We start from the raw sequence: 56,262 nt of genomic DNA, 5'->3' as shown, positions 1-56,262 counted from the left end.
AGATCGCCGAGCTGCTCGGCGCCCGTGCGGACGAGCTCTCCTTCCCATCATCCGGCACGCACGCCGTCCACCTGGGCATTCTCGGGGCGCTGGCGGGTCGCCGCCGGGTGGGTGAGCGCGTGGTGGCCTCCGCGGTCGAGCACTCCAGCGTCCTGCACGCCGCGCCAGAGGCGGCGCTCGTGCCGGTCTCGCTCACCGGCCGGGCCGACGTGGCCGCCTTCGCCGAGGCGGTCGCGGTCGAGGGCACCGCGCTGGCCTGCCTGCAGACGGCCAACCACGAGGTGGGCACCCTGCAGCCGGTCGCCGAGGTCGCCGAGGCGTGCCGGGCCGCCGGGGTGCCGCTGATGGTGGACGCCTGCGTCACCGCGGGCCGGCTGCCGATCCCGGCCGGGTGGTCGGTGCTGGCGGCCAGCGCGCACAAGTGGGGCGGGCCGGCGGGCGTCGGCGTGCTGGCGGTGCGCAAGGGCACCCGGTTCCGCTCGCCGTACCCGGAGGACGACCGGGGCCGCGTGCCCGGTTTCCCCGACGTCCCGGCGGTCGCCGCGGCGGCGGCGGCCCTGCGGGCGGTCAGCGCCGAGGCCGCCGCCGAGAACGCCCGCCTGGCCGGGCTGGTCGACCTCATCCGTGACCGGGTGCCGAAGCTCATTCCCGACGTCGAGGTCATCGGCGAGCCGGTGGAGCGGGCCCCGCACATCGTGACCTTTTCGTGTCTCTACGTGGACGGCGAGGCGCTGCTGACCGAGCTCGACCGGCTGGGGTTCGCCGTTTCGTCAGGCAGTTCGTGCACCGCTAGTACGCTACGACCATCGCACGTGCTGGAGGCGATGGGAGTGCTCACGCACGGCAACGTCCGGGTCTCGCTGCCCCGCGGGGCGAGCCGGGACGACGTCGAGCGTTTCCTGGCCTCGCTTCCCGAGGTGGTGCGCCGGATCCGCCTAGACGCAGGAGTTTCGTGAACGCTCCCGTAACGCCCGCCCTGACGATCGACGCGCTCGGCAAGAAGTGCCCGATCCCGATCATCATGCTCGCCGAGCAGATCAACGCTGTTCCGTTGAACGCGGTGGTCGCGGTGCTGGCCGACGATCCGGCGGCGTACACGGACGTGCCCGCGTGGTGCCGGCTGAAGTCGCACCCGCACGTCGGAACCTACGAGCTGCCGCAGGGCGGGTGGGCGATCCACGTGCGGCGCAACTACTGATCTTCCCCTGACGTACGGCGGGCCGCGGCCAAGGAGCCGTCCGGCGTACGGCGGGCCGCCGCCAGGGCGTCGCGGGCCTCGACGGTCGTGGGGTGGTCGGGCCCGTGCAGGGCCTCGTCGGCGCGCACCACGTGCTCGAGCAGGGCGATCGCCTCGGGCAGCCGGCCGGCCTGCTGGTAGGCCAGGGCCAGCTCGTGCCGGGTGATGACGGCCTCCGGATGGTCGTCGCCGAGTGCCCGCGTCTGTCCCTCCAGCACCTCCTCGTACAGCTCGATCGCCTCGTCCAGGTGCCCGGCGCGCTGGTGGGCGATGGCCAGGACGCCCTGGGTGGCGGCCCGGAGCCGGGGGTCGGCCAGGTCCTGCGCCAGGATCATCCGGAGGATGACGATCGCCACCTGCGGGCGGTCGGCCAGCGCGTGGGCGATCGCCAGGCTCGACCCGGCGGCCACGGTGAGCTCGTGCGTCTCCCCCAGCGTCCGGGCGCACTCGGGCAGCAGGCTCTCCATCATGGCGATCGCCTCGTCGTAGCGGCCGGCGTCGCGGTGGAGCTGGCCCAGGGTCACCCGGGCGAGCAGGGTGTCCGCGTGCGTGGGGCCCTGGGTGCGGGCGCGGGCCTCGGCGACGTCCTGGAGGATCGTGATCGCCTCGGTGAACCGGTGGGCCGACCAGTGGGCGCGCGCCAGGTTGTGCTTCGCGGTGAGCGTGGCCGGGTCGTCCGGTCCGTTCAGCCGTTCGCGGGCGGCCACCACCTGGGTGTAGAGGGGTTCCGCCCGCCGCCCGTCGTAGAGCTCGTTCAGGCAGAAGCCGGCGTGGTGCATGAGCTCGACGATCGGTTCGGCCGCCGCCGGGTCCTCGCGTAACGGCCGCGCGTGCTCCCACAGGGCCTGGCTCTGCTCGGCGACCATGAGCAGGTACGGCAGGCGGTGCCAGAGGTCGGCGTGGCCGAGCTCGAAGATCTCGTCCATGCGGCCGGCCGCCCGGCCGAGCAGGGCGGCGAGCGTGCCTTCCCGCTCGGCCCGCTCCCTGACCACCCGGCCGACCAGCCGGTGCACCAGCACCACGGAGCCGTCCCGGCTGAAGGAGGCCAGGCAGGTGCGGGCGAGGTCGGCGAGGGCGGGCCTGGCCTCCTCGCCGAGCAACGACACCTCGACGCCCGACGCCGACAGGACGGAGAGCTCGCCGAGGAGCCGGTGGGCCGGCTCGTCCAGGCCGGAGACCGCCCGGAGGATCGTCTGGGCGACCCCGCGTGGGTACGGCTCGCCCCTGGGCCGCTCCAGCGCCACCTCGACCGGGGTGGCGCGCAGCCGAGCCAGGTAGTCGTCGTACGCCAGCCGGGGCGGCCCGGCCAGGTCGGCGGCGGCGACGGACAGCGCCAGCGGCAGCCGGTCCACCTCCTCGGCGAGCCGCCGTGCCCCGCCCCGGTCGCCGGGGCCGACGCGTTCACGCAGGTAGGCGAGCGCCTCGGTCACGGTGAAGCGCTCGACGTCGACCAGCTCGGCCAGGTGCCCGAAGTCGCGGTCGTTGGTGGTGATCAGCACCCGGACCGCGCCGCTCGGCGGCAGCAGCGGGCCGACGAGGTCGGGGTCGGCCGCGTCGTCCAGCACCAGCAGGTACGGCTCGGCCCGGGCGGTCAGCCACTCGCGCACCCGCCGGACGGTCTCCTCCGGAGGGTCGCCCTCCCGCAGCAGGCCGAGCTCGTGGGCCATGAGGTCGACGCCGCTCTGGAACTGGCCGGGGGTCTCGGCGCCGAGCCAGGCGACCGGGCGGCCGGCGTCGAGGCTCTCGCGGGCGAGCGCGGCGGCCAGGTGGGTCTTGCCGACGCCCCTGGCGCCGGCCAGCGAGCACACCGCCGCCCGGCCGCCGGCGGCGAAGACGGCGTCGATGCGGGCGCGCAGGGCTTGACGCGGCTGAAAGGCCCTGGGAGCGCGGGGGACTTCACCGAGGCAGAGCGGCGGCCTGGCCACCGGTGCCATCGGCCGCGTGGAGGGCGCTGCGGGCGAGGTCTCGACAGGCTGGGGCGTCTCGCGCGAGGTCCACCAGCCCAGTACGAAGCCGAGCGGCGAGCCGACCAGGCCCACCAGGATGCCCACCCGGTCGAGGTCGGCCCCCAGCCGCTCGCCCAGCCCCCACACCACCGCACCGGCCACGCTGGGCAGCAGGGCGGCCAGGGCGATCTTCAACCAGCGCGGCATGTCCCGTCCTCTCCGGCCTCTCATCCCCGGCAACGCCTGCCGTACCGGAAAAGTGTCACAGGGTCGTGACAAGGCCAAACTGGGTACGAAGCGTCACGGAACAACGTCGACTTTCGGGGGGACAGACGACATGACCGGAACCGCACGGGATCTCATGAGCGAGGGTGTGGAGTGCATCCCGTTCCACGAGTCGCTCGACCGGGCCGCCCAGCTCATGCGTGAGCACAACGTGGGCGCGCTGCCGGTGTGCGGGCCCGACGACCGGATCCAGGGCATCATCACCGACCGCGACATCGTGGTGAAGTGCGTGGCGGCCGGCAAGGACGTCACGCGGGTCACCGCGGGCGAGCTGGCCACCGGCCTGGTGTGGGTGCCGGCGGACGCGACGGCCGAGGAGGCGCTGCAGCGGATGGAGGAGAACCAGATCCGGCGGCTGCCGGTGATGGACGGCGACCACCGCTGCATCGGGATGATCAGCGAGGCGGACCTGGCCCGGCACCTGCCCGACGACCAGCTCGCCGACTTCGTCCACCGGGTCTACGCGGGCTGACGCCGGCGATCACCGGCCCCCACCCCCTTACGGCGAGGCGGTGGGGGCGGGATACGATCTCGCGGTGATACAGGCCTCGCCGGTGATCTCGCAGTTGCTTCCCGACGACCCGGAGAGCGTGGCCGGGTACCGGCTGACGGGGCGGTTAGGGGCGGGCAGCCAGGGCACGGTGTTCGCGGCCCGCCGCGGCGACGGCGTGCTCGTGGCGCTGAAGGTGCTCGGGCCTCCGCTTCCCGGTGACCGCGAGCGGTTCTTCGACGAGGTGGCGCTCGCGCAGCGGGTGGCGCCGTTCTGCACCGCCCAGGTGCTCGACTTCGGGTTCGACGGGGCGCGGCCCTACATCGTCAGCGAGTTCGTGGACGGCCCGTCCCTGCAGCGGTCGGTGGGCGAGAGCGGGCCGCGCAGCGGGGGCGCGCTGCAGCGGCTGGCGGTCAACACCGCCACCGCGCTCGCGGCGATCCACGCGGCGGGCGTGGTGCACCGCGACTTCAAGCCGGGCAACGTCCTGCTGAGCCCGGACGGGCCGGTGGTCATCGACTTCGGCATCGCGCGGGCCGTGGACCTGGGGCGCTCGGCCGTACGCAGCCAGACGATCGGCACGCCCGCCTACATGGCGCCCGAGCTGTTCGCGCGCGAGGTGGCGGGGCCGGAGGCGGACCTGTTCTCCTGGGCGGCCACCATGGCCTTCGCCGCCACCGGCCGGCCGGCCTTCCCCGGCACGCAGATCCCGATGATCATGCACGCCATCGTGTACGGCGAGCCGGATCTCGGCCCGCTGGCCGGTCCGCTCCGGAGGCTCCTGGAGGAGTGCCTGGCCAAGGATCCGGCGAAACGCCCCACCTCGGCGGCGGTCGTCGAGCGGTTGCGCAGCCTGCCGGCGCCCGCCTGGCAGACGCAGCCGCCCGCCACGGGACCGGACCGGCGGCGGCGCCGTACCACCTGGGCCGGGGTGGCGGCGGTGCTGGTGGCCGCGGCGGCGGGGACCGGGTACGCGTTGTGGCCGGCCGGACAGGGTCAGGGCGCCACGGCCCTGTCGACGACGAGCCCGGTGGTGAGCCCGGTGATGAGCCCGGTGGCGAGCGCGCCGGTGAGCCCGATGCCGAGCGGGACGCCGGCGGTCACGCCCGGCACCGCCAAGAAGCCGCCCGGCCGCCGCGACCCGGCCAAGGGCACGGGCGCGAGCACCACCCCGACGGCCAGGCCGAAGCCCAGGAGCACGCCGCAGTCCACGCCGGCCCCGACCAGGGACGACCAGTCATCCCAGACGGGCACCAAGCCCTCGGCGCAGAACTCGCCCGTGCAGAAGCCGCCGGTCAGCAAACCACCGGCCACGAAGCCCGCCGAGGACCCGCCGCCCACCACGCAGCCGCAGAACGCGTCGGGCGGCCAGGTCACCTGGGACGACGCCCACGCCTACTGCCAGTCGCAGGGCGCCAGCTCGGCCGCCGGGTCGTGGTACAACCTGGCCTGCATGGGTTCGCCCGGCATGTACTTCGTCGAGAGCTCGGCGGTGTGCCGGTGGAAGTACCCGGGGACGGTGGCAGCCGCCCCCACGGGCATGAACGACGCGCTCACCTGCAAACCGGCCTGAGCGGTTCAGGCTCAGGCGTAGTGGCAGCGGACGTGCTCGGCCACCTCGGCCGCCGCCTCGGCGCCGTAGGCGGCCCCGAAACGCTCCAGGAAGGTCCGCTGCGACAGCTCGTACTCCTGGCCGCCCACGCGCTCCAGCACGTGCGTGGCGGTGAGGTTGCCGATCTGCGCGCACCGCTCCAGGGTCAGGCCCCAGCCGAGCCCGGCCAGGAAGCCGGCGCGGAAGGCGTCGCCGACCCCGGTCGGGTCGGCCTTGCCCAGCTCGGGGGCGGGCACGACGTGGATGGACGGCTCGCCCTTGCGGTCGATGCGCGCGCCCTTGGGGCCGAGCGTGGTGACGCGGACGCCGACGCGGTCGAGGACCTCCTCGTCGGACCAGCCGGTCTTCTGCTCGATGAGCCCCTTCTCGTAGTCGTTGGAGAACAGGTAGGCCGCGCCGTCGACGAGCTTGCGGATCTGCTCGTCGCCCATGCGGGCCAGCTGCTGGGAGGGGTCTGCGGCGAAGGGGATGCCCCGCTGGCGGCACTCGTCGGTGTGCCGGAGCATGGCGTCGGGGTCGTTCGGGCTCACCAGCACCAGGTCGAGCCCGCCGACGCGGTGAGCGATCGGGTCGAGCTCGATCAGCCGGGCCTCGGCCATCGCCCCGGTGTAGAACGAGGCGATCTGGTTGTGGTGCTCGTCGGTGGTGCACAGGAAGCGCGCGGTGTGGTGCACCTCGGAGGTGTGCACCGACTCGCAGTCGACGCCGTGGCGCTCCAGCCAGGAGCGGTAGTCGGCGAAGTCGTTGCCGACGGCGCCGACCAGGATCGGCGAAAGCCCCAGGCAGCCCATGCCGAAGGCGATGTTCGCCGCGCACCCGCCGCGACGGATCTGGAGCTCGTCGACCAGGAAGGACAGCGACACCCGGTCGAGCTGCTCGGCGATGAGCTGATCCCCGAAGCTGCCGGGGAAGGTCATCAGATGGTCGGTCGCGATGGAGCCGGTGACGGCGATGCGCACGGGATTCTTCTTCCTCGTTGTCTGCAGGCCAAGTTGAAGCCACACGAGGATATGCGAAGGCCCCGCACACGCCAACGTGGACGGGGCCTTCCGCGCCTTGGGGCCGCCGGGGCGGCCTTTCCGGCTAGTTGAACGAGTCGCCGCAGGCGCAGGAGCCGGTGGCGTTGGGGTTGTCGATGGTGAACCCCTGCTTCTCGATCGTGTCGACGAAGTCGATGGTGGCGCCCATCAGGTAGGGGGCGCTCATCCGGTCGGTGACCACGCCGACGCCGCCGAAGTCGGTGACGACGTCGCCGTCCATCGACCGGTCGTCGAAGAAGAGCTGGTACCGCAGGCCCGAACAGCCGCCCGGCTGCACGGCGACACGGAGCTGCAGACCCTCTTCACCCTGCTGCTCGAGCAGGCTCTTGACCTTGGCCGCGGCCGCGTCGGTCAGGTTCAGGCCCTGCGCCGTGGTCTCGCTGCTCTCAACCGTCATGTGCTGACTCCCGTTCTGAGGTCCTACTAAGACGCTACCAACACCGCGCCGATGCCACACATTCCCCGGGGTTGTAGACTCCATACTCGTCACTTCGACGATAAGGGGTTCGGCATGACGATTCCGCTGTTCATCCTGGGGCAGGACACCGATCGGCACAGCGAGAAGGGCGTCGACTGCCCGGGCGAGCTGCCCGCGGCCTCCGACCCCGGCCTGGTGGAACGCGCCCGCAAGGCCAAGGAGGCGCTCGGCGAGCGGGTGTTCGTGCTGGGCCACCACTACCAGCGTGACGAGGTCATCCAGTTCGCCGACGTGACCGGCGACTCCTTCAAGCTGGCGCAGCAGGCCGCGGCCCGGCCGGAGGCGGAGTTCATCGTCTTCTGCGGCGTGCACTTCATGGCCGAGTCGGCCGACATCCTGACCTCGCCGGCGCAGCGGGTGATCCTGCCCGACCTGGCGGCCGGGTGCTCGATGGCCGACATGGCCACCTTCGACCAGGTCGAGGAGGCGTGGGAGGCGCTGGAGGAGGCCGGCATCGCCGACGATGTGATTCCCATCACGTACATGAACTCCAGCGCCGACATCAAGGCCTTCTGCGGCCGGCACGGCGGCGCGGTGTGCACCTCCTCCAACGCCAAGCGGGCGCTGGAGTGGGCCTTCTCACAGAAGAAGCAGGTGCTCTTCCTGCCCGACCAGCACCTGGGCCGCAACACCGCGGTGCTGGAGATGGGCATGTCGCTGGACGACTGCGTCCTGTACAGCCCGCACCGGCCGCCGAAGGCCGAGGAACTGCGCGGCAAGAAGATGATCCTGTGGAAGGGCCACTGCTCGGTGCACGGCCGCTTCACGGCCGAGTCGGTCGACGACGTACGGCGCCGCGTCCCGGGCGTCAACGTGCTGGTGCACCCCGAGTGCCGGCACGAGGTGGTCAACAAGGCCGACTTCGTCGGCTCGACCGAGTACATCATCAAGAAGCTGGAGGCCGCCGAGCCTGGGACGAGCTGGGCCATCGGCACCGAGCTCAACCTGGTCAAGCGCCTGGCGCAGCAGTTCCCGGACAAGAACGTCTCGTTCCTGGACAAGACGGTCTGCTACTGCTCGACCATGAACCGCATCGACCTGCCGCACCTGGTGTGGGCGCTGGAGTCGCTGCTGCTGGGCGAGGTGCCGAACCAGATCACCGTGGACGAGGACACCGCCCACTGGGCGCGCGTCGCCCTCGACCGCATGCTCGCCCTGCCGTAACGAGGCTCTGCCGAAACCGGCTCAGTCGGCGAAGCCGTACACGACCCGGACGGTGACCGAGACGGTCTGCCGTCCGGGGCTCACGGAGCTCTTGGCGTCCATCGCCTCGGCCGCGGCCAGCAGCGGCTGGGGCGGCGCCGAGACCTCCTCGCTGACCGCGACGACGCGGCCCAGCGCCCGGCCGGCCAGCCCGGCGTACTGCGCGGCCTTGGCGGCGGCGTTGGCGAAGGCACGGGCACGGGCGGCCTCCAGCACCTGGTCCGGCTTGGAGACCTCGAACACCAGCCCGTTGAGCCGGATCTCCTCCCCCACCGCCGCCACGGCGTCGATGACCGCGTCGGCGCGGCTCAGGTCGCGCACGAGCGCCTCGACGCCCTGCGCGGCGCGGTAACCGGCCACCTTGGGGTAGGCCTCGTACTCGGGACCGAGGGACAGCTCGTTGGTGCGCAGGTCCTCCTCGGCGACGCCCGCCTCGCGCAGCGTGCGGGTCAGCCGGGCGGCGGCCTCCCTGCTGGCGGCGAAGGCCTCGCCGGGTCCGGCCTTGCGCACCTCCACCCCGGCCAGGAGCCGCATGAGGTCGGGGGCGGCCGAGATCGCGCCCTCGCCGACGACGGTGATCCGCTCGTCCGTGTGTTCCACGCTGGTGACCGTTTCCTGGGGAGAGCTCCGGAAACGTCTAGGGGGTGAAGCGGAAGCTCATCTTGCCGAACTCGGCCACCTTGGTGGTGGCGGCGAGCCTGCGCACCACCTTGCCGTTCAGATCGACCACGACCGCCTCGTAGCCGCCGAGCTTGGTCACCCAGCCGGCGATGTGCCGGTCGTCGTACCAGCCGATCAGCCGGGAGCTGGTGAACGGGATGGTGATCTTCTTCGCCGAGCCGGTCAGCGGCTGGGCGCAGACGGTGGTCGCCGACCGGTCGCAGTGCGACAGGAAGTGCGTGCGCGCGGGCGAGACGTCGTCGCCCTCGACCCAGACCGGGGAGCCGGCGTCGTCGAAGGTGCGGATCCGCTTGCCGCTCAGGTCGTGCAGCTGCATACGACCCCCGACCCAGGTGCCGACCGTGTCGTCGTCCACCCAGAAGAAGCGCCAGCCGTCGCCCTTGACCTCGAAGGCCCGGCTGGTGCGCCGCTCGGCGTCGACGAGCGCGAAGCCGTGGGTGACGCTGGTGCCGCCCTCGGCGCGGTAGAGGGTGAACAGGCCGAACCGGCCGTCCGGCGACCAGCGCGGGGTGGTCGGGTAGACGGGGGCGGCGCTGATCTTCGTGGAGTAGGTCTCGCCGCTGCGGACGTCGATCAGGGAGACCTGGGCGTACTTGTCGACGCTGTACTTCACCTCGGTGGCCAGGGCGCGGCTGCCGTCGGGGCTGGGCATGTACTCGAAGTAGCGCTCGTCCAGGTGGAAGGTGTCGCCCCGGCGGAGGTACATCCGCTTGCCGCCGTCCACGGTGTAGGAGGCCAGCTTGAGCGCGTCGCCGGGCTCCTCGGTCAGGGTGACCGCGGTGCCGGGCAACTGGCCGGCGGTGGTGGGGCTCGGGGTCGCCGTCGGGGTCGCGGTCGGTGTCGCGGTCGGGGTCGTTCGCTGGGAGGAGCGGGTGCCGGCGGTGGGCGTGGTGGTCCCCGCGGTGCCCTTCGTCGGGTCGGCGAGCTGGAGGCCGACGATCACCGCGGCCGCCAGCACCACGAGCGCGGCGGCCGTCGCCGCCACCGCCACCCACGGGCCCGACCGCCGCGGCCCGGCCGGCCGCGTCTGGCCGCCGGCCCCCTGGTAGGGCGGCCCCTGGTACGGCGGAGCGGCCTGGTGGGGGGCGGCCTGGTGGGGGGCGGGCTGGTGCGGCGGGGCGGCGTGCTGGAGCGGAGCGGCTTGATACAGCGGGTTGGCGGGCATCCCGTGCGGCTGCGGCGTGGCGGGCATCGCGTGCGGAGGCAGGGACTGCGGCTGAGACTGCGGCTGGGAGTGGGGCTGGGCGGGGTGGCCGGTGGCGGCGGCGCTGCCCTGGGCGAGCAGCACCGGTGCGGGCGAGGCCGCCCCGCCGCCGAGCAACCGCATGAGGGCCTGGCTCGCGGTGGGCCGCCGGGCGGGATCCTTGGCCAGGCAGTCCCCCACCAGCGCCCGCAACGCCGGATCCTCCAGCACCGACAGATCCGCGTCCGCCGACATGATCCGGTGGAAGAGCGCCGGCAGGCTGTCCGCCGCGAACGGCAGGTGCCCGGAGGCGGCGTAGAGCAACGTGCAGCCCCAGGCGAACATGTCCGCCGCCGGCCCCGGCTGCCCCTCCGTGAGCTGCTCGGGCGCCATGAAGGACGGCGTCCCGATCGCCGAGGCGGTGAGGGAGGAGGTCAGGTCGAGCGCCCGCGCGATCCCGAAGTCGATCACCCGCGGCCCGTCGGCGGCCAGCACCACGTTGGACGGCTTGAAGTCGCGGTGCACGATCCCGGCCTGGTGGATGGCGACCAGGGCGGTCACCGTGCCGACCGCCAGCCGGTGCAGAGAGGAGCCGGTGCGCGGCCCCTCGGTCCTGACCACCTCCGACAGCGTCGGCCCCGGCACGTACTCGCTCACGATGAACGGCCGCTCGCCCAGCAGCCCGGTCTCGATGACCTGCGCGGTGCAGAAGGGCGCGACGCGCCGCGCGAGCGAGACCTCGCGCACGAAGCGCTGGGAGGCCTCGCTGTCGCCGGCCAGGTCGGCCCGCATCAGCTTGATCGCCACCTTGGCCCCGGCGCGGCTCTGCCCGAGGTACACGGTGCCCTGCCCGCCCTCGCCCAGGCGCGCGGTCAGGGCGTACTCCCCCACCCAGGCGGGATCTCCTGACCGTAAGTCCAGCATGCCCCTATTCTGGCAGTCCGTTACCCCGGGCCGGGCTCCGACTCGTCCAGACACGCCTTGACGATCGCCGCCGGGTCCTCACGCAGCACGTCGACGCCGGGCAGCGTGAGCATCGTGCCGCCCAGCAGGCCGGCCAGCTCCTCCAGGCACGCGTCGCCGCGGCCGGAGCTGATCACCACGACCGGCACGGGCGGGAACGGGTGCTCCTCGCGGATCGTGCGCAGCTCGGCGGCCATCTCCCGGATGGCCAGCCACTCCCCCGTGACGGCCGCGGCCACCCGGCCCTCCGCGTAGACGCCGCCGGGGTCCGCCCGGCCGGTCAGGAGCCGGTGCCCGGCCGGTCCCGCGCAGCGCGCCACCGCGTGCGCGCCCCACGTGCCGCCGAACGCGGGCAGCCACCGCCCGGCCGTCTGCCCCCAGCCCGATGGATGGCGCAGCGGGCCCGAGCGGCACTTCGGGTCCACCAGCACGAGCCGGTTCACCCGCAGCGGGTGCAGGCGGGCGAACGCTTCGGCGTGCCAGGCGGCGACCGAGTGCGCGACCACCGTCACCTGCTCGGGGTGGGCGGGGGCCAGCGCGGCCAGGCGGGCGGCTTCGCCGTACAGGGTGGGGCGGAGCGGTTCTGCGGGGCTCAGGCCGAGCCCGGGGCGGTCGAAGCGGATGGCGGTCGCCTGCGGCGCCAGGCCGGCGGCCACCTCGTCCCAGTGGAACCACGCCCCGCCCAGCCCGGCGCAGAGCAGCACGGCGGGCCCTTCGCCCTCGCGCAGGACGTGCGGGAGCCGGGTGTCGGCGGGCGGGCACCGGGTCAGCAGCCGGGCGGCCAGGTAGAGCAGCCACAGCGCTATCAGGACGAGCTGGGCGCGCTGGGCCAGCCCGGCGAGGTTGCCGAGGACCATCGAGGCGAGCGCGAGCGAGGTGGCGGCCAGCGAGGCCGCGGTGATGACCCAGGCCAGCACGGTACGGCTCAGCAGCACCATCGAGACGGTGACGCCGGCGACCGACAGCGCACTGGTGACGGCATGCAGGTGGTGAGCGAGGGAGCGCTGGCCGCGTTCGCAGGCCGGGTCGCTGACCGAGGCGCAGTCGAGCGGCAGGAGCGCGCCGCCGACGGTGAACAGGCCGAAGGCGGCCAGGCCGAGCCAGCCCAGCCACTCGCGCGGGATCCGGGGCACCAGCGCCACCCCGGCCAGGCAGGCCAGGCCCGCCCCGGCGTCGGCGAGCTGGAACAGCCCCGACCACGGCTGATCACGCGCGGCCAGCTCGCTGAGGTAGCCGTGCATCCGGTCGAGGGCGGGCGTGGTGAACTCCCCCGGGATCCAGGCGCTGTACAGCACCGCGGCGAGGGCGAACGCCACGGCGGCGGCCACGCTCAATCTTCGCTCCACGTGATCATTAGATCACTATGGGTGATTATCGGGTGAGGGCGGGGATGTCCCAGAGTGCGAACCAGCGCGCGCGGTCCGGCTCCACCGGCAGTTCGGGACGCAGCGCCTCGGCTGCGCGGTCCTCCAGGACGGTGTCCCTGCGGTGCCCGTCGAGCGGGGCGAACGGGTAGAAGGTGCCGCGTTTGTACAGGTAGACCACCAGCAGCCCCCGGCCGCGCGACTCGAAGCGGAAGGCCGAGCACAGCAGCGACGGCCCGAACCCGGCGTCCTCCAGCGTGGAGTTGACCCCGTGCACCCGCTTGACCAGCTCGTCCGCCGACGGGTCGCGGGCGAGGAACCAGGTGTAGTCGTAGGCGTCCTTGATCTCCTCGCGTTCGCCGAGCAGGTCGCCGGCCTGCCGGTGCACGCCGGCGAAAGCCCGCCCCTCGGCGGCGCGGAAGCCGACGCCCGCCAGCCCGGCGGACGCGAACCCGGTCGCCGTGCCGAGCACCGCGGCGGCCGGCGGCAGCGCGAAGAGCGTGTCGAGGTCGGGCTCGGCCACGGTGGCGCGGCCGAGCAGGGCGTCGAGCCATCTCCTCCGGCGCACGTCAGCCCCGGCCTCAGGAGCCGAGCTCGGTGGCCAGCCAGCGCAACTGCTCCTGGCGGCGCGGGATGGGCGGGTGGGTGTCCAGCAGGTCCGGCAGGCGCTGGCCGGCGAACATCAGGGCGTTGGTCACCCGCGGCCCGTCCGCCGCGGCGGCGTCGATCTTGCCGAGCGCGGAGGCGAGGGCCGACGGACGCTGGGTCAGCAACGCGCCGCCCCGGTCGGCGGCCAGTTCGCGGTAGCGCGACAACGCGCGGGTGAGGACGAGGCTGATCAGGTAGACGACCCCGGAGGCGAGCGCCGCCAGCAGGCCGAGCGGCACCAGGGCCCGGCGACGGCCGCCGAGACCGAGGAAGAGCGCCAGCCCGGACAGCAGCCCGGCGACGGTGGAGAAGACGGAGACCGCGGTCGACAGGGCGACGTCGCGGTGGGCGAGGTGGCTGACCTCGTGCGCCAGGACGCCTTCCAGCTCACGCTGGTCGAGCCGGTCGAGCAGGCCCTGGGTGACGCACAGGGCGGCGTTGCGCGAGGTGTGCCCGGCGGCGAAGGCGTTGGGCTCCGCGGCGGGACTGATCGCCACCCGCGGCTTGGGAAGGTCGGCGAGCGCGCACAGCCGGTCGACGAGCGCGTGCAGCTCGGGCTCCTGCTCCGGGGTGACCTCCCTGGCCCCCATCGCCGACAGCACTAATCGGTCCGACATCAGGTGGAGGGTCACCAGGACGGCCGCCAGGGCCACCGCGGCGACGGCCGCCCCCACGCCTGCGGCGATGAGGGCGGCCACGAAGGCTGCGTACAGCAGCCCGAGCAGCAGGATGGTCACGAGCATGCGCCGGACCAGACGGCTGTCGGGGGCGAACCGCGAGCGCATGGCCGGGCGCCTAACCGGGGATGAGGCCCTGGTCGCCGAGCATCGCCCGTACCTCTTCCATCGAGGCGTCGGCGGGCGGCAGGATCAGCTCGGAAGGCTCCAGGCTCTCGTCCGGCAGCGACTTGCCGACGTGGCGGACCTTGTCGAGCAGCGCGTGCAGCCGCTCGCGGAAGGCGCCCTCGTCACCGGCGACGATGGCGCCCTCGAGCTCGTTGTCGAGCTCGTTGAGCGTCGCGATGTCGTCGGGGGCCACCTCGACCTGGCCCTCGCCCATGATGCGGATGATCATGAGTTCTCCCCCGGCTGCTGGTGCTGCTGGGTGGGGTGCGCCTGGGTCTGCGGCTGCTGCTGCGGCGCCGGCTGGCCCTGCTCGATCGCGGACTTGGGCGCCGGGGCCATGCCCAGCTCGGCCTTCATCCGGGCGAGCTCCAGCTCCACGTCGCGCCCGCCGCCCATGCGGTCGAGCTCGAGCTGGATGTCGTCGCCGCGCTGGCCGCTGAAGTCGTCGAGCACGCCGCTGGCGAGCAGCTCGTCGATCGCGCCGGCCCGGGCCTGCATCTGCGCCGTCTTGTCCTCGGCGCGCTGGATCGCGAGACCGACGTCGCCCATCTCCTCGGAGATGCCGGAGAAGGCCTCGTTGATGCGGGTCTGCGCCTCGGCGGCGGTGTAGGTCGCCTTGATCGTCTCCTTCTTGGTGCGGAAGGCGTCGACCTTGGCCTGGAGGCGGTGGGAGGCGGTGGTGAGCTTCTCCTCCTCGGCCTGCAGGTTGTCGTGCTGGACCTGGAGGTCGGCGATCTGCGTCTGCAGACCGGAACGGCGGCTCAGCGCCTCACGCGCCAGGTCCTCACGCCCCACCGACAGCGCCTTGCGGCCCTGGTCCTCCAGCCTGGTCGCCTGCTGGCGGATCTGGTTGATCTGCAGCTCCACCCGCTTGCGCGAGGTCGCCACGTCGGCCACGCCCCTGCGAACCTTCTGCAGCAGCTCGAGCTGGCGCTGGTAGGAGTAGTCCAGCGTCTCGCGCGGATCCTCCATCTTGTCCAGGGCCTTGTTGGCCTTGGACTTGAAGATCATGGAAAGTCTCTTCATCACGCTCATGCGCGTCGGCCATCCCCTTCTTAGGTCGTGCTGTCGGTCACCCACTGCAGCGCAGCCGCCTTGGGATTACCCTACGCATAACGTACGGGGGCGTCACTAAGTTGCAGTCCAGGTAGGGTTGACGTCGTGTTGCGACGCCGATCCCAGACCTCGGTGGACACCCCCGTCCCCGAAGACGATCCTAAGCCCCAGGGCAAAGGACGACCGACTCCCAAGCGCCGGGACGCCGAGGGGCGTCGGCGCCAGCCTGTCAGCGCTCCGCGCGACCGGAAAGAGGCCTACCGCCAACTGCGGGCCAAGCAGAACGCCGAGCGCCAGCGGGCCCGTGAGGGCATGCTGCGCGGCGAGGAGAAGTTCCTGCCGGTCCGTGACCGCGGCCCGGTGCGCAAGTTCGCCCGCGACTGGGTCGACGCCCGCCGGCTGCCGAGCCAGTACTTCCTGCCGTTCTCGCTGCTCATCCTGCTGCTGACCTGGATTCCGTGGGGCAACCAGCAGACCCAGATGACCATCTACTACTACGTCATCACGATCGGCTGGCCGGTCATGATGGTCGGCGTGGTGGCGACCTCGATCTTCGTCGCCTGGAAGGTCAAGAAGCTGGCGGCGGAGAAGTTCCCCAACGAGTCCATGAAGGGCGTCGGGTTCTACGCCGCCATGCGCGCGCTGCAGATCCGCAAGCTCCGCTTCCCCCCGCCCACCGTGCTGCCCGGCGGCAAGCCGGTTCCCCCGAAGAAGTAGCGGGCCCTTTCTCAGGGTCGGGTCAGGGTCCGGACCCCCGAGATCGGGGTCCGGGTCAGGGAAAGATCAGGGTCAGGGCAGCGGCACCCATTCCAGTTCGCCGGAGCGGACCACCGGGCGCTGGTCGTCCAGCGGGCGGCCCCGCTCGAGGGCGTCCGCCATGTCGCGCAGCAGCGCGTAGTAGGACGGGCGGCCGTCCTCGAACGCCGGGCCGGAGATCCTGCCCACGACGCCCATCCGGCCGGTCTCGGCGTGCACCACGTCCAGGATGCCGACCGGGATCAGGTCGCGGTAGCGCAACTCCTCCTCGCCCCACGAGACGCACTGCGCCCGCCACCGGTCGCGCATCCCCCGCACGTTGAGCGGCGTCGGCAGGCCGCCGTCGTGGCGCAGGAGCGAGGCCCGCAGGTCGTCGGGGAAGCGCAGGTTCATCTGGGCCTCGGCGATGGCGATCGTGCGGGCCCTGGCCGGGCGCGCGAGCGTGGCGCGGGTGACCGGCGCGTTCTCGGCCAGCCACCTCTCGATGCGCCGCCACTGGCGGTTGACCGCACGGACCACCCTCGGGTTCAGCGGGCGGACGACGGGGGCCGCCTGCCGTACGCACTCCGCCGGGGTGGGCGTCACGCTGGGCGACGGGGCGCTCTGGGCGGTGGCCGGCGCGGCGACGGGCGGGCGCATCCGGACGGCGCTCTGGCCGAGCGAGGCGCGCGGGACCAGCGGGACGACCGCCACGGCCAGCGTCACCGCCGTCGCGGCCAGTACGGCCAGCACGGCGCCCCAGAGGGGTCGCCGGCGTTCGGGCTGGGCGGTGGCCGCACCGCCGCCGGCCTCGGCCTTCACCCGGCGCGCGCGGCGGCGCAGCCGTACGCCGATCGCGGCCAGCACGGCCGCGGTGAGCAGCGTCCGCAGGAGCTTCGTCACGAGGGGACCCTACCGTTCAGTGGTTTGCAAGTTGATCTCGATAGAACTCACGCCATGAATCTTCGCGTGGTGGCGCCCAAGGCCTGGGGCGCCCTTGTCATCGGTTTGTTCGCTCTGGTGGTGCGGTTGAGCTCCCTGAGCACCGTGTCGCTCAACGGCAAGGTGACGTCGTGCTCCTACACGGACTTCGCGGGCATCGGGCTGGGCGGGCTGAGCGTGCTCCTGGCGCTGGTCGCCGGCTGGGAGGTGGCCACCGGCCTGCGGACCGACGCGCGCAAGGCGCCGACGCTGGCCGTGATGGCGGTGGCGTGCCTGCTGGGCGTGGTGGGCGTCATGAAGGGGCTCGGGATGATCTGGAGCCCGTGTACGGGCTGACCGCCGGTCGCCGGTGCCCGTGTACGGGCCGCCTGCCGACTGCCCCTAAGGTCGGATGTATGGAATTTCGTCACCTCGGCCGCAGCGGTCTCCTGGTCAGTGAGATCAGCTACGGCAACTGGATCACCCACGGCTCCCAGGTCGAGGAGGAGGCGGCCAAGGCCTGCGTGCACGCGGCGCTCGACGAGGGCATCACCACCTTCGACACCGCGGACGTGTACGCGCGCACCAAGGCCGAGGAAGTCCTCGGCCGGGCGCTGAAGGGCGTGCGCCGGGAGTCGCTGGAGATCTTCACCAAGGTCTACTGGCCCACCGGCGACGGGCCCAACGACCGTGGCCTGTCGCGCAAGCACGTCACCGAGTCCATCAACGGCTCGCTGCGCCGCCTGCAGACCGACTACGTCGATCTGTACCAGGCGCACCGCTTCGACCACTTCACCCCGCTCGAGGAGACGCTCAAGACCTTCGACGACCTCGTACGGCAGGGCAAGGTCCTGTACGTCGGGGTGAGCGAGTGGACCGCCGACCAGATCGCCGCGGCGCTCAAGATCGCCGACGAGATGGGCTTCGACCGCCTGGTCTCCAACCAGCCGCAGTACTCGATGTTGTGGCGGGTCATCGAGTCGGAGGTCGTGCCGCTCAGCGAGAAGGAGGGGCTCAGCCAGATCGTCTGGTCGCCCATCGCGCAGGGCGTGCTGACCGGCAAGTACCTGCCCGGCCAGCCCCCGCCCGCCGGTTCGCGCGCCACCTCCGAGGCCGGTGCGGGCTTCATCAACCGCATGCTCACCGACGACGTGCTGACCCGCGTGCAGGAGCTCAAGCCCATCGCCGCCGACCTCGGGCTCACCATGGCCCAGCTCGCGGTGGCCTGGGTGCTGCAGAACCCGAACGTCGCCAGCGCCATCGTCGGGGCGACCCGGCCCGAGCAGGTGCGTGACAACGTCAAGGCCTCCGGGGTCAAGCTCGACGCCTCCGTCATGGAGCGGATCGACGCCGTCCTCGGGCCGGTCGTGGAGCGCGACCCGGCCAAGACGGTCAGCCCGGCCACCCGGCCGTAGCCTTTCCCGGAAATCCCCTTGCGCCACAGGAGGCGCAAGGGGATTTCTTTTTTCACTCGGAGCGCAGTGACAATCCTGTGTATTCGGTGCGGTCATCCTCCAGCAGCGCGACCTTTTCCACACCGGATTCCAGCAGCTCACGCCAGTTCTCGCCCAGCCACGACTCCGCGTCGGCCTGGCTCGGAAAGACCTCGCGCGGCAATGGCCGATCTGTTACCTCACCACCATTGGCATTTTCATAACGCCACCGCCATGTCATGAATTACGCTCCCTTTTCGTTACCGGTTACGCACGAAGTCCTCAACAGCCTGCACCCTACTCCCGAGTATGGAGGCCGATCGATGCTGCGCGCCTTTCGTGTCGCCGCTTTCTCCCTAGCCGCCGCCTTTACTCTCTCCTCTCCTGCCCTTGCCGCACCACCTACCGGCGATCCGGCCGGGCCGCGGGCCTGGAGCCTCTGGCAGAGCGACGGCACCGCGTGGCTGTCGTTGCCCGCCACCGCCGAACGTCCCGCCGACGGCACCGTGCTCGGCTGGCGCTTCGCGGCCACCACCGACTTCGAGTCGCCCGCCGTCGAGGTGCCCGACTTCACCGCCCTGTGCGGGAAGACCGCCCTGCCCGAGGGGGGCAAGCGGGTGGGGCTGGCCATCGACTTCGGCGACGCCGAGCTCGACGCCTACCCAGGGGACACGCCGCCTCAGCAGGTGGTTACCTGTGTCACGGGGGCCGCGGACGCCACCGCCCTGCAGTTGCTGGCCGCGGCGGCCAAGGTGAAGGTGGAGGGGGAGACGGTGACCTCGGTCAACGGCTACCCGTCCCGCGCCCAGGGCACCGACCTGCCTGCTCCGGCTTCCGCCTCCGTCGCCGCTCCGGAGGCTTCCGGGGTGCCGGTGGGGTGGATCCTGGGGGGCGCTGGGGCATTGGCGCTGCTCGCGGGCGGCGCCGTGGTGGCCACCCGCCGCCGCTCCCGCATCTCCGCCTGACCCCCGGAGCGCTGCCTGAGCCGGCCCCTTACCGGTTGGGCCCGGTTACGGCACGTGGAGGGCCGCCCTCGGTTCCGGCGGGTTGGGCAGGTTGGGGCCCGCCACCCGCCGGTTCCTGCGAGCCGGGGCCGCAGCCCGGTGGTTCCTGCAGCTCTGGGCCGACCCCCGCCGGTTCCTGCAGGTCGAGGCCGACTCCCACCGGTTCCTGCAGGTCTGGGCCGACTCCCCGGCGGTTCCGCGCTCTCCCCCTGTTTCCACTCCCCTGCTACTTCGCCAGCCCCAGCACCTGCGGCCCGAGCCTCTGGCCCGGCCCGGTTGCCCGTGGCGGTCCCGGGATGACCGTCCGCTGTGGTGACCGGGCCTTCCCGGTGGGGCCGCCGCCCGCCTCGGATCCCTCCCCGGCCGGGCGGCGGCCTCACCCCCTTCCAGCCGGTGTCCTACGCTCGGTCAGGTGAAGATCCTGTTCACCGGTACGGCAGGCCAGTACGGCTGGCCGGAGCCGGGCTGCCGGTGCGCCTCCTGCCTCTCCCTCCCCCAGTCGGCCTGGCGCGCCCCCCTGGCCCTGTCCGTCGACGGCACCCCCGCCGACCTCCGCCGGCCGATCATCACCGGCACGGCCGGCGACCTCCTCCTCAACGCCACCCCCTTCGCCGACGCCGCTCCCGCAGAGGCGAGTTACGCAGCCGTCCTGGTCGACCCCACCACCGCCCCCCACGTGCTGGCCGACCTCCGCCGCAAAGGCCTCATCTCGGACGCGACCCACCTCCTGGCCGCCGCCCTGGACCACCGGACCCGCTCGGAAGCAGAACTCACCCGCCACTGCACCCTGTGGGGCCTGCAAGCCGTACAGGACGGCCAGGAGGTGGACACCGCAACCCCACCCACGCCCCGCACCCCGCTCCCCCTGAGAACCCTGCTCCTGGGCGGCTCCAGATCCGGCAAATCCGCCGAAGCCGAACTCCTCCTGGCCGCCGAGCCGTACGTCACCTACGTCGCCACCGGCCCCACAGGCGACGACGACCCCGAGTGGCGCACCCGCGTCGAGGCCCACCGATCCCGCCGCCCCGCCCACTGGACCACCACCGAAACCACGGAACTGGCCAAGACGATCGCCGAGGCCACCACGCCCCTGCTGATCGACGGCATCGGCTCCTGGCTGGCCACCCTCCAATGGCGCGAACCCACCCGCGTGGCCGACCACTGCGACGCCCTCATCGAAGCCTGGCGCCGCACCTCGCAACCGATCGTCGCCGTCTCCGACGAGGTCGGCCTGGGCGTCATCCCCGCCACCGCCTCCGGCCGCGCCTTCCGCGACGCCCTGGGCCGCCTCAACCAACGCCTGGCCGCCGAGTCCGAGCAGGTCGCCCTGGTCGTCGCCGGCCGCCTCCTGCCCCTCTAACTGGCAGACGCCGAAGCCGAGGGGGAGGGACCCGGCCGCCCACTCAACCCGCCCCACCGGGCCCACCGGGCCGGGCCCACCGGCCCACCCGACCGCCGCCCGATGACTTGGGCCCCCTGAGCCGCTTGGGCCCTGGACCATCTGGACCATCTGGGCCACCTGGGGCACCTGGGGCACCTGGGGCACCTGGACCACCCGGACCGCTTAGTCCGTCTGGAGCGCTCGGGCCGTTTGAATCGCTAGGCCGTTTGAATCGCGTGGGCCCTTAGGACCCCCTCACCCACCGCCGGCTAGCCCGCCCGCCGCGCATACCAGCGCCCGTCATGCCGCTCCACCCGCAGCCTCCGGTCAAAGCACGCCGACAGGTTCTCCGCCGTCAGCACCTCCTCCGCGGTCCCCCGAGCCAGCACCCGCGCATCCCGCATGAGCATCGCGTGCGTCGTAGTGGCCGGGATCTCCTCCAGATGGTGCGTAACCGTCACGGTCGTCAGCACCGGCCGGTTGTTCGCCAGATCCTCCACCGCCGCGATCAGATCCTCCCGAGCCGGCAGATCAAGCCCGGCGAACGGCTCGTCCAGCAACAACACCGCCGGATCCGGCATCAACGCCCGAGCCACCCGAATCCGGGCCCGCTCCCCCTGCGAGCACACCCGGAACCGCCGATCCGCCAGATCCTTGCACCCGAGATCCGCCAGCAGCCGATGCGCCCGCTCGTGCTCCGCCGGCCCGTACCGATCCCACAGCGGCGCACTGGTCCCGGTATGCCCGGTCAGCACCACGGTGTGCGCCGTGGCCCCTTCCTCCTCCAACAGCTCCTCGTCGATCAGCCGCTGGCTGGCCGTCACCAGCCCGAGGTGCTTGCGCAGTTCTCGCAGGTCGACGCGTCCCAGCCGATGCCCGAGCACCTGTACGACGCCCTCAGTCGGGTGCCGCACCGCGGCCGCCAACGACAGCAGCGTCGTCTTCCCGGCCCCGTTCGGCCCCAGGATCACCCAGTGCTCGCCGTACCTCACCTGCCAGTCGAGCTCCGCGAGCAGCGTCCTGCCCACGACCTTCACCGACACCCCGGCCACCTCAATCGCATGCATCCGGCCACGATAACGTCACCAAATGTGCGCCATGCCAGGATCCAGGACCTGATCACCCACGACGCCCACGGCCGCCCGATCCCCACCGACCGGGACGAACTGACGGCCGCCCTCGCCGCCGCCCGCGCCGCCACCCCGCTCACCCACACCGCCGCCCGCTGGTCCGCCGTAGCCCTTCTCGCCCTTGCCACCCCGCGCCCGTACGGCAAGCCCCACGGCCCCACGCCGCATGGTCCCGACGGTGGCCTGCCTGCCGCTCACGACCACGGCGACTCCGTGCAGGCCGCGCACAACGACACCCGCACCCCGGTCGACCCCGCCGCGCCCCACGAGACCGCTGCCCTGTGCGGCTCCGCTGCGTACGACGAGGCCCGCGACCTGCTCGACCGCGCCCTCGCCCTGGCCCCCGCCCCAGCCGACCTCGTCGCGACCCGCCTCGACCTCGCCACCCTCCACCACCTCCGGGGCGACCTCTACGCCGCCACCACCCTCCTCACCCGCACCCTCCCCCTGGCCCGCGACCACGCCCCCGCCTTGGAACAAACCGCCCTCAACCACCTGGCCACCCTGACGAGCGCCGACTTCCGCCAGACCCTCCCGCCCGCCATCGCCGCTCTCCTCGGCCCGTCCCCCACCTGGTCCGACGACCACGAAGGACTCAGCGGCTCGGTCTCCCGCGTCAAAGCCACCACCGGCACGTTCTGGATCAAGCACGGCCCCGCCGCCACCGCCGAACACACCCGCCTGACCTGGCTGACAGCCCGAGGCCTCCCCACCCCCGAGATCGCCGCCTACGAGCCCAACGATCCGGCCCTCACCCCGGCCCTCCTGGTGCTGGCCGACGCCGCCTCCCCCAGCCTCGCCACCGCCTCCCTCTCTGGGGCCGAGATCGGCGCCCGCCTGGGCCGTACCCTCCGCGCCCTGCACACGCTCCCGCCCTGCCCGTTCGACGGCAGCTTGGACGTCATGCTCGACGAGTCCCGCCGCCAGGTCCTGGAAGATCTCGTCGACGCCGACGACTTCGACCCCGACAACGAGGGCCAGACCCCGGGCCAGGTCCTCACCCGCCTCCTCACCACCCGCCCTCCCGCGGAGGACCTCGTGGTGACCCACGGCGACTTCACCCCCTCGAACGTCCTGCTCAACGGCACCATCCTCGACGTCTCCCGCCTGGGCATGGCCGACCGCCACCGCGACCTCGCCCTGGCCGCCCGCGACCTCACCGAGGACTTCGGCCCTGCCGCCGTCACCGCCTTCTTCACCGCGTACTGCCTGGCCACCCCCGACCCGGCACTCCTGGAGTACTACCGCCTCCTCGACGAACTCTTCTAACCCCGCCCCTCCAAGCCCCGAACCACACCTCCAAGACAGCCGGCCACACCTCCAAGACAGCCCGGCCACACTTGCAAGACAGCCCGGCCACCCCTTCAAGACAGCCCGCTCGCCCGCCCAAGACACCCCGGCCACCCGTCCCTAGGCCATCCCCACGCCGTCGCTCCGACTGGCCCACCAGCCGCGAGCCCAGTTCCGACCGGCACGCCCGGCCAGCCACCCAGTCCCGGCCACTCCCCCGCCCCGACCGGCCAGCCGCCCCAGCCCCACCCGCGGCCACCCCATACGATCAACCGATATGTCATGGGTCGACGGCGCCAAGTTCGCGGTGGGAACGCTCAGCATCTTCCGCGTCCACGTAACCCGAGTCGACCGAGAAGTCGTAGGCCAGGCAATGACCCTGGCCCCCGTCGTCGGCATCGCCCTGGGCCTGATCGCCGCCATCCCCCTGCTGCTCTCCCCAGGCCTCCTCGGCGCAGTCCTGGCGCTGGCCGTCCTGGCCTACCTGACCCGGGCCCTCCACCTGGACGGCCTCGCCGACCTCGCCGACGGACTGGGCAGCGCCAAACCCGCCCCTCAAGCCCTCGACATCATGAAGCGGTCCGACATCGGCCCCTTCGGCGTCGCGACCTTGATTTTCACCGTCCTCGCCCAGACCGCCGCCCTGGCCGGCCTCCCGCCCGCAGCCTCTGTCGCGGCCCTGATCACCGCCACCCTCACCGGCCGTCTCGCCCTCACCTGGGCCTGCCGGTCAGGTGTCCCCTCAGCCCGCCCCGACGGCCTCGGCGCCATGGTCGCGGGCACAGTACGGCGCAGCACGCCCTACCTCGTCACCCTCCTGGCCCTTGCCTTCGCCGCCCTGCTTGCCGTGACCTCCGTCACCTTCCTCGCTCTAGAGGGCACCACCCCAGCCGTGAGCAACCCCACCTCGACCGCGGGCAACCCCACCCCAGCCGTGGACGGCACCAACCCAGCCGTGGGCGGTACCAACCCAGCCGTGGACGGCCCCACCCCAGCCGTGGACGGCCTCAACCCGGCCGTAGGCGGCCCCACCCCGGTCCTGGGTGGCACCACCCCACAAGCCCTGACTCCCGCCGCCCTGCTCCTGCCCGGCGGCCTGCCGTTGGTGGTCGTTCTCCCGATCTCCGTCCTCGCCGGGCTCGGGGCCGCGCTGCTCCTCCTCCGCCGGTCCGTCAAGCGCCTGGGCGGCATCACCGGCGACGTCCTGGGCGCCCTCGTCGAAACCGCCACCACCGCCGCCCTCATCACCACCGCCGTCCTCGTCTGAGGGCTCAGCCCCCTAGGTGGGAGCGGGCGACACGTGACAGGGGCGTGTTCTGAGGGCGTGAGGACTTGAGAGCGGGCGAGGTGGGATGAGGCGCGGTTGGCCTCAGCGCACCAGCCTCGCCCGTCCGGTCTCACCGCGTCTCGTCGCGTGGGTCGATGGATCATCCGCTGCGTACGGCCTGTCGTACAGCTCGGCCCGCGAGTACGGCCTGCCGTACAGCTCTACCCGCGGGTACGGCCCGGCGTACAGCGGCCCGCAGGTACGGCTGAAGCGCGACCAGTGTGCTGGTCGCGCTTGGCGAGCCTCGACGGTCCGTTACGCCTGCCGTACTGGCCAGAAGCGGAAGAGGCAGGCGGCGGTGAGGGCCATGAGGGCCCAGCCTGTGAGGCCGGTGATGCCGGCCAGGACGTAGTTGGGCGGGGTGTCCGGGGCGGCGAAGAGGGCGATCATCGGGGCGACGGCGTTGAGGGAGCCGTGGGCGATGACGGCGGGCCACACGCTGCCACTGCGGAGGCGCAACCAGGAGAAGAGGGCGCCGATGAGGACGGTGGCGCCGGTGAACATGAGGGCGGCCCACGGGCCCAGGCTCGGGTAGTTGTAGCCGAGCAGGGTGAGGGGGGCGTGCCAGGCGCCCCAGATGAGGCCCGAGATGAGGACCGCCTGCCCTACGCCACGGGACTCGACGAGGCGGGGCAGGAGCCAGCCACGCCAGCCCCACTCTTCGCCGAGGGAGGGCAGGGCGTTGAGGACCGGGCCGATGAGGGCTGAGCCGATGATCTGGGCGGTGAGGACCAGGGGGAGGTTCTCGGGGACGGGGAGGCCGGCTGTGCGGAGGTTGGCGGCCATGCCCGAGAGGTCTGCGGGGAGGAGGCCCAGGGCGATGCTCAGGCCGAAGGCCAGGACGATCAGGACCGGGGTGCCCAGCCAGGCGGTGAGGAGGATCAGGAGGGTGCGTTTGCGGTTGGGGCCGAGGGTGAGGCCGGTTTCGGTGGCCATCTGGCGGAAGGGGGTGGTGCGGCGGTTCACGACCCAGACGGCCAGTACGGCGATGGTTGGGGTGGCCATCATGGCGACGGCGTAGACCGGGGCTGTTGGGGAGTTCAGGCCGGTGCCCAGCCAGAGTGGCAGGGCTATGAGCCAGGACAGGCCGAAGGCGACCGCTAGGAAGACGGTCAGGTCGCGTTTCCGTGCGGCTTGGTTTCGGGGTGGGGATGAGGGCTGGGAGGGAGTCGGGGGCATCGGGGGCTCCGGAGGAGGCAGGGGCCGCGCTCGGTGGCGGCACGGGCTGTCTGGGGGCCGAGGGTGTTGGCGCGTGGGTCGGGGTGGGTGGGGCTGCGGCGGTGGCCGCGACCTAGGCAGGTGGCTGGCTAGGAGGGACGGGCAGTTGAACCGGCGGACGGCCGCCTCGGCGGACGGCTGACCGGGCGGCTCGGCGGACGGCTGACCGGGTGAACGGACGGCTCGGTGGGACGGACGGCTCGGTGGGACGGACGGCTCGGTGGGACGGACGGCTGACCGGGCGTCGTGGATTGCATGCTCACCGCGAAGTCCGCGTGTCCGCTGGGAGGGTGTCGCCCGGGGGTGATGGGCGAGGCGGACGGACAAGGGTGGCGGACGGACGAGCGACGGCGACGGACGGCAAGGGTGCCAAGCGGACGGACGGTGACGGTCGGTGACGGACGGATGAGGGTGGCGGACCAAGTGGTGGGCCACAGTGGTGGGCGGGTCTAGTAGCGGGTTAGGCGGGTGGGCGGGTCTAGTAGCGGGTTAGGCCGGTGGACAGGTTGGGCGGTTGGGCTGGTGGGTGGGTGGGTTGGGGGGCGGGGCGGCTGGGTTGGGGGCGGGGCGGCGGGGGGTGGGGCTAGGGGGTGGGGGTTTCGGCTATGAGGGCGTTGATCAAGGAGGCGCCGTTGCGGGCGTCGTCGGTGCTGATGATCAACTGGCCGCCGGAGCGGTAGCGGAGGACGAGGCAGTCGCCGCCGCGGATCATGATGGCGGCCATGCCCGGGACGCCGCGGATGCCCCAGCCGCCGACCTGGCTGGGGAAGCGGTCCTCGGCCCAGGCGGTTTCGATCTTGGCGAGGGGGATGCGGCGCACCGGCCAGCCGAAGGGGCCGAAGCCGACGGCGACGCCGGCCGGGCTGACGCGGACGGAGACGGTGTAGGTGAGGATGCCGGCCACGAAGACGATGACGGTGCCGGCGAGGCTGGCCCAGAGGGTGGCGGAGGGCAGGACGCCGATGAACCACAGGACGAGCAGGACGAGGGCGACGACGGCGGGCAGGGCGGCGAGGAGCGCAAGCCAGGGGTTGAGGACCCGGCTGACCCAGACGGAACGCTCGCCGGCCCGCAGCCGCAGGGCGGGAGGCGCCTCGCCGTCGGGGACGGGCTGGTCGGGGGCGCCACGGAAGGCGAAGCCGGCGGCCACCGCGCCCAGGACGGAGACGAGGAGCACGGTGACGGCGGCCCAGACGGGGCTTCGGGCCTCGGTCCAGGCAGGGGCGTCGAGGTTGGCCAGCACGGTGGAGAGCTCCATGCCGGCGGCGAACAGGCCGGACCAGGCGAGGACGGCCCACCAGTAGCCACGGCTGAGACGCCGGTCGAAGACCTGGCCGTGGACGGCCACGCCCATGGAGACGGCCCACAGCACGAGGAAGATGCCGATGGCGAAGAGCAGGCTGACGGGGAGGCTCATCGAGGAGTCGGGCCGGCCGCCGCTGCTCCAGTGGGTGGCGAGCGGGTCGGGCAGGCGGTCGCGCAGCAGCAGGGCCGGTATGAGGATCGCCGCGACGACCAGCGGGGCCCAGAGGCCGCCGAGGGTGAGGGCTCGCGTGCGCGGGCTCATGGCAACTCCTTCAACATTTCGATGAGGTCTTCACGGCTGTAGCCGTACCGACCGGCTTCCTCCAGCAGCTCACGCAGGCGCAGGACGATCGCGAGGCGCCCCTCGACGAGGCTGGCGACGCTCACGCCGCGGCCGCGGCGGAACTCCAGGACGCCCTCGTCGCGGAGCTCGCGCAGGGCGCGGAGGACGGTGTTGGCGTTGATGCCCAGGGCATCGGCCAGGTCTCGGGCCGGCGGGAGGCGATCTCCGGGGGCGTAGGAGCCCTCGGCGATGGCGCGCCGGATGGCGCCGGCGACCTGCTCGTGCAGGGGCCGTTGATCGTTGAGATCGAGGGTGAGCAACATGGTGATAATGACGATAGCACCATCGGATCGCTTGGTGCTAATCGAGATAGCACCAAGCGCCTTGCTCGAACGCGAAGCCCCGGTGGGGGTGAGGCGCGCGCGCCCGCTCGACGGCGGGCGCGCGCGGGGGCACCAGGAGACAAGGCTGCGCGGCGTGCCAACCGCGACCGCCGAGGCAGGAGACGCCGCTGGGAGCGGGGTCAATTGGTGGGATGATCCTCTATGCTGGATCAGGCAAAAGATGGGATGACCCTCTGTTATGCGTAGGGACAAACCCTGGATAGCATCGGTTTACGTGACCACTGTGCGGCTGAACTCAGCAGACCCTGTCTCATATGACACCGACGCTCTGATCGTCGGATTCCACTCCGGCGCGGCCGGTCCCGCCGTCGCGGCGGGCGTCGAGGGGCTCGACGGTCTCGACGCGGCCTTCGGCGGCAAGCTGGGCGCCACGCTGGCCCAGCTCGGCTTCCACGGCAAGGCCGGGGAGCTCGCCAAGGTGCCCACGTTCGGCGCCGTCACCGCCCCGCTCCTGGTCGCCGTCGGCCTCGGCGAGGAGACCAGCGTGGAGGGCCTGCGCCGCGCGGCCGGCTCCGCCGTACGCTCGCTGAAGGACACCAAGCGGGCCGCGCTGGCGCTGCCCGCGGGCAGCGCCGAGGAGGCCGAGGCGGTCGCGCTCGGCGCGCTCCTGGGCGCCTACACCTTCGACCGCTACCGCGCCGACAAGCAGCAGGCCGTCGAGACGATCGAGGTGCTGTCCGGCGCCGGGTCCGAGGCCGGCGAGCGCGCCTCGGTGCTGGCCGAGTCGGTCGCCCTGGTCCGTGACCTGGTCAACACCCCGCCGTCCGACCTGTGGCCGGGCAAGTTCGCCGAGATCGCCGAGGAGCGCGGCGCCGAGGCGGGCATCAAGGTCGAGGTGCTGGACGAGAAGCAGCTCAAGGAGGCCGGCTACGGCGGCATCCTGGGCGTCGGCCAGGGCTCCTCGCGCCCGCCGCGGCTGGTCCGCCTGTCCTACACCCACCCCGAGGCCGCCAAGACGCTGGCCTACGTGGGCAAGGGCATCACCTTCGACTCGGGCGGCCTGTCCATCAAGCCGTCGGCGGCGATGGACTGGATGAAGTCCGACATGGGCGGCGCGGGCGCGGTGCTCGGCGCGCTGATCGGCATCGCCAAGCTCGGCCTGAAGGTCAACGCGATCGGCTACCTCTGCCTGGCCGAGAACATGCCCTCCGGTACGGCGCAGCGTCCCTCCGACGTCCTGCACAGCTACAGCGGCAAGACCGTCGAGGTGCTCGACACCGACGCCGAGGGCCGCCTGGTCCTCATGGACGGCATCGCCCGCGCCGCCGAGGACGACCCCGACCTGATCGTCGACGTCGCCACCCTGACCGGCGCGCAGATCGTCGCCCTGGGCTGGCGTACGGCCGGCGTCATGTCCAACGACGACGAGGTGCGCGAGGCCGTCGTGGCCGCGGCCGACGCCGCCGGCGAGGGCGCGTGGGGCATGCCCCTGCCCGAGGAACTGCGCAAGGGCCTCGACTCGCCGACCGCCGACATCGCCAACCTGCACCCCGAGCGCTGGGGCGGCATGCTCACGGCGGGCATCTTCCTGCGGGAGTTCGTGCCCGCGGGCGTCAAGTGGGCGCACATCGACATGGCCGGCCCGGCCTTCAACAAGGGCGAGCCGCACGGCTACACCCCCAAGGGCGGCACGGGAGCCTACGTCCGCACGCTGATCGGACTGGCCGAGCGGCACGCATCCAGCGCCGGCAAGTGAAAAGATGACGGCATCGAAACCGGACAAGGAGCAACCCCGTGGCCTATGACATCGTCGTCCTGGGTGGCGGTAGCGGCGGCTACGCCTGCGCGCTGCGCGCGGCCGAGCTGGGCAAGTCCGTCGCGCTGATCGAGAAGGACAAGATCGGCGGCACCTGCCTGCACCGCGGCTGCATTCCCACCAAGGCGCTCCTGCACTCCGCCGAAGTGGCCGACGAGGCCCGTGACGCCGCGGCGTACGGTGTGAAGGCTCGCTTCGAGGGCATCGACCTGCCCAAGGTGCACGAGTTCAAAGACAAGATCATCACGCGCGCCTGGAAGGGCGTCCAGGGGCTGCTCAAGTCCGCCGGGGTGACCGTCATCGAGGGTGAGGGCCGCCTGGTCGGCCCCAACCGCGTCCAGGTCGGCGACGAGGTCGTCGAGGGCGCGAACGTCGTCCTGGCCACCGGCAGCGCCCCGAGGTCGCTGCCCGGGCTGGAGATCGACGGCGAGAAGATCATCACGAGCGAGCACGTCCTGAAGATGGACCGCCTGCCCAGCTCGGTGGTCGTGCTCGGCGGCGGCGTCATCGGCGTCGAGCTGGCCAGCGTCTACAAGTCGTTCGGCGCCGAGGTCACCATCGTCGAGGCCCTGCCGCACCTGCTGCCGACCGAGGAGGAGTCCAGCTCCAAGCTGCTGGAGCGGGCCTTCCGCCGGCGCGGCATCAAGTACGAGCTCGGCGTCTTCTTCGAGGGCGTCAAGACCACCGACACCGGCGTCGTCGTCTCGCTGGCCAACGGCAAGACGCTGGAGGCCGACCTGCTGCTCGTGGCGGTCGGCCGCGGCTCGGTCAGCGCCGGGCTGGGCTTCGAGGAGCAGGGCGTCACGGTCGAGCGCGGCTCGGTCGTCGTCGACGAGTTCTGCCGCACCTCGGTGCCGGGTGTCTACGCCATCGGCGACCTGATCCCGACGCTGCAGCTCGCCCATGCCGGGTTCGCCGAGGGCATCCTGGTCGCCGAGCACATCGCCGGGCTCAACCCGCCGCCCATCGACTACGCGGGCGTGCCGCGCATCACCTACTCCGACCCCGAGGTGGCCTCCGTGGGCCTGACCTCGGCGCAGGCGGCCGAGCGCGGCATCGAGATCGTCGAGCAGGTCTACGACCTGGCCGGCAACCCCAAGAGCCAGATTCTCGGGACGGGTGGCGCCGTCAAGGTCATCGCCCAGAAGGACGGGCCCGTCGTCGGCGTCCACATGGTGGGCCGCCGCATCGGCGAGCTCGTCACCGAGGGACAGCTGATCTACAACTGGGAGGCGCTCCCCGCGGAGGTCGCCCAGCTCATCCACGCCCACCCGACCCAGTCGGAGGCTGTCGGCGAGGCCATGCTGGCTCTCGCGGGCAAGCCCCTGCACGTACACAACTAACAGGCCCTCGAAAGAGCGAGAGAAGAAACGATGCCGGTCTCCGTACAGATGCCCCAGCTCGGCGAGAGCGTGACCGAGGGCACCGTTACCCGTTGGCTGAAGAAGGAGGGCGAGCGCGTCGAGGCTGACGAGCCGCTCCTCGAAGTGTCGACCGACAAGGTCGACACCGAGATCCCGTCTCCGGCCGCCGGCGTGATCACCAAGATCGTCGTGGCTGAGGACGAGACCGTCGAGGTCGGCGCGGAGCTGGCCATCATCGACGAGAACGGCCAGGCCGGCGCGCCCGCCGCGCAGGAGGCCCCGGCCGCCCAGCCGGAGCCGGAGCCCGAGCCGGAGCCCGCTCCGCAGCCCGAGCAGCCCGCCTCCTCGATCCCGCAGCCCGCGCCCGCGCAGCCCGAGCCGGCCCAGGCGCCCGCGCCGCAGGCCGCCCAGCCCGCGCAGCAGGCTCCGGCCGCGCCGCAGCAGTCCGCTCCGGCCCAGCAGGCTCCGGCCCAGCAGGCTCCGGCCCCGCAGGCTCAGCAGACGCAGGCGCAGTCGACCGAGCCCGCCCCGCTGCCCTCCTCCGGTGAGAGCCCCTACGTCACGCCGCTGGTGCGCAAGCTCGCCAGCGAGCACGGCGTGGACCTCAACACCCTGACCGGCACCGGTGTCGGCGGCCGTATCCGCAAGCAGGACGTCCTGGAGGCGGCCAAGGCCCAGCGCGAGCAGGCCCCCGCCCCGGCTCAGGAGGCCCCGGCCGCCCAGGCGCCCGCCGCCCCGGCTCCGGCTCCGGCCGCCCAGGCCCCCGCGGCCCAGGCTCCGGCCGCCGCTCCCGAGCCCGTCGCCGTCGACACCACCCTGCGTGGCCGCACGGAGAAGATGTCGCGCCTGCGGCAGACCATCGCCAAGCGCATGGTCGAGTCGCTCCAGACCGCCGCGCAGCTCACCACGGTCGTCGAGGTCGACGTCACCAAGATCTCCCGGCTGCGTGACCAGGCCAAGGCCGAGTTCCAGCGTCGTGAGGGCGTCAAGCTCTCCTTCCTGCCCTTCTTCGCCATGGCCGCCGTCGAGGCGCTCAAGCAGCACCCCAAGCTCAACGCGGTCATCAACGACGAGACCAGCGAGGTGACCTACCACGACGTCGAGAACCTCGGCATCGCGGTCGACACCGACAAGGGCCTCATCGTGCCGGTCGTCAAGGGCGCGGGCGACCTCAACATCGCCGGCCTCGCCCGCAAGATCGCGGACGTCGCCGACCGGACCCGCACCAACAAGATCAGCCCGGACGACCTGGCCGGCGGCACCTTCACGCTGACCAACACCGGCAGCCGCGGCGCCCTGTTCGACACCCCGATCCTGAACAAGCCGCAGGTCGGCATGCTCGGCACCGGGTCCGTCGTCAAGCGCCCGGTCGTCGTCGACACCCCCGAGGGCGAGGTCATCGCCGTGCGGTCGATGGTCTACCTCGCGCTCACCTACGACCACCGTCTCGTGGACGGCGCCGACGCCGCGCGCTTCCTGACCACGGTCAAGAAGCGCCTGGAGGAGGGCCGCTTCGAGGCTCAGCTCGGGCTCGCCTGAGCTACGCGGTAGGCGGTAACCGAACCCCGGCCGGGGCTTCCCGGCCGGGGTTCCTCTTTTCCGGCCGCCGCGTGCCGCGCCGTCCTTCTTCTCTCGTACGGCAGGCAGACGAAAGGCCGCCCGCCGTAACCGGCGGGCGGCCTTCCAGGGATACGGTCACCGGCCGCGCCGCGCACCCGCCGCGACGCCGGGCCGGGGGTCAGGAGTCGCGAGTGTCGGTCCAGCCGCGCTGGATCTGGGTGACGGAGTTCCAGACCGCCCCCGCCTCGAAGTCCTTCTGCAGCCCGCCCGGCGTGACCACCACGCTCTCCCGGGCCAGCGCGGCCCCGGCCGCCTCGTCGATGATCAGCCGGTCCTGGAGCACGCCCCGCTCCCCCGTCCGGGCGATCGAGTCGGTCTCGATGGCGACAGCCGTACCGGCCCGCCCTCGGGCGTCGGTGACCTGGCCGGTGGCGGTGACCGAGGGCAGCGCGGCCAGCATCCGGAAGGCGGCGGCCCGGACCCGGGCGCTGACCGGCATGTCGGTGATCAACCCGGCGGTGGTCTGGAAGAGCCACGCGTCCTGTCCCATGGGCCGGTCGGACTCGGTGTCGTGCCCGGCGTAGTAGCGCAGGAGCCACTTCTTCAGCCCGTCCGGGTCGTCCGGCAGGGCGCGCAGGTCGGCCATCGTGACGTTGCGGCCGAGCCAGAAGATCTCCTCGCCCGCGGCGTGCCCGGGCGACGGCTTGCCGGGCGCGGTGGAGAGGGTGATCGTGCCCTTGCCCGGCACCGCGACCTCGATCTCGGTGGGCGCGCCCGCCTCCTGCCACTTGGCCCGGTCGGCCTCGGAGGCGGGCTGGACGCCCAGAGGCTGGGTGACGCTCCAGTGGCCGCGGGCGGAGACCCAGGTGCGGATCCGGGTCTCCTCGGCCACCAGGTAGCCCGCTGAGGCGCGGTAGAGGGTGCGCTGGAGGAACTCGGTGTGCCAGTAGGTCCCCGAGGCGGGCGGCTGCTTCTCCGCCGAGGTGGCGGCGACCAGGAGGACGTCCCTGGCCGACAGCTCGACCGGAGCCGGCGGGCCGGACGGGGTCGCCGTGCCGCCGGAGGCCGCGGTCGGCACGGGCTGCGGGGCCGTACCGCCGGGCAGGCCGCCGGTCACGACCACGGCGGTCGCCGCGGCGGCGGCGACCGCCAGGCCGAGCGCCCAGCCCCGGCGGCCACGCGCCGGGGCGCGGCGCGGCTCCGCGGGCTCGCCCTGGGCGAAGGCGTGGGCGAGTTCGGTCTCGCGGGTGCGCTCGTCCGGCGTGGAGGCGGCCAGGTGGGCCGGCCGGGCGGCGCGCAGGTCGTCGATCGGGTTCATGAGGGCTCCCTGGACAGGTCGAACCGGGACACGGCAGTAGGGGCGGGGCGGTCCAGCTCCTGCTGGAGGCGTTTGCGCGCCCGGTGCAGCCGGACGCGGAAGGTGGGCGCCGAGCAGCCGACCACCTTGGCCGCCTCGCGCGGCGTGAGCCCCTCCCAGGCGACCAGCAGGAGCAGGTCACGCTCGTCCTGGGTGAGGCCCTCCAGGGCCTTCAGGAGCGCGAGCCGCTCGGCGACCTGCTCTCCGACGTCGCCGGCGACCCATTCGCGCAGCTCGCGGCGGAAGCCCTCGCGGCGGGCCTCCTCCCTGATGTTCTCGCGCAGGACGTTCCTGGCGATCCCCAGCAGGTACGGCAGGGCGTCGGCGGGCAGGTCGCGGAACTTGCGCCAAGCGATGGCGAACGTCTCGCTGACCACCTCGTCCGCCACCTGCCGCCCCGCCCGGCTGACCACGTAGGCCCAGACCTGTTGCCGGTGCCGGTCGTACAGGGTGGTGAACCGCTGTCGATCGTGCGTCACCGCCTCAACTCCTCATGTCCCGGTTTCGGATTGACACTAGGGAGTGCTCCGGGCGGCCCGATCGTTACCGGCGATTTTCGCAACCGGGCGAAAACGGTTCGCCCGGGGGACACAACCCTTCTAGGGTGGCCGACCATGACCGACTCGATGCCGCAGTTCACCGGGGCCATGCTCGACTTCAACGCCCCGCTCTCCCAAGCCCGTGCCGACCGTCTGGTCGCCCTCCTGGCCGCGCGGAAGCCGGCCACCGTGGTGGATCTGGGGTGTGGCTGGGGCGAGTTGCTGCTGCGGCTGCTGGAGGCCGTGCCGGAAGCGCACGGGACCGGGTTCGATCTGCGGCCGGAGGCCGTCGCGCGCGGGCGGGCGAACGCGAAGGCGCGCGGCCTGGACGGCCGGGTGGAGCTGAAGGAGGAGAGCGCCGAGGGGTTCGGCGGCACGGCCGACCTGGTGCTCAACATCGGGGCCTACCACGCCTACGGCACCATCGACGAGGCGCTCAAGGAGATCCGGCAGCGGCTGGCGCCCGGCGGTCGGCTGGTTTTCGGGGCGGAGTTCTGGGAGCGGCCGCCCAGCGAGGAGCGGCTGGCGCAGATGTGGCCGGGCACCTCGGCCGACGACTGCGTGGACCTGCCCACGCTGGTGGACCGGGCGGTCGCCGCCGGGTTCCGGCCGCTGGACATCGGGACCGCCACCCGGGTGGAGTGGGAGGAGTTCGAGTCGGGCTTCGCCGCCGAGGTCGAGGCGTGGCTGCTGGACAACCCCGGGCACCCCGAGGCCGAGGCCACCCGGGCCAAGCTGGACGACAACCGGCGGTACTGGCTGCGCGGCCACCGCGACCTGATGGGCTTCGCCTACCTCGTGCTCGGCTGAGCGAGGTCAGATCTGGACGTGCTCGCCCAGCGCGCGTAGGACCGCCTCGCGGACGACCCCCTTGAGCACCTCGGGGTCGTCCAGGTCGGCGCCCACGGCCAGGCCGTCGCGCAGCAGCACGAGGATCGAGGCGATCCGCTCCGCCTCCGGGTGTCCCGCCGCCGCGACCAGGTCGCGCACGGTCGAGCGGAACCACGCCCGCTGCGCGGCCACGGCCTGCCGTACCGGGTGGGCCGGATCGGGGTACTCGGCGGCGGCGTTGATGAACATGCAGCCGCGAAAGCCGGGCTGGCGGCTCCACTCGCCCAGGGCGTCGTACAGGGCCAGCAGCCGCTCGCGCGGCCCGTCGCCGGGCACCCCGGCGATGGCGGCCCGCTGGAGCCGGCCCTGGTCCTCGATGTAGGCCCTGACCAGCTCGTCCTTGCTGGGGAAGTGGTGGTAGAAGGTCGCCTTGGCCACGCCGGCCTCGGCGATGATGCGGTCGATGCCCACCGCGTGGATGCCTTCGGCGTAGAAGAGCGCGGAGGCGGTCGCCATGATCCGGTGGCGGGCGGGAGATTCCTGGCGGGCCATGACTTGACGATACCAGACAGATCTGTCTACTGTGGGCTCAAAGCCAGACAGACCTGTCTGTACAGAAGGAGTCCAGCATGAGCGCGCTCTACACCGCGATCGCCACCGCCAACGGCCGCGAAGGGCGCGGCGTCACCAGCGACGGCAAGCTCGACGTCACCCTCGCCCCGCCGAAGGAGCTGGGCGGCAGCGGCGCCGGCACCAACCCCGAGCAACTGTTCGCCGTCGGCTACGCCGCCTGTTTCAGCAGCGCGCTCCAGCTCGTCGCCAAGCGGATGAAGGTGGACGCCGCCGACGCCTCGGTGACCGCCGAGGTCGGCCTGGGCCCCAACGGCGACGGCGGCTTCACCCTGGACGTCACGCTGCGCGTGGAACTGCCCGACCACGTGGACCGCGAGCAGGGCGAGGCGCTGGTCGAGGCGACCCACCACGTCTGCCCGTACTCCAACGCGACGCGCGGCAACATCCCGGTCACCCTCGTGATCGAGTAGGACCCGGCATAGGCTGGACGCATGGTGATCGTGGTCACGGGAGCGTCCGGCCTGCTCGGCACCGCGCTGGTCCGCGCGCTGACCGAGGAGGGTCACGAGGTCGTCCGGCTGGTACGGCGAGCACCACGCGACCCCGGCGAGCGCACCTGGGACCCGACGGCCAAGGAGCCCGCGCCCGGCCTGCTGGACGGCGCGCAGGCCGTGGTGCACCTCGCCGGCGCCCCGATCGGCCGCCGCTGGAGCGCCGCGGTCAAGCGCGAGATCGTGCGCAGCCGCATCGACTCCACCCGCCTGCTCACCGAGGCCGTCCGCCGGACGGCCACCCCGCCCGAGACGCTGGTCTCGGCCTCCGGCATCGACTTCTACGGCGACACCGGCGAGGCCGTGATCGACGAGAGCACGCCGCGCGGCACGGGCTTCCTCGCCGAGCTGTGCGAGCGCTGGGAGCAGGAGGCCCGCAAGGTGCCCGCCCGCTCCGTGCAGCTCCGCACCGGCCTGGTGCTGAGCCGCGACGGCGGCGCGCTCGGCCCGATGCTGCCGATCTTCAAGCTCGGCCTGGGCGCGCCGCTGGGCTCGGGCCGGCAGTTCTGGCCGTGGATCGCGATCGACGACTGGGTCGGCGCGGTCCAGCACGTGCTGCGCACCCGCGAGGTTTCCGGCCCGGTCAACGTGGTCGGCCCGGACCCGGTGCCCAACCGCGACTTCACCCGCGAACTGACCGCCGCGCTGCGCCGGCCGATGATGCCGATCCCGGTCCCGAGGCTCGCCCTGGGCCTGGCGCTGGGCGACTTCGCGCGCGAGGCGCTGCTGTCCAGCCACCGCGCGCGGCCGAAAAAGCTGGAGGACAGCGGCTACGCGTTCCGCCATACCCGCCTCGATGGGGCACTGGCCGCCGTACTCTAACCAAGCGCCCTGGCGAGGCGAAGGGGTAGGGTGCGGGCTTGTTCGACCAGCACAACCACGTGGGAGTTCCAACCATGAGCAGCGGCCAGTCTCACATTCTCGCGATCGGCGGCGGATCGTTCCGCGCCACCGAGCGGCACGGATTCATCGAGGCCAGTCCCCTGCTGCGCTACGCGCTCGATCTGACCGGCCAGGACCGGCCGAAGCTCGGCCTGCTGGCCACCGCCACCGGCGACGACAGCGACTGGCTGCTGAAGATGTACGGCGCCTTCGCGGGCTGGGACGTCGAGGTCAGCCACCTGACCGTCTTCCCGATGCCGAACGTCGAGGACCCGCGCGCCTGGATCCTCGAGCAGGACATGATCTACGTCAGCGGCGGCAGCGTCGCCAACCTCGCCGCGCTGTGGCGGCTGCACGGTCTCGACGAGGCCTTCGCCGAGGCCTGGAAGGCGGGCGTGGTGCTGTCCGGGCAGAGCGCGGGCGCGCTGTGCTGGCACGTGGGTGGCAACACCGACTCCTTCGGGCCGACGCTGCGGGTGTGGGCCGAGGGGCTGGGACTGCTGCCGTACTCGTGCGGGGTGCACTACAACTCCGACCCGCAGCGGCGCGAGCTGCTGCAGGCCTCGGTGGCCAGCGGCGAGCTGCCCGAGGGGTACGCGGCCGACGAGGGCGTGGGGCTGCACTACGTCGGCACCGAGTTCATCCAGGCGGTCACGGTGGACCCGGCAGGCTTCGCATACAAGATTGAAAGGGACAAGGAGTTCCGGATCGAGCCTCGGCTGCTGACCGCCTGACATACCCTTGCCTATGTGCGCACGAATCCCTCCCGTCTCGCGCTTGTCCGCCTTGGGGTAGACGTCCCCTATGAACAGGCCTGGACCTTGCAGCGGAGTGTGCACGCCCAGCGGGTGGCCGACGCCGTCGCCGACACCGTCCTGATGCTGGAGCACGCGCCGGTCTACACCGCGGGCCGGCGCACCGCCGCGCACGAGCGGCCCGCCGACGGCACGCCCGTCATCGACGTCGATCGCGGCGGGCGCATCACCTGGCACGGGCCCGGGCAGCTCGTCGCCTACCCGATCATGCGGGTGGCCGACGTGACCGAGTACGTGGGCCGGCTCGAAGAGGCGATGATCCAGATCTGCGCCGACTTCGGGGTGACCGCCCGGCGCATCCTGGGCCGCGGCGGCGTGTGGGCGGTCGGCGACGCCGCGCTCGGCCTGCCCGACCGGCAGCTCGGCGCGGTCGGCGTCCGGGTGGCGCAGGGCGTGTCGATGCACGGGCTGTCGCTCAACTGCGCCAACGACCCGCGCTGGTTCAACCGGATCGACCCGTGCGGCATCGCCGGCGCCGGGGTCTCCAGCCTCAGCGCCGAGACCGGGCGGCGGATCGTGGTGGAGGAGGTCCTGCCGATCGCCGAGAAGCGGCTGGCCGAGATGTTGCGGCGCGAGCCGTACGACCTGCACGAAGAGGACCTGCGGCGGATGTGACCGGGCCGGTGCGGCCGGATCCCGCGATGGACGTAAGCTGGAACAGTGACCGTTGCTCCTGACGGGCGCAAGCTCCTCCGCCTGGAGGTGCGAAACGCCCAGACCCCAATCGAGCGCAAGCCCCCGTGGATCAAGACCAAGCTGAAGACGGGTCCCGAGTACACCGAGCTGAAGTCTCTGGTGCGCCGCGAGGGCCTGCACACGGTCTGTGAAGAGGCGGGCTGTCCCAATATCTACGAGTGCTGGGAAGACCGCGAGGCGACCTTCCTCATCGGTGGCGACCAGTGCACGCGCCGGTGCGACTTCTGCCAGATCGACACGGGCAAGCCCAAGGAGTACGACAAGGACGAGCCGCGGCGCGTGGCCGAGTCGGTCCAGCAGATGGGCCTGCGTTACGCCACGGTGACCGGCGTCGCCCGCGACGACCTGCCCGACGGCGGCGCCTGGCTCTACGCCGAGACCGCCCGGCAGATCCACACGCTGCTGCCCGGCTGCGGCGTCGAGCTGCTGGTGCCCGACTTCAACAACATCGACGAGCAGCTGGAGGAGGTCTTCTCCAGCAAGCCCGAGGTGTTCGCGCACAACATCGAGACGGTGCCGCGCATCTTCAAGCGGATCCGGCCCGCCTTCCGCTACGAGCGCTCCCTCGAGGTGATCACCAAGGCCCGCGCGGCCGGCCTGGTCACCAAGTCCAACCTGATCCTGGGCATGGGCGAGACGCGCGAGGAGGTCGTCGAGGCCATGCGCGACCTGCACGGCGCCGGCACCGACCTGCTCACGATCACGCAGTACCTCCGTCCCACCCCGCGCCACCACCCGGTGGAGCGCTGGGTCAAGCCGGAGGAGTTCGTGGAGCTCCAGGCCGAGGCCGAGGCGATCGGTTTCGCCGGCGTGCTGTCCGGGCCGCTGGTCCGGTCGTCCTACCGCGCCGGACGGCTCTACCAGCAGGCCATCGAGGCCCGGCAGAGCGCCTGACCCGTCGTCCCGTCGAAGGGGCCGCACCGTCATCGGTGCGGCCCCTTCGCGTTTCCCACGAACCGGCAAAGGTAACGCAATGGTCTCAAACCTATCGAGCAGTCGGTTAGTTGGGTAACACTACCGACGTGGACTTCGACGCATTGATCAACAAGCTGGACCTGCCGACCAAGATCCGCCTGCTCACCGGCGCGGACATGTGGTCGCTCACCCCCCTCCCCGAGATCGGCCTGGACCGCCTGGTCATGAGCGACGGCCCGATCGGCGTGCGCGGCGAGCAGTGGAGCTCGGCCGACCCGTCGATCGCGCTGCCCTCCCCCACCGCGCTGGCCGCCACGTGGGACCTCGACCTGGTCCGGCAGGTCGGCCGGCTGCTGGCCCAGGAGGCGCGCCGTAAGGGCGTGCACGTGCTGCTGGCGCCGACGATCAACCTGCACCGCAGCCCGCTCGGCGGGCGCCACTTCGAGTGCTACTCCGAGGACGTGCACCTGACCGGCGAGATCGGCGCGGCCTACGTCGAGGGCGTGCAGGACGGCGGCGTCGCCACCACCCCCAAGCACTTCGTGGCCAACGACTTCGAGACCGACCGCTTCACGGTGAACGTGAAGGTGACCGACAAGGTGCTGCGCGAGGTCTACCTGCGGCCGTTCGAGCGGGTCGTGCAGGCCGGCGCGTGGGGTCTGATGTCGGCCTACAACTCGGTCAACGGCACGACCATGACCGAGCACTCCGACCTGGTCAACGGCGTGCTCAAGGACGAGTGGGGCTTCGACGGCTGCGTCGTGTCCGACTGGACCGCGGTGCGCAGCACCGAGGCGACCGCGCTCGGCGGCACCGACGTGGCGATGCCCGGCCCGCACGGCCCCTGGGGCGAGAAGCTGGAGGCGGCCGTCCGCGAGGGCCGCGTGCCCGAGTCGGCCGTGGACGACAAGGTCCGCCGGATCCTGCGCCTGGCCCACCGCACCGGCGCCCTGGGCGGTGCCGAGCGCGCCGAGCAGGCGGAGATCGACGGCATAGCCCTGGCCCGCGAGGTCGCGGCCCGTTCCTTCACCCTGCTCAAGAACTCCGGCGACCTGCTCCCGCTGACCGGCGTGCGCACGCTGGCGCTCATCGGCTCGGCCGCCGCCGAGGCCCGGATCATGGGCGGCGGCAGCGCGCAGGTCTTCCCCGACCGCGTCGTCTCCCCGCTCGACGGGCTGCGCGAGTACGGCGGAGCCGAGGTGCGCTACGCGCTGGGCACCGACCCGCGGCTCAAGCTGGCCCCGATCGCCGAGCCCGCCCGTGCGCTCTTCCTCGACGCCGGCGGCGAGCTGCTCGCCGAGCACGAGCTGCCCAACTCCGAGGCCCGCTGGGTCGGCCAGGCCCCCGCCGACGTGGACGTGGAGCGGCTGGCCGCGGTCGAGATCCGCGCCACCTGCACCGCCGAGGTGGCCGGCGAGCACCAGTTCGCCATCTCCGGCGTCGGCCGCTTCACGCTGACCGTCGACGGCACGACCGTCTTCGACGACACCATCGCACCCGCCGGCGACGACCCGGCCGTGGCCTTCCTGCACGCGCCCGAGAAGCGCTTCCCGGTCACCCTCGCCGAGGGACAGCGCGTCGAGGTCACCCTGCGCCAGCACTCGGTGGCCAGCTTCAACGGCATGGTCCTGATCATGTTCGTGCTCGGGCACGCCAACCCCACGCTCGGCGAGGACGAGCTGCTGGCCGAGGCCGCCGAGCTCGCCGCCGCCAGCGACGTGGCCGTCGTGGTCGCCTCCACCACGCTGGAGGTGGAGAGCGAGGGCTTCGACCGCAAGAGCCTGGCTCTGCCCGGCCGCCAGGACGAGCTCATCTCCGCCGTCGCCCGCGCCAACCCGCGCACGGTCGTCGTCGTCAACGCCGGCTCGCCGGTCGAGATGCCGTGGCTGGACGAGGTCGCCGCCGTCCTGCTCACCTGGTTCCCCGGTCAGGAGGCCGGCGGGGCCCTGGCCGACGTGCTGTACGGCGAGGCCGAGCCCGGCGGGCGGCTGCCCACGACGTGGCCGGTACGGCTGGCCGACTGCCCGGTCGTGGACGTCACGCCGGTCGACGGGGCGGTGCCGTACGAGGAGGGCGAGTACATCGGTTACCGCGCCTGGGCCCGGCACGCCGTGCCGCCCGCCTTCTGGTTCGGGCACGGCCTCGGCTACACGTCGTGGTCCTACGACGCGATCGACGCGGGCAACGGTTCCGTCACGGTCTCGGTGACCAACACCGGCTCGCGCCGGGGCCGCGAGGTGGTCCAGGTCTACCTCGCCGCGCCCGGCGGCGACCCCAGGCTGGCCGGATTCGACGTGGTCGAGGCCGGGCCCGGGGAGAGCGTGGTGACGACGGTCTTCCTGCCCGAGCGGGCGGTGCAGGAGTGGGACGGCTCCGCGTGGCGGGCCGTTCCCGGCGAGTACACCGTGACCGCCGGGCGTAGCTACGCCGACCGCCCCCTGACCGCCTCCCTCACCGTCTAGCAGGATTTACTGCCACAAAGCGGGTCCACTCCGATGCAGGAGTGGGCCCGCTTTCTCGATATCCTGGACAACATGGCGACGTCCGACGAGAAGCCGGGGCGCATCAAGCAGCTCCGCATGATCGCGCAAATCATCCAGCAGGCCAACCCCAAGGGCATGCCCATCGTCTTCCTTTCGGCGGTGGCCACCCTGGCGGTGGTCGTCGTGGTGGGTGTGCTGCTGGGCTTCGTCTGGTATGCCGTCTTCCTCGGCCTCATGCTGGCCGTGCTGGTCGGCCTCATCGTCTTCGGGCAACTGGCCCAGAAGGCGCAATACTCCATCCTCCACGGCCAGACCGGCGCCGCGGCGGCCGTGCTGCAGGGCATGCGCGGCAACTGGCAGGTCACCCCGGCCATCGCGGTCAACCGCGACCAGGACCTCATCCACATGGTCGTCGGCTTCCCGGGCGTCATCCTCGTCTCCGAGGGCCCGAAGAACCGCGTCGGCAAGATGCTGGCCGCCGAGAAGAAGCGCGTGGCGCGCGTCGTGCTCGGCGTGGAGATCTACGACATCCAGTGCGGTGACGACGAGGGCCAGGTGCCCATCGCCAAGCTGCAGCGGCAGATCATGAAGCTGCCGCGCAACCTCAAGAAGCCCGCGGTCAACGAGGTCAAGGACCGGCTGCGCTCGCTGCCGAAGAACCTCCCCATGCCCAAGGGCCCGATGCCCAAGGGCACGCGGATGCCGCGCGGCCCCAAGATGCGCTAGGTGCGCGGCTCCACCCCGGACGCGCCCGGCTCGGGCGCGTCCAGCGCGGCCAACCGGCACTGGTGGGACGGCAACGCCGACGACTACCAGCTCGAACACGGCTCCTTCCTCGGCGACGCCCGCTTCGTCTGGGGTCCCGAGGGCCTCGACGAGGCCGCCGCCCAGCTCCTCGGCCCGGTCTCGGGCCGGGCCGTCCTGGAGCTCGGCTGCGGCGCCGCCCAGTGCGCCCGCTGGCTGGCCGGCCAGGGCGCCCGGGTCGCCGCCTTCGACATCTCCCACCGCCAGCTCCGCCACTCCCAGCGGCTCGACCTGGAGACCGGGCTGCACGTGCCGGTCGTGCAAGCCGACGCCGAGGTGCTGCCCTTCGCCTCCGGCGCGTTCGACCTGGCCTGCTCGGCCTACGGCGCCCTGCCGTTCGTCGCCGATCCGCTCGCCGTGCTCACCGAGGTCCGGCGCGTGCTGCGGCCCGGCGGCCGGTTCGTCTTCTCGGTCAGCCATCCGATCCGGTGGGCCTTCCCGGACGATCCCGGGCCTCGTGGCCTGACCTCTGACCGGTCCTACTTCGACCGGACCCCGTACGTCGAGCGCTCGGGGGCGGTGGTCACGTACGTCGAGCACCACCGGACGCTGGGCGACTGGATCTCGCTGATCGTCGCCTCCGGGCTGCGGGTCGACGGCCTGGTCGAGCCGGAGTGGCCGGAGGGGCACGACGGCGTCTGGGGAGGGTGGAGCCCGTTGCGCGGGCGCCACCTTCCGGGGACGGCCATCTTCACCTGCTCGGCCGGCTGATCGGCCGCCTGCCGTACCCCGTCAGCGGACGGTGTTGCGGTAGGGCGGCATGAAGCGCAGCCGGGGCATCTGGTCGGCGAGGACGCCGCCGTCGACCACCAGGGTGGAGCCGGTGACGTAGCGGGCCTGCGGCGAGACCAGGTAGAGGACGGCCGCGGCGACGTCGGCGGGGGTGCCGTAGCCGCCGCGCAGCGGGATGCGCGCGGTCCAGGCGGCCTCGAAGGCCTCGCGGTCGAAGGGGAAGTCGCCGTCGATCGGCGTGGCGATCATGCCCGGGGCGACCGCGTTGACGGTGATGCCGTGCGGGCCGAGCTCGGCGGCCAGCGACTTGGTGACGAGTTCGAGGGCGCCCTTGGAGGCGTTGTAGTGGGCCAGACCGGCCTCGGCCATGAGGCCGTTCTTGGAGGAGATCATCACGATCCGGCCGGGGATCCGGTCGGCGATCATGTGCTCGGCGGCGCGCTGGGCGAGGAAGAAGGGCGCGTCGCAGTTGACGCGCATGACCCGCCGCCAGTCGGCGACGGTGATCTCGTTGAAGTGCTGGAGGGCGGCCACGCCGGCGTTGTTGACCAGGATCGAGACGGGGCCGTGCTCGGCGCGGACGGTGTCGATCAGGCCGGGGAGGGCTTCGGTGTCGGCCAGGTCGAAGCCGTAGGCGGCCGGGTCGTCCTCGGGGAGGGTGCCGGGCAGGTCCACGGAGACGACCCGGGCGCCGGAGTCACGCAGGAGGTCGGCGATGGCCCGGCCCAGGCCGCGGGCGGCGCCGGTCACGACGGCCAGCTCACCCTCGAGGCCGCCGGGGAGGCCGGTCATGACAGGCCCAGCAGGTCGAGGGACGGGCGGTGGATGAGCTTCTCGATCTCGTCGCGGTCCAGGGGCGGCAGGCCGGGGATGCCGGGGACGGCGCCGACCGCGCGCAGGCCCTCGACGGAGGCGTCCACGGTGGTGAAGGGGTAGTCGCTGCCGAACAGCAGCTTGCCCCAGACGCCGTAGTCCTGCGCCAGGCGGAGGCTGTGCCAGAGCTGGAAGGGCCGGTAGTGCAGGGCCGAGACGTCGGCGTAGACGTGCCGGTGCTTGCGGATGACCGCGATGCACTCCCCCTCGTAGGGGTGGCCGAGGTGGGCGAGCACCATGCGGAGCGAGGGGTGGCGGATGGCCACCTCGTCCAGGTGCACCGGCAGGGCGTAACGCAGCGGGGCGGCCGAGACGAAGGTGGTGCCGGTGTGCACGAGCAGCGGCAGGCCGTGCCGCTCGGCGTAGCCGTACAGGAACTCGTAGGCCGGGTCGGCGGGGTCGAACCCGGCGTACATCGGCATGAGCTTGATGCCGCGCAGCCCGAGGTCCTGGTGGCCGTGCTCCAGCTCGTCCTGCCAGCCGGGCTGGGTGGGGTCGAGGGCGAGGTAGCCGATCAGCCGGGCGGGGTGGCCCGCGACGTAGCGGGCCACCTCCGCGTCGTCCACCCAGAGACCTGACCTGCGCGCCTTCCCGCCGACCACGATGGTGCGGGTGTCGGCGGGGCTGCTGGCCGCGTACTCCTCCCACCGCACGGTCAGGTCCACGTGACCGCCGTGCGCGCGGGCCGACTCGGCGGCGAACGGGTCGCCGACGTGCGAGGGGCAGGAGAACAGGTGCGAGTGGACGTCGATGATCATTTTTCCGGCCTAACGGTCACGCTTTTCCCAGCCTTCGGCGAACATGTTCCAGAAGCGGTGCGAGGGCGGGTGCTCCTCGAAGACCTCGTCGACCAGTTCGATGCCGAGCCCGGGCGCGGTGGGCAGGCCGATGTGGCCGTCCACGATCGGCAGCGCGCCGCGCACCGCGTCGTGCACGTGCGCGTCCACCATGCCGTCGAAGGTCTCCAGGATGTGGAAGTTCGGCAGGCCCAGGACGGCGTGCACCGAGACGGTGGTGCAGACCGGCGAGTTGGAGTTGTGCGGCGCGACCAGCATGGCGTGCACGTCGGCCTGGGCGGCGAGCTTCCTGACCTCGGTGAAGCCCCCGGCCATGGACAGGTCGGGCTGGATGATGTCGACCGCGCCGGTGGCGAAGAGCCGGGCGTACTCGTAGCGGTTGTGGAAGTGCTCGCCGCCGGAGATGGGCATCGTGGCGCGCTGCCGGAGCTCGGCGTAGCGCTCGATGTGCGTCCAGGGCAGCGGCTCCTCGAACCAGCCGAGGTCGAACGGCTCCAGCTCGTGCACCAGCCGCATCGCGGTGGGCATGGCGAAGCGGGCGTGGCCCTCGACGAACAGGTCGGCCTCGGGCGCGGCCTCGCGCACGGCGGCGACGATGTCGATCGAGCGGCGCAGCTCGGCCCGCGACAGGGTGCCGAGTCCGGCACCGAAGGGGTCGAACTTCAGCGCGGTGTACCCGCGGGCCAGCGCCTCGCGGGCCTTCTCGGCGAAGGTGGCGGGGTCGCGCTCGCCGGTGTACCAGCCGTTGGCGTAGACCCGGACCTCGCTGCGGCAGGCGCCCCCGGTCAGCCGGTAGGCGGGCACGCCGAGTGCCTTGCCCATGAGGTCGTAGAGCGCCTGGTCCACGCCGGACACGACGATCCCGCCGACGTCGCCGCCGCGCAGGAAGTCGCCCTGGTACATGCGCAGCCAGATCTCCTCGACGTCGAACGGGTCGGCGCCCAGCAGGTGGCGTTCGGCCATCGCCTCGGCCAGCGAGCAGGTCTCGCGGCCACGGTAGGGATGGGTGATCTCGCCGACGCCGGACAGGCCCTCGTCGGTCCAGATGCGGACGTAGGAGAAGTCCCGCCAGGCGGTCCCGAGGGTGAGGGTCTCGACCCGGCTGATCCGCCCGGCCGGGCCGGTGGGCCGGCTCTTGTCGATGGTGAGCATCAGCCGGCCGCCCCGCCCATGGTGCTGGCGCCGGTCAGGTCGAGCTCGCCGCCGGCGGCGAGCTGCGCGCGGGCCGCGACGGCGGCCGACTCCAGCAGGTGGTCGACGTCGGCGTCGGTGTGCGCGTAGGACACGTGACTGCGCTTGAGGTTGAGCGGCAGCTCGAAGATGCCGTGGTCGAGCAGCCGGCGCCGGTAGCCGATGAACATGGTGGCATCATTGCGCAGCAGGTCGTCGTAGGTGCGGGCGGGTCCGGTCAGGAAGTACTCGACGAAGACCGAACCATAGCCGGTGACCAGCGCGGGGATGCCGAGCGAGCCGAACACCTCGCCCAGGCCGGTGCGGATGCGCTCGCCGAGGCGGAAGACGTGCTCGTGCACGGGCTCGGTGCGCAGCTTGCGCAAGGTGGCGAGGGCGGCGGCCACGACGGCGGGGTGGCCGTTGTAGGTGCCGGCGAAGAAGGCGGGTCCGCCGGGCCGGGAGCTGAACAGGTCCATCAGGTCGGCGCGGCCTCCGAGCGCACCCACCGGGTAGCCGTTGGCGATGGCCTTGCCCAGGGTGGTCAGGTCGGGCGTGACGCCGGAGATCGCCTGCCAGCCGCCGAGGTGGTGGCGGAAGCCGGTGATGACCTCGTCGAAGACCAGGACGCTGCCGGCGCGGGTGCACTCGGCGCGCAGCGCCTCCAGGAAGGGCTGCTCGGGCAGGAGCGCGCCGACGTTGTGCGGCACCGGCTCGACGATGACCGCGGCGATGTCGGCGCCGTGCTCGGCGAAGGCGCGGCGCAGCGCCTCGACGTCGTTGAAGGGCAGCACGAGGGTGGCGTCGAGCACCTCGGGCAGGATGCCGGTGGAGATCGGGTCGTGGCCGCCCACCCGGTCGGGCGCGGAGATCACGTTGAGGCTGACCGCGTCGTGCCAGCCGTGGTAGCAGCCCTGGAACTTGACCACCAGGCGGCGGCCGGTGGCGGCGCGGGCCACCCGCAGGGCGTGGAAGGTGGCCTCGCTGCCGGTGCTGGTGAGCAGCACCTTCTCGATGCCGGGCACCAGCTCGGCGAGCGTCTCCGCCAGCTCGATCTCGCCGCTGGTGACGCCGACGCCGCACAGGTCGAGGGTACGGCCGGCCTCGGCGACCGCGGCGCTGACGTCGGGGTCGTTGTGGCCGAGCAGGGGCGGGCCGAAGGCGGCGTGGTAGTCGACGTACTCCCGGCCGTCCTGGTCGCGGAAGCGGGCGCCCGCGGCCTCGGCGATGACGAGCTCGCTCAGGCCGGGGACGTTGCGCTGCCCGCTGTTCACGCCGCCGGGGATGACCCGGCTGGCGCGTTCGGAAAGGACACGCTGGTTCAAGATCTCTCCTCGGGTGCGCACGCCGGGCCCAGCCCGGTCCGGCGAGCGCTGCTCTTCCGCCGCGTTTCGAAAAACACCGAACACTGTTTGGTCTTACCGAACAGATGTGGAGGACGATAAACAGCCATGAGGCTGCGTGTCAACGGGGACAGCGGCTAAGCTGTTCGGCTGTGACGAACACCCCTGCTGAGGATTCGCGTTATTGGGTGCGGAGCGTGGCCCGTGCCGCCGAAGTGCTGGAGGCCCTGGCGCGCAGCCACGGGCACGAGGGCATGAGCGTGACCGACCTCGCCGCCGCCTGCGGACTGAGCAAGAGCGCCGCCTTCGCCACCCTGTACACGCTGCGCCAGTACGGGCTGGTCGCCGACGACGGCGAGGGCATGAACCGGCGCTACCGGCTCGGCATGGGCCTGGCCAGGCTCGGCGCCCGCGCCCAGGACCAGCTCAGCCTGCGCGACGTGGCCCGGCCCGCGCTGGTCGAGCTGACCCGGCTGACCGGGATGAACTCCCGGCTGGCCGTGCCGGACAACGGCCAGGCGGTCGTGGTCGACCAGGTCAGCAACGGCGAGCGCATCCAGGTCGACCTGCGGATGGGCACCCGGGAACTGCCGCACTGCACCGGGCTGGGCAAGGCGCTGCTGGCCGAGATGGACGACGCCGAGGTCGCCGAGCTGGTCGGCCGGATCGGCCTGCCGTACCGCACCGGGCACACGATCACCGAGCTGCCCGTGCTGCTGGCGCACCTGCGGACCGTGCGCGAGCTGGGCTACGCGGTCGACGACGAGGAGGACGCCGACGGCGTCTTCTGCATCGGCAGCGCGTTGCGCGACCACACCGGCGCCTGCGTCGGCGCGATCAGCATCACCTCGCTCAAGCGTGACCTGCCGGCCTGGCGCTACCAGGAGCTCGGCAGCCAGGTCAGGACCGCCGCCGAGCGCATCTCCCGGGAACTCGGCGCTTGACAGACCCCCCGGCGCTTGTTTAGCGTCCTCGCCAATCGTTTCGGGCGAATTCTCTGGCTCCCGTCGCGCCGCAGCCCCGGCGCCGGAAGTTCTGGCCAGCAGCACCGCCGCCTGCACGCCTTCCCTGCGTGTCGCCCGGCATGGACCCCCTTGATCCGAAGGCCAGAACCCCATGAAACAGGTGGCCGGCGTCGCGCGCCTGCTCGCGCTCGATGCCTCCAAACTCGCCGACGGCACGCTCGTCCGTGTCGCCGGCTACCACGCCCCGGGCGACGGGGGCGGGATGCTGGTGCGCTGGGACGCGGCTTCCACCGCCCCGGCCAACGGCGGCACCGTCCTGGGCGGCTCCCGGAAGGGCCGCTGGCACCAGTTGCACGACGGATGCCTGGATTTCCGGACATTCGGCATCTTCAACGCCGACACCCCCGCCGACGACGCGCTCGACGCCATGGTCAACGACCCCGCGGTCGCCCGTATCGAGGCCCACAGCGACCTGAACTTCGTCCGGCGGCACACCTTCCGCCGCTCCGGCCTGGAGCTCGACTTCGGCGGCCACCTGGTGAGCACCGAGGGCATCGAGAAGAACGCGCACGACAACCCGTTCGGCGCGGTGCTCTTCTTCCAGGGCGAGCGGACCGACACCACGCTCACCACCACCCTGACCGCTCCCATGCCGGATATGTCCGATATCTTCGAGGCGGATTCGAGCAGGTTCCAGGTCGGCCAGTGGTGGACCGTCGAGGTCGACCCGCTGGCCGGGAAGTACGAGCGCGAAGTGCAACGGCTGGTCCAGGTCACCCAGATCGTCGACGCGACCCACATCCGCGTCGGCTACAAGAACGGCTGGGACCTGGCGCCCGGCCGCACGCTCACCTGGACCAGGGTCCACCCGGTCGAGCGCGTGCACGTGCGCAACCTGCGCTTCACCGGCGTGCCCGCGGGCGACCAGTACACCGGCTCGCACCCGCTGGCCTACGAGTACGCCGTGCACTGCGACGCCTCCGACATCCACGCCACCGGCTCGTTCTGGCCGGTGATCATGCGCCGCTGGAACACCCACTTCACCACCCGCCGCTGCAGCCTGAAGAACCCGCCCACCGTCATGTACGGCGGAGCCGGCTACCTCACCCAGCAGATCTACTGCCTCTACGGCCACGTCGCCGACTGCACCACCTCCAACGTCCGCCACCTCAACGACTTCACCGCCAGCGCCTACTGCACGGTCGAGAACTGCCACGGCGACGGCGACGACGAGGGCGGCAACCCCTTCACCACGCACGGCCAGTACGAGCACGACCTGGTCTTCACCGGCAACTCCGGCCTGATGGACCTGGCCAACTCCGGCGCGCTGTGGGGCACCAGCGCCAAGCGGATCACCGTCCGCAAGCACCTGTGCTCCTGGTTCGTCGCGATCACCAAGATCACCGACCTGACCCTGGAGGACGTGCGGGTCATCCCCCGCTCGACCTTCGACCCGGCCGGAACGCTCCAGGTCAACGCGGACGGCGTCCAGATGCGCGGCTGCACCGCGAAGACCTTCGCCATCGGCCAGCGCTCCAACCGCTCCGGCCGCCCCAACGTGATCGAGGGCTGCGCCTTCGACCTGCCCAAGGACCAGGTCGTCGTGCAGACCCCGGTCAGCAACCCGGTGCACTTCAAGGAGTGCGTCTTCACCGGCCTGGACGGCGCAACCCTGCGCGGCTCCGGCCCGCTGACCTTCACCGGCTGCACCCTGTCCGGCACGGACCTCACCCTGGGCAGCGCCCGCACGGTCGTCACCGGCGGCCGGATCGACGGGGTGCGGGTCAAGCTGAGCGCGGTCCGCGACCAGTCGCTGCGGCTGCAGGGCGTCGAGCTCGAGGACGCCACGCTCACCCGCGCCGAGGGCCCGGGCCGCACCTCGTGGGAGCTGGCCGGTTGCCGCAGCACCACCGAGGGCGCCCACCTCGACCTCACCACCGGCGACAACCGCTACGTGGCCACCGGCAGCTCCTTCACCGGCGGCCGGCTCGTGCTGAGCGCCGCCTCCGCGCTGCTGCACAGCGGCAACGTCGAAGAGCGCGTCGAGCGCGCTTTACCGCAACCCGGACCGCGTGTTCTGGTCGCCCGCACCCTCACGGTCTGACATCCCCCCAAAGGAACCCCCATGGAACGTCGTGACATCCTGCGTGTCTCCGGCCTGGCCGCCGTCGGCACCGCCCTGCTGGCCAAGCCCGCGCTCGCCGACCCGGTGAAGAAGCCGAAGGACGAGGTCCAGGCCGTCGGCACCGTCGCCGAGCTGCTCGCCTTCGAGGCCGCCAAACTGGAGGACGGCACCCTCGTCCAGGTCGCCGGCTACCACTCCCCCGGCGACGGCGGCGGCATGCTCGTGCGCTGGGACGCCGCCGCCACCGCCCCGGCCAACGGCGGCACCGTCCTGGGCGGCGCGGCGAAGGGCCGCTGGCGGCAACTCCACGACGGCACGCTCGACTTCCGGACCTTCGGCCTCTTCGACGCCAAGACCCCCGCCGACGACGCGCTCGACGCCATGGTCGGCGACCCGGCGGTCTCCCGCATCGAGGCCCACACCGACCTGAACTTCGTCCGCCGCCACACCTTCACCCGCTCCGACCTGGTCCTCGACTTCGGCGGCCACCTGATGAGCACCGAAGGCATCGAGAAGGCCGGCGCCGACGACCCGTTCGCCGCCGTGCTCTTCTTCCGCGGCAAGGTCACCGACACCAAGCACACGCACACCCTCACCCAGGTCATGCCCGACCTGTCGGACGTCTTCGAGGTCGGCGACTCGGCCCGGTTCAAGGTCGGCCAGTGGTGGGCCGCCGAGGTCAACCAGGCCACCGGCCGCTGGGAGCGCGAGCTGCAGAAGCTCGTCGAGGTCACCCAGATCGTCAGCCCGACGCAGATCCGGGTCAACTACAAGAACGGCTGGGAGCTCAAGGCCGGGCGGGCCATCACCTGGACGCTGGTCGAGCCGGTGGCCCGCGTGCACGTGCGCAACCTGCGCTTCAAGGGCGTCGTGCCCGGCGACCAGTACACCGGCTCGCACCCGCTGGCCTACGAGTACGCCGTGCACTGCGACGTGGCCGACATCCACGCGGAAGGCAGCTTCTGGCCGGTCATCATGCGCCGCTGGGCCACCCACTTCCGCACCGACCGGTGCACGCTGAAGAACCCGGCCAGCGTCACCTGGGGCGGAGCCGGTTATCTGACCCAGCAGATCTACTGCCTCTACGGCCACGTCGCCGACTGCCACGTGGCCAACTCCAGGCACCTGAACGACTGGACCGCCAGCGCCTACTGCTACGTGGACAACTGCCACGGCGACGGCGACGACCAGGGCCCCTTCGTCACCCACGGCCAGTACGAGCACGACCTGGTCTACACCGGCAACTCCGGCCTGATGACCTTCGCCAACTCCGGCGCGGCCTGGGGCTCGGCGGCCAAGCGCATCACCGTGCGCAAGCACGTCTGCTCGTGGTTCGTGGCCCGGGTCAAGGTCACCGACCTGACCCTGGAGGACGTCCAGGTCATCGGCAAGCCGTCGCTCAGCGGCTCGGGCATGATCTGGGTCAACGCCGACGGCCTGCAGATGCGCGGCTGCTCGGCCAGCCACACGCTGATCGTCTCGCAGGCCTCCAAGCTGTCCGGCCGGCCCAACCTGATCGACGGCTGCACCTTCACGATGCCCGCCAAGAGCGAGATCGTGCAGGCCAACGTCACCAGCCCGGTGCACATCAGCCGCTCGGTCTTCCACGGCCTGGACGGCAACACCATCAACGGCGCCGACGTGCGCTGCACCGCCGTGACCTTCAACGCCGCGCAGAACGCCGCCCCGCTCACCTTCGCCGGTGCCCTCGCGCTGACCGGCTGCACGGTCAACGGGCTCGGGCTGCGCGCGGCGGGCAAGGCCGACCAGCGGGTCCGTCTCGACGGCGGCACCGAGGTCGGCGCCGAGGGCGCCCTGCTGTCCAGGGCGGACGCGACCGGCCTGGTGTCCTGGGAGCTCAACGGCTACCGGGGCCGGACGTCGGGCTCGCAGGCGCTGCTGGAGTCCGGCCGCAACCGCTGGCTGGCCACGGGCAGCCAGTTCGCCGGCGGCAAGCTGACGATCAAGGCGTTCGAGGTCGTGCAGCACACCGCCAACGTCGAGGAGGGCGTGACGCGGGAGCTGCCCGCCGACGGCCCCAAGGTCCTCACTTCAGGAAATCTGGTGATCTAGTTGCGCACAGTCACGCTGGCAGTCGCGGGAGCGGGCAACCGGGGGCAGACCTACGCCTCCTGGATCGCCCGCCACCCCGAGCGCGCCACCCTGACCGCGGTGGCCGACCCCGACCCCGCCCGCCGCGCCAAGCTGGCCGGGCCGGGCGTGCGGGAGTTCGGCGACTGGCGGGAGCTGCTGGAGGAGCGCGTCGCCGACGCGGTCGTCCTGTCCACCCAGGACCGGCTCCACGTCGAACCGGCGATCGCGCTGGCCCGGGCGGGCTACGCGCTGCTGATGGAGAAGCCGCTGGCGCCCACCGAGGAGGAGTGCCGCCGCATCGTCGAGGCGGTCTCCGAGACCGGCGTGCTCTTCGCCGTCTGCCACGTGCTGCGCTACACCCCCTACACCGCCCTGGTGAAGCAGGTCGTCGACAGCGGCGTGCTCGGTGCGATCATGAGCGTCGAGCACCTGGAGCCGGTCGGCTGGTGGCACCACGCGCACTCCTACGTGCGCGGCCCCTGGCGGCGGGAGGACCTGGCCAGCCCGATGCTGCTGGCCAAGTCCAGCCACGACCTCGACTGGCTGGCCTACGTGACCGGCCTGCGGATCGAGCGGGTCTCCAGCTTCGGCTCGCTCGGCCACTTCCGGCCCGAGCGGCGGCCGGCCGAGGCCGCCGATCGTTGCCTGGACTGCCCGATCGAGCCGAGCTGCCCCTACTCGGCGCCCCGCCTCTACCTCGGCCGCGGCTACGACTGGCCCACCAGCCTGCTCGGCTCCACCGAAGCGCAGGTCATGGAGTCGCTCCGCACCGGACCGTACGGCAGGTGCGTCTACGACTGCGACAACGACGTGGTCGACCACCAAGTGCTGGCGATGGAGCTGACCGGCGGGGCCACCGCCACCTTCACCATGACCGCCTTCACCGAACAGACCCACCGGCAGACCAGGATCTTCGGCACGCACGGCCGCCTGGCCGGCGACGGGGAGTCGGTCGAGGTGCTCGACTTCCGCGACAGCCGTACCACCAGGCACACCACCGGGAACTCCGGCTCGAACGCCGGGGACGGCCACGGCGGCGGGGACGACGGCGTGATGGACGCCTTCGTCTCCGCGCTGGCCACCGGCGACCGCACCCACGTGCGCTCGGACCACACCGAGTCGCTCCACAGCCACCTCGCGGTCTTCGCCGCCGAGCGGGCCCGCCACAGCGGCACGGTCGTCACCGTGCCCGCGTCCTGAGAGGAAACCCCCATGCGCATCCGTGCCCTGGCCGCCGCCGCGCTGGCCACCGCGTCCCTGTCCTCCACCCTGGCCGCCTGTTCGTCCGGCGGAGGCGACGCCGCGGGCGAGAAGCAGACCGTGACGATGTGGATCTATCCCGTCATCGCCGACCAGGCCAAGCACCAGGCCTTCTGGGACGAGCAGGCCAAGGCGTTCGAGGCCGCCAACCCGGCGATCGACGTCAAGGTGGAGATCTACCCGTGGGCCAAGCGGGACGAGGCCCTGGCCACCGCGATCGCCGGCAACAAGGCGCCCGACGTGGTTTACCTGATCCCCGACCAGCTCCCCAAGTACGCCAAGACGCTGGAGCCGGTCGACGGCTACCTGACCGACAAGGGCGACTACCGGGACAACGCCCTGAAGTCGGTCACCATGGACGGCAAGGTGCTCGGCGCGCCGATCCTGATGTCGTCCAACCCGCTGGTCTGCAACCAGAAGGCGTTCGACGCCGCCGGCGTCACCGAGTTCCCCAAGACCTGGGACGACCTGATGAAGCTGGCCCCCGCCTTCAAGGCCAAGGACATCGACGTCACCAACTACTGGGCCGACCCGGCCGCCACCCTGAACCAGTCGTTCTACCCGCTGCTGTGGCAGGCCGGGGGCGACGTCTTCGCCCCCGACGGCAAGTCGGTCGCCTTCGGCGGGCCCGAGGGCGTCAAGGCGCTGACGCTGCTCAAGCAGCTCGCCGACGGCGGCTTCGTGGAGAAGGACCTGCTCACCGGCCTGCCCAAGTTCGAGCAGACCCGCACCGCGCAGAACAAGGTGGCCTGCACCTGGCAGCAGTTGCCCGGCGACGTCGAGTCCTTCTGGGGCAAGGAGAACGTCAAGGTCCAGCCGCCGCTGACCGGCGCCAAGCAGGTCGCCTACGGCACGGTCGGCTCGCTGTCGCTGCTGAAGGGCTCCGACGTCAAGGAGGCGGCCGGCAAGTGGATCGGCTTCGCGACCGGCGCGGCCCCGAGCAAGGCCTTCAACCTGGCCTCGAACTACTTCTCGCCCCGCAAGTCGACCGGCGCCCTGTACGCCGCAGACCCGGTGCAGTCGGCCGTCGAGCAGACCCTCGACCTGACCACCGCCGGACCCCTGCACGAGAAGGCCCGTGACGTCATGGGCGTGCTCGCGCCGGAGATCCAGGCCGCGCTGATCGGCAAGAAGACGCCGGAGCAGGCGCTGGCCGACGCGACCGCCGCCGCCGACGCGCTGCTGGGCCGATGAGGGTTCCGCTTCGCTGGGAGGCGCGGACCGGACTGCTGTTCGTCCTGCCGTGCCTCCTGCTCTTCCTGGCCTTCCGCTTCGGCCCGTCGATCGCGGGGGTGCTGCTCGGCTTCTTCGAGTTCGGGATCGGCGACACCCCGTCCTGGACCGGCCTGGACAACTACCGGCGGATGGCGGCCGACCCGGTCTTCTGGGAGTCGCTGCGGATCACGCTGATCTACACCGTGCTCTACGTGCCGGCCTCGATCGCCGCCTCGGTGGGCATGGCGTTGCTGGTGCGCCGCTCCTTCCGCGGCGTGCGCTTCTTCCGCTCGGTGTTCTTCCTGCCGGTCGTCACCAGCCTGGTGCTGGCCGGAACCGTCTTCACCTGGCTGTTCTCCTCCGAGGGCCCGATCACCAAGCTGACCGGCGTGTCCTGGCTGGCCTCGCCGACGCTGGTGCTGCCCGCGCTGGTGCTGGTCTCGGTCTGGTCGAGGTTCGGGTACGGCATGCTGATCATCCTGGCCCGGCTGCAGGACCTGCCGCGCGAGCTGGAGGAGGCCGCGCTCACCGACGGCGCCTCCACCTGGCAGCGTTTCCGCCACATCGTCGCCCCGCAGCTCCGCCCGGCGTTGTTCTTCGTCGCGGTGATCGAGACCACGAACTCCTTCCAGGTCTTCGACCTGGTCTACGTGATGACCGGCGGCGGCCCCGCGCACGGCAGCTACACCCTGGTGATGGCCCTGTACGAGCAGGCGTTCAAGAACTTCGACTTCGGCTACGCCAGCGCCATCGGCGTCGCGCTGTTCGTCATGACCCTCGTGGTCGCGCTGATCCAGCGCCTGGTGATCGGGAGGACCAAGTGAAGCCTCGGCCGTACCGCGCGCTGGAGCCCACCCGCGGCGGCAAGATCGCCCGGATCGCGCTGCTGGCGGTCGCCACCCCGGTGACGCTCTTCCCGTTCTACGCGATGGTCGTGCTCTCCCTGAAGCCGGGCGCGGCGGTCACCTTCCCGGAGAGCATGCTGCCCTGGCCGGTGGACTTCGCCGCCTACGGCGAGGTGCTGGCCGGGCGCGACCTGCTCAAGTGGACGGTGAACACGCTGATCTACTCGGTGGTCAGCGTCGTGGCCGTGCTGCTGC

The 56,262-nt window shown here is 72.2% G+C and carries 54 protein-coding genes (2 of these 54 cut by a window edge); 31 read left to right on the top strand and 23 right to left on the bottom strand.

Annotated features, from left to right (window positions below):
• A protein-coding gene (locus tag ACIBG7_RS09265) for an aminotransferase class V-fold PLP-dependent enzyme (RefSeq protein ID WP_357935581.1) crosses the window boundary here: on the top strand, positions 1-956 show its 3' portion. It extends 151 nt beyond the left edge of the window; only the last 956 of its 1,107 coding nucleotides appear in the window; its start codon lies off the left edge, out of view; the stop codon is at positions 954-956.
• Positions 953-1,198 carry a sulfurtransferase TusA family protein gene (locus tag ACIBG7_RS09260; protein ID WP_357935578.1) on the top strand — a complete coding sequence of 82 codons (246 nt, stop codon included), beginning with the start codon at positions 953-955 and terminating at the stop codon, positions 1,196-1,198. The genes ACIBG7_RS09265 and ACIBG7_RS09260 overlap by 4 nt, the downstream gene beginning before the upstream one ends.
• Here the strand turns inward: ACIBG7_RS09260 and ACIBG7_RS09255 are convergent.
• On the bottom strand, positions 1,192-3,390 hold the full coding sequence (locus tag ACIBG7_RS09255; protein ID WP_397335736.1) for a tetratricopeptide repeat protein: 2,199 nt from the start codon (positions 3,388-3,390) through the stop codon (positions 1,192-1,194). The genes ACIBG7_RS09260 and ACIBG7_RS09255 overlap by 7 nt on opposite strands.
• Positions 3,391-3,520: 130 nt before the next feature.
• Between ACIBG7_RS09255 and ACIBG7_RS09250 the strand changes: the two genes are divergently transcribed.
• Positions 3,521-3,940, top strand: a complete 420-nt coding sequence (locus ACIBG7_RS09250; RefSeq protein WP_397335735.1) for a CBS domain-containing protein — start codon at positions 3,521-3,523, stop codon at positions 3,938-3,940.
• Positions 3,941-4,004: 64 nt separating this feature from the next.
• A complete protein-coding gene (locus ACIBG7_RS09245; protein ID WP_357935569.1) occupies positions 4,005-5,531 on the top strand; it encodes a protein kinase in 1,527 nt (508 codons plus the stop codon).
• Between the two features lie 11 nt (positions 5,532-5,542).
• On the opposite strand, the gene ACIBG7_RS09240 is transcribed toward ACIBG7_RS09245, so the two are convergent.
• The gene (locus ACIBG7_RS09240; protein ID WP_357935567.1) at positions 5,543-6,529 is read right to left on the bottom strand and encodes a carbohydrate kinase family protein; all 987 of its coding nucleotides are present in this window, start codon (positions 6,527-6,529) and stop codon (positions 5,543-5,545) included.
• Positions 6,530-6,653: 124 nt separating this feature from the next.
• Complete coding sequence (gene erpA, locus ACIBG7_RS09235) at positions 6,654-7,007, bottom strand: iron-sulfur cluster insertion protein ErpA (protein WP_357935564.1); 354 nt, start codon at positions 7,005-7,007, stop codon at positions 6,654-6,656.
• A 114-nt stretch (positions 7,008-7,121) separates the two neighbouring features.
• On the opposite strand from erpA, the gene nadA reads away from it, so the two are divergent.
• On the top strand, positions 7,122-8,252 hold the full coding sequence (gene nadA / locus ACIBG7_RS09230; protein ID WP_357935561.1) for a quinolinate synthase NadA: 1,131 nt from the start codon (positions 7,122-7,124) through the stop codon (positions 8,250-8,252).
• A gap of 21 nt (positions 8,253-8,273) precedes the next feature.
• Here the strand turns inward: nadA and ACIBG7_RS09225 are convergent, their stop codons facing one another.
• Genes ACIBG7_RS09225 through ACIBG7_RS09195 form a run of 7 tightly spaced genes read right to left on the bottom strand, consistent with a single transcriptional unit; the run spans position 8,274 to position 15,010 of the window.
• Entirely contained in the window at positions 8,274-8,891 is a 618-nt protein-coding gene (locus ACIBG7_RS09225; protein WP_397335734.1) for an SIMPL domain-containing protein, read from the bottom strand.
• A 37-nt stretch (positions 8,892-8,928) separates the two neighbouring features.
• Positions 8,929-11,079 (bottom strand): protein kinase, encoded by a 2,151-nt coding sequence (locus tag ACIBG7_RS09220; RefSeq protein ID WP_397335733.1) that lies wholly within the window; start codon positions 11,077-11,079, stop codon positions 8,929-8,931.
• 20 nt (positions 11,080-11,099) lie between these two features.
• The gene (locus ACIBG7_RS09215; protein ID WP_397335732.1) at positions 11,100-12,464 is read right to left on the bottom strand and encodes an alpha/beta fold hydrolase; all 1,365 of its coding nucleotides are present in this window, start codon (positions 12,462-12,464) and stop codon (positions 11,100-11,102) included.
• A gap of 25 nt (positions 12,465-12,489) precedes the next feature.
• A complete protein-coding gene (locus ACIBG7_RS09210; protein WP_397335731.1) occupies positions 12,490-13,050 on the bottom strand; it encodes a hypothetical protein in 561 nt (186 codons plus the stop codon).
• Between the two features lie 13 nt (positions 13,051-13,063).
• The gene (locus ACIBG7_RS09205; protein WP_357935548.1) at positions 13,064-13,915 is read right to left on the bottom strand and encodes a M48 family metalloprotease; all 852 of its coding nucleotides are present in this window, start codon (positions 13,913-13,915) and stop codon (positions 13,064-13,066) included.
• A 10-nt stretch (positions 13,916-13,925) separates the two neighbouring features.
• Positions 13,926-14,204 carry a hypothetical protein gene (locus tag ACIBG7_RS09200; RefSeq protein WP_357935546.1) on the bottom strand — a complete coding sequence of 93 codons (279 nt, stop codon included), beginning with the start codon at positions 14,202-14,204 and terminating at the stop codon, positions 13,926-13,928.
• Complete coding sequence (locus ACIBG7_RS09195; RefSeq protein ID WP_357935544.1) at positions 14,201-15,010, bottom strand: PspA/IM30 family protein; 810 nt, start codon at positions 15,008-15,010, stop codon at positions 14,201-14,203. The genes ACIBG7_RS09200 and ACIBG7_RS09195 overlap by 4 nt, the downstream gene beginning before the upstream one ends.
• A gap of 126 nt (positions 15,011-15,136) precedes the next feature.
• Here ACIBG7_RS09195 and ACIBG7_RS09190 point away from each other — a divergent pair, with 126 nt between their 5' ends.
• The gene (locus tag ACIBG7_RS09190; RefSeq protein WP_357935541.1) at positions 15,137-15,748 is read left to right on the top strand and encodes a DUF3043 domain-containing protein; all 612 of its coding nucleotides are present in this window, start codon (positions 15,137-15,139) and stop codon (positions 15,746-15,748) included.
• Between the two features lie 72 nt (positions 15,749-15,820).
• On the opposite strand, the gene ACIBG7_RS09185 is transcribed toward ACIBG7_RS09190, so the two are convergent.
• On the bottom strand, positions 15,821-16,669 hold the full coding sequence (locus ACIBG7_RS09185; protein ID WP_397335730.1) for a hypothetical protein: 849 nt from the start codon (positions 16,667-16,669) through the stop codon (positions 15,821-15,823).
• 54 nt (positions 16,670-16,723) lie between these two features.
• Here ACIBG7_RS09185 and ACIBG7_RS09180 point away from each other — a divergent pair, with 54 nt between their 5' ends.
• Complete coding sequence (locus ACIBG7_RS09180) at positions 16,724-17,044, top strand: hypothetical protein (protein ID WP_397335729.1); 321 nt, start codon at positions 16,724-16,726, stop codon at positions 17,042-17,044.
• A 59-nt stretch (positions 17,045-17,103) separates the two neighbouring features.
• A complete protein-coding gene (locus ACIBG7_RS09175) occupies positions 17,104-18,102 on the top strand; it encodes an aldo/keto reductase family protein (RefSeq protein ID WP_357935533.1) in 999 nt (332 codons plus the stop codon).
• Positions 18,103-18,154: 52 nt separating this feature from the next.
• Here the strand turns inward: ACIBG7_RS09175 and ACIBG7_RS09170 are convergent, their stop codons facing one another.
• The gene (locus tag ACIBG7_RS09170; RefSeq protein ID WP_357935530.1) at positions 18,155-18,361 is read right to left on the bottom strand and encodes a hypothetical protein; all 207 of its coding nucleotides are present in this window, start codon (positions 18,359-18,361) and stop codon (positions 18,155-18,157) included.
• Between the two features lie 82 nt (positions 18,362-18,443).
• Between ACIBG7_RS09170 and ACIBG7_RS09165 the strand changes: the two genes are divergently transcribed.
• Together ACIBG7_RS09165 and ACIBG7_RS09160 are read left to right on the top strand one after the other, a co-directional pair.
• Positions 18,444-19,085: an SCO2322 family protein gene (locus ACIBG7_RS09165; protein WP_397335728.1), complete on the top strand. Its 642-nt coding sequence runs from the start codon at positions 18,444-18,446 to the stop codon at positions 19,083-19,085.
• Positions 19,086-19,536: 451 nt separating this feature from the next.
• Entirely contained in the window at positions 19,537-20,484 is a 948-nt protein-coding gene (locus ACIBG7_RS09160) for a bifunctional adenosylcobinamide kinase/adenosylcobinamide-phosphate guanylyltransferase (RefSeq protein WP_397335727.1), read from the top strand.
• A gap of 290 nt (positions 20,485-20,774) precedes the next feature.
• Here the strand turns inward: ACIBG7_RS09160 and ACIBG7_RS09155 are convergent, their stop codons facing one another.
• Positions 20,775-21,572 carry an ATP-binding cassette domain-containing protein gene (locus ACIBG7_RS09155; protein WP_357935522.1) on the bottom strand — a complete coding sequence of 266 codons (798 nt, stop codon included), beginning with the start codon at positions 21,570-21,572 and terminating at the stop codon, positions 20,775-20,777.
• A gap of 24 nt (positions 21,573-21,596) precedes the next feature.
• Here ACIBG7_RS09155 and ACIBG7_RS09150 point away from each other — a divergent pair, with 24 nt between their 5' ends.
• Both ACIBG7_RS09150 and ACIBG7_RS09145 read left to right on the top strand, forming a co-directional pair.
• Complete coding sequence (locus ACIBG7_RS09150) at positions 21,597-22,904, top strand: phosphotransferase (RefSeq protein ID WP_397335726.1); 1,308 nt, start codon at positions 21,597-21,599, stop codon at positions 22,902-22,904.
• Positions 22,905-23,202: 298 nt separating this feature from the next.
• Entirely contained in the window at positions 23,203-24,192 is a 990-nt protein-coding gene (locus ACIBG7_RS09145) for an adenosylcobinamide-GDP ribazoletransferase (RefSeq protein WP_397335725.1), read from the top strand.
• Between the two features lie 315 nt (positions 24,193-24,507).
• On the opposite strand, the gene ACIBG7_RS09140 is transcribed toward ACIBG7_RS09145, so the two are convergent.
• The 3 genes from ACIBG7_RS09140 to ACIBG7_RS09130 form a co-directional block, all read right to left on the bottom strand.
• The gene (locus tag ACIBG7_RS09140; protein WP_397335724.1) at positions 24,508-25,260 is read right to left on the bottom strand and encodes a CPBP family intramembrane glutamic endopeptidase; all 753 of its coding nucleotides are present in this window, start codon (positions 25,258-25,260) and stop codon (positions 24,508-24,510) included.
• Positions 25,261-26,053: 793 nt separating this feature from the next.
• On the bottom strand, positions 26,054-27,037 hold the full coding sequence (locus ACIBG7_RS09135; RefSeq protein WP_397335723.1) for a DUF1648 domain-containing protein: 984 nt from the start codon (positions 27,035-27,037) through the stop codon (positions 26,054-26,056).
• Complete coding sequence (locus ACIBG7_RS09130; RefSeq protein ID WP_397335722.1) at positions 27,034-27,381, bottom strand: GntR family transcriptional regulator; 348 nt, start codon at positions 27,379-27,381, stop codon at positions 27,034-27,036. The genes ACIBG7_RS09135 and ACIBG7_RS09130 overlap by 4 nt, the downstream gene beginning before the upstream one ends.
• Before the next feature lie 295 nt (positions 27,382-27,676).
• On the opposite strand from ACIBG7_RS09130, the gene ACIBG7_RS09125 reads away from it, so the two are divergent.
• From ACIBG7_RS09125 to sucB, 3 genes are read left to right on the top strand one after another with little or no spacing between them, the layout of a single operon-like run.
• Positions 27,677-29,158: a leucyl aminopeptidase gene (locus tag ACIBG7_RS09125; RefSeq protein WP_397335721.1), complete on the top strand. Its 1,482-nt coding sequence runs from the start codon at positions 27,677-27,679 to the stop codon at positions 29,156-29,158.
• Between the two features lie 38 nt (positions 29,159-29,196).
• On the top strand, positions 29,197-30,561 hold the full coding sequence (gene lpdA, locus ACIBG7_RS09120) for a dihydrolipoyl dehydrogenase (RefSeq protein WP_357931735.1): 1,365 nt from the start codon (positions 29,197-29,199) through the stop codon (positions 30,559-30,561).
• Between the two features lie 30 nt (positions 30,562-30,591).
• A complete protein-coding gene (sucB, locus tag ACIBG7_RS09115) occupies positions 30,592-32,121 on the top strand; it encodes a 2-oxoglutarate dehydrogenase, E2 component, dihydrolipoamide succinyltransferase (RefSeq protein WP_397335720.1) in 1,530 nt (509 codons plus the stop codon).
• Positions 32,122-32,320: 199 nt separating this feature from the next.
• On the opposite strand, the gene ACIBG7_RS09110 is transcribed toward sucB, so the two are convergent.
• Both ACIBG7_RS09110 and ACIBG7_RS09105 read right to left on the bottom strand, forming a co-directional pair.
• Positions 32,321-33,460, bottom strand: coding sequence for a CU044_5270 family protein (locus tag ACIBG7_RS09110; protein ID WP_397335719.1), 1,140 nt, complete (start codon positions 33,458-33,460; stop codon positions 32,321-32,323).
• Positions 33,457-33,978, bottom strand: a complete 522-nt coding sequence (locus ACIBG7_RS09105) for a sigma-70 family RNA polymerase sigma factor (RefSeq protein WP_357931743.1) — start codon at positions 33,976-33,978, stop codon at positions 33,457-33,459. Before ACIBG7_RS09105 ends, ACIBG7_RS09110 begins: the two co-directional genes overlap by 4 nt.
• A 135-nt stretch (positions 33,979-34,113) precedes the next feature.
• Here ACIBG7_RS09105 and ACIBG7_RS09100 point away from each other — a divergent pair, with 135 nt between their 5' ends.
• Positions 34,114-34,848, top strand: a complete 735-nt coding sequence (locus tag ACIBG7_RS09100) for a methyltransferase (RefSeq protein ID WP_357931745.1) — start codon at positions 34,114-34,116, stop codon at positions 34,846-34,848.
• 6 nt (positions 34,849-34,854) lie between these two features.
• Here the strand turns inward: ACIBG7_RS09100 and ACIBG7_RS09095 are convergent, their stop codons facing one another.
• Positions 34,855-35,421: a TetR/AcrR family transcriptional regulator gene (locus tag ACIBG7_RS09095; protein WP_357931748.1), complete on the bottom strand. Its 567-nt coding sequence runs from the start codon at positions 35,419-35,421 to the stop codon at positions 34,855-34,857.
• Between the two features lie 77 nt (positions 35,422-35,498).
• On the opposite strand from ACIBG7_RS09095, the gene ACIBG7_RS09090 reads away from it, so the two are divergent.
• From ACIBG7_RS09090 to ACIBG7_RS09055, 8 genes are all read left to right on the top strand, one after another.
• Positions 35,499-35,912 (top strand): organic hydroperoxide resistance protein, encoded by a 414-nt coding sequence (locus tag ACIBG7_RS09090; protein WP_357931751.1) that lies wholly within the window; start codon positions 35,499-35,501, stop codon positions 35,910-35,912.
• 21 nt (positions 35,913-35,933) lie between these two features.
• Positions 35,934-36,815 (top strand): TIGR01777 family oxidoreductase, encoded by an 882-nt coding sequence (locus ACIBG7_RS09085; RefSeq protein ID WP_397335718.1) that lies wholly within the window; start codon positions 35,934-35,936, stop codon positions 36,813-36,815.
• Between the two features lie 74 nt (positions 36,816-36,889).
• Positions 36,890-37,609, top strand: a complete 720-nt coding sequence (locus ACIBG7_RS09080; RefSeq protein ID WP_357931757.1) for a peptidase E — start codon at positions 36,890-36,892, stop codon at positions 37,607-37,609.
• 15 nt (positions 37,610-37,624) lie between these two features.
• Positions 37,625-38,305, top strand: coding sequence for a lipoyl(octanoyl) transferase LipB (lipB, locus tag ACIBG7_RS09075; protein ID WP_397335717.1), 681 nt, complete (start codon positions 37,625-37,627; stop codon positions 38,303-38,305).
• A 45-nt stretch (positions 38,306-38,350) separates the two neighbouring features.
• Positions 38,351-39,280 (top strand): lipoyl synthase, encoded by a 930-nt coding sequence (lipA, locus tag ACIBG7_RS09070; RefSeq protein ID WP_357931762.1) that lies wholly within the window; start codon positions 38,351-38,353, stop codon positions 39,278-39,280.
• A 128-nt stretch (positions 39,281-39,408) separates the two neighbouring features.
• Positions 39,409-41,763 (top strand): beta-glucosidase, encoded by a 2,355-nt coding sequence (locus tag ACIBG7_RS09065; RefSeq protein ID WP_397335716.1) that lies wholly within the window; start codon positions 39,409-39,411, stop codon positions 41,761-41,763.
• Between the two features lie 72 nt (positions 41,764-41,835).
• On the top strand, positions 41,836-42,510 hold the full coding sequence (locus tag ACIBG7_RS09060) for a DUF4191 domain-containing protein (protein WP_357931767.1): 675 nt from the start codon (positions 41,836-41,838) through the stop codon (positions 42,508-42,510).
• The gene (locus ACIBG7_RS09055) at positions 42,511-43,299 is read left to right on the top strand and encodes a class I SAM-dependent methyltransferase (protein WP_357931770.1); all 789 of its coding nucleotides are present in this window, start codon (positions 42,511-42,513) and stop codon (positions 43,297-43,299) included. It begins immediately after the preceding gene.
• A gap of 21 nt (positions 43,300-43,320) precedes the next feature.
• Here ACIBG7_RS09055 and ACIBG7_RS09050 read toward each other — a convergent pair whose 3' ends face one another.
• From ACIBG7_RS09050 to ACIBG7_RS09035, 4 genes are read right to left on the bottom strand one after another with little or no spacing between them, the layout of a single operon-like run.
• Positions 43,321-44,112, bottom strand: a complete 792-nt coding sequence (locus ACIBG7_RS09050; RefSeq protein WP_357931773.1) for an SDR family NAD(P)-dependent oxidoreductase — start codon at positions 44,110-44,112, stop codon at positions 43,321-43,323.
• A complete protein-coding gene (locus tag ACIBG7_RS09045; RefSeq protein WP_357931776.1) occupies positions 44,109-44,951 on the bottom strand; it encodes an amidohydrolase family protein in 843 nt (280 codons plus the stop codon). Before ACIBG7_RS09045 ends, ACIBG7_RS09050 begins: the two co-directional genes overlap by 4 nt.
• Before the next feature lie 9 nt (positions 44,952-44,960).
• On the bottom strand, positions 44,961-46,142 hold the full coding sequence (locus tag ACIBG7_RS09040; protein ID WP_397335715.1) for a mandelate racemase/muconate lactonizing enzyme family protein: 1,182 nt from the start codon (positions 46,140-46,142) through the stop codon (positions 44,961-44,963).
• The gene (locus ACIBG7_RS09035) at positions 46,142-47,485 is read right to left on the bottom strand and encodes an aspartate aminotransferase family protein (protein ID WP_357931781.1); all 1,344 of its coding nucleotides are present in this window, start codon (positions 47,483-47,485) and stop codon (positions 46,142-46,144) included. The genes ACIBG7_RS09040 and ACIBG7_RS09035 overlap by 1 nt, the downstream gene beginning before the upstream one ends.
• A 215-nt stretch (positions 47,486-47,700) precedes the next feature.
• Between ACIBG7_RS09035 and ACIBG7_RS09030 the strand changes: the two genes are divergently transcribed.
• From ACIBG7_RS09030 to ACIBG7_RS09000, 7 genes are all read left to right on the top strand, one after another.
• Positions 47,701-48,447 (top strand): IclR family transcriptional regulator, encoded by a 747-nt coding sequence (locus ACIBG7_RS09030; RefSeq protein ID WP_357931783.1) that lies wholly within the window; start codon positions 47,701-47,703, stop codon positions 48,445-48,447.
• Positions 48,448-48,619: 172 nt separating this feature from the next.
• Positions 48,620-50,572, top strand: a complete 1,953-nt coding sequence (locus ACIBG7_RS09025) for a hypothetical protein (protein ID WP_357931786.1) — start codon at positions 48,620-48,622, stop codon at positions 50,570-50,572.
• Between the two features lie 21 nt (positions 50,573-50,593).
• Positions 50,594-52,666 (top strand): hypothetical protein, encoded by a 2,073-nt coding sequence (locus ACIBG7_RS09020; RefSeq protein ID WP_397335714.1) that lies wholly within the window; start codon positions 50,594-50,596, stop codon positions 52,664-52,666.
• Positions 52,667-53,887, top strand: coding sequence for a Gfo/Idh/MocA family oxidoreductase (locus ACIBG7_RS09015; protein ID WP_357931792.1), 1,221 nt, complete (start codon positions 52,667-52,669; stop codon positions 53,885-53,887).
• A gap of 12 nt (positions 53,888-53,899) precedes the next feature.
• The gene (locus ACIBG7_RS09010) at positions 53,900-55,141 is read left to right on the top strand and encodes an ABC transporter substrate-binding protein (protein ID WP_397335713.1); all 1,242 of its coding nucleotides are present in this window, start codon (positions 53,900-53,902) and stop codon (positions 55,139-55,141) included.
• Positions 55,138-55,986, top strand: coding sequence for a sugar ABC transporter permease (locus ACIBG7_RS09005; protein WP_357931797.1), 849 nt, complete (start codon positions 55,138-55,140; stop codon positions 55,984-55,986). The genes ACIBG7_RS09010 and ACIBG7_RS09005 overlap by 4 nt, the downstream gene beginning before the upstream one ends.
• Positions 55,983-56,262, top strand: the 5' portion of a protein-coding gene (locus tag ACIBG7_RS09000) for a carbohydrate ABC transporter permease (protein WP_357931799.1). Its footprint extends 563 nt past the window's final position; 280 of the gene's 843 nt are visible here — the first part of the coding sequence; the start codon lies at positions 55,983-55,985; its stop codon lies beyond the right edge, outside the window. Before ACIBG7_RS09005 ends, ACIBG7_RS09000 begins: the two co-directional genes overlap by 4 nt.

Origin of the sequence: Nonomuraea sp. NPDC050328 (assembly GCF_044459405.1) — a bacterium.
Classification (GTDB): Bacteria; Actinomycetota; Actinomycetes; order Streptosporangiales; family Streptosporangiaceae; genus Nonomuraea.
The sequence above is the reverse complement of the archived record's forward strand: the minus strand, read 5'-3'. Positions and strand labels throughout refer to the sequence as shown.

Coding starts and splice junctions, on each gene's coding strand:
- ACIBG7_RS09045 (WP_357931776.1), bottom strand. CDS start 44,951: ATGATCATCGACGTCCACTCGCACCTGTTCTCCTGCCCCTCGCACGTC.
- ACIBG7_RS09040 (WP_397335715.1), bottom strand. CDS start 46,142: ATGCTCACCATCGACAAGAGCCGGCCCACCGGCCCGGCCGGGCGGATC.
- nadA (WP_357935561.1), top strand. CDS start 7,122: ATGACGATTCCGCTGTTCATCCTGGGGCAGGACACCGATCGGCACAGC.
- ACIBG7_RS09155 (WP_357935522.1), bottom strand. CDS start 21,572: ATGCATGCGATTGAGGTGGCCGGGGTGTCGGTGAAGGTCGTGGGCAGG.
- sucB (WP_397335720.1), top strand. CDS start 30,592: ATGCCGGTCTCCGTACAGATGCCCCAGCTCGGCGAGAGCGTGACCGAG.
- ACIBG7_RS09200 (WP_357935546.1), bottom strand. CDS start 14,204: ATGATCATCCGCATCATGGGCGAGGGCCAGGTCGAGGTGGCCCCCGAC.
- ACIBG7_RS09205 (WP_357935548.1), bottom strand. CDS start 13,915: ATGCGCTCGCGGTTCGCCCCCGACAGCCGTCTGGTCCGGCGCATGCTC.
- ACIBG7_RS09085 (WP_397335718.1), top strand. CDS start 35,934: ATGGTGATCGTGGTCACGGGAGCGTCCGGCCTGCTCGGCACCGCGCTG.
- ACIBG7_RS09025 (WP_357931786.1), top strand. CDS start 48,620: ATGAAACAGGTGGCCGGCGTCGCGCGCCTGCTCGCGCTCGATGCCTCC.
- ACIBG7_RS09250 (WP_397335735.1), top strand. CDS start 3,521: ATGACCGGAACCGCACGGGATCTCATGAGCGAGGGTGTGGAGTGCATC.
- ACIBG7_RS09060 (WP_357931767.1), top strand. CDS start 41,836: ATGGCGACGTCCGACGAGAAGCCGGGGCGCATCAAGCAGCTCCGCATG.
- ACIBG7_RS09180 (WP_397335729.1), top strand. CDS start 16,724: ATGAATCTTCGCGTGGTGGCGCCCAAGGCCTGGGGCGCCCTTGTCATC.
- ACIBG7_RS09140 (WP_397335724.1), bottom strand. CDS start 25,260: ATGATGGCCACCCCAACCATCGCCGTACTGGCCGTCTGGGTCGTGAAC.
- ACIBG7_RS09165 (WP_397335728.1), top strand. CDS start 18,444: ATGCTGCGCGCCTTTCGTGTCGCCGCTTTCTCCCTAGCCGCCGCCTTT.
- ACIBG7_RS09145 (WP_397335725.1), top strand. CDS start 23,203: ATGTCATGGGTCGACGGCGCCAAGTTCGCGGTGGGAACGCTCAGCATC.
- ACIBG7_RS09010 (WP_397335713.1), top strand. CDS start 53,900: ATGCGCATCCGTGCCCTGGCCGCCGCCGCGCTGGCCACCGCGTCCCTG.
- ACIBG7_RS09135 (WP_397335723.1), bottom strand. CDS start 27,037: ATGAGCCCGCGCACGCGAGCCCTCACCCTCGGCGGCCTCTGGGCCCCG.
- ACIBG7_RS09220 (WP_397335733.1), bottom strand. CDS start 11,079: ATGCTGGACTTACGGTCAGGAGATCCCGCCTGGGTGGGGGAGTACGCC.
- ACIBG7_RS09080 (WP_357931757.1), top strand. CDS start 36,890: ATGAGCAGCGGCCAGTCTCACATTCTCGCGATCGGCGGCGGATCGTTC.
- ACIBG7_RS09020 (WP_397335714.1), top strand. CDS start 50,594: ATGGAACGTCGTGACATCCTGCGTGTCTCCGGCCTGGCCGCCGTCGGC.
- erpA (WP_357935564.1), bottom strand. CDS start 7,007: ATGACGGTTGAGAGCAGCGAGACCACGGCGCAGGGCCTGAACCTGACC.
- ACIBG7_RS09130 (WP_397335722.1), bottom strand. CDS start 27,381: ATGTTGCTCACCCTCGATCTCAACGATCAACGGCCCCTGCACGAGCAG.
- ACIBG7_RS09175 (WP_357935533.1), top strand. CDS start 17,104: ATGGAATTTCGTCACCTCGGCCGCAGCGGTCTCCTGGTCAGTGAGATC.
- ACIBG7_RS09095 (WP_357931748.1), bottom strand. CDS start 35,421: ATGGCCCGCCAGGAATCTCCCGCCCGCCACCGGATCATGGCGACCGCC.
- ACIBG7_RS09110 (WP_397335719.1), bottom strand. CDS start 33,460: ATGAACCCGATCGACGACCTGCGCGCCGCCCGGCCGGCCCACCTGGCC.
- ACIBG7_RS09050 (WP_357931773.1), bottom strand. CDS start 44,112: ATGACCGGCCTCCCCGGCGGCCTCGAGGGTGAGCTGGCCGTCGTGACC.
- ACIBG7_RS09255 (WP_397335736.1), bottom strand. CDS start 3,390: ATGCCGCGCTGGTTGAAGATCGCCCTGGCCGCCCTGCTGCCCAGCGTG.
- ACIBG7_RS09100 (WP_357931745.1), top strand. CDS start 34,114: ATGACCGACTCGATGCCGCAGTTCACCGGGGCCATGCTCGACTTCAAC.
- ACIBG7_RS09005 (WP_357931797.1), top strand. CDS start 55,138: ATGAGGGTTCCGCTTCGCTGGGAGGCGCGGACCGGACTGCTGTTCGTC.
- ACIBG7_RS09170 (WP_357935530.1), bottom strand. CDS start 18,361: ATGACATGGCGGTGGCGTTATGAAAATGCCAATGGTGGTGAGGTAACA.
- ACIBG7_RS09195 (WP_357935544.1), bottom strand. CDS start 15,010: ATGAGCGTGATGAAGAGACTTTCCATGATCTTCAAGTCCAAGGCCAAC.
- ACIBG7_RS09090 (WP_357931751.1), top strand. CDS start 35,499: ATGAGCGCGCTCTACACCGCGATCGCCACCGCCAACGGCCGCGAAGGG.